52 protein-coding genes and 1 tRNA gene (1 of these 53 only partly in view) are annotated in these 57,081 nt (G+C 65.9%); 32 read left to right on the forward strand and 21 right to left on the reverse strand.

From position 1 onward, the window contains the following. The first annotated feature begins 735 nt into the window (after positions 1-735). Positions 736-2,394 carry a DUF6065 family protein gene (locus tag WC729_RS12895; RefSeq protein ID WP_372853334.1) on the forward strand — a complete coding sequence of 553 codons (1,659 nt, stop codon included), beginning with the start codon at positions 736-738 and terminating at the stop codon, positions 2,392-2,394. A 357-nt stretch (positions 2,395-2,751) separates the two neighbouring features. On the opposite strand, the gene WC729_RS12900 is transcribed toward WC729_RS12895, so the two are convergent. From WC729_RS12900 to WC729_RS12920, 5 genes are all read right to left on the reverse strand, one after another. After that, positions 2,752-2,827 (reverse strand) — tRNA-Thr (locus tag WC729_RS12900). 18 nt (positions 2,828-2,845) lie between these two features. Beyond that, positions 2,846-3,715 carry a hypothetical protein gene (locus tag WC729_RS12905; RefSeq protein WP_372853336.1) on the reverse strand — a complete coding sequence of 290 codons (870 nt, stop codon included), beginning with the start codon at positions 3,713-3,715 and terminating at the stop codon, positions 2,846-2,848. Beyond that, on the reverse strand, positions 3,696-4,046 hold the full coding sequence (locus WC729_RS12910; RefSeq protein WP_372853338.1) for a hypothetical protein: 351 nt from the start codon (positions 4,044-4,046) through the stop codon (positions 3,696-3,698). Before WC729_RS12910 ends, WC729_RS12905 begins: the two co-directional genes overlap by 20 nt. Continuing rightward, positions 4,043-4,393, reverse strand: coding sequence for an MmcQ/YjbR family DNA-binding protein (locus WC729_RS12915; protein WP_372853340.1), 351 nt, complete (start codon positions 4,391-4,393; stop codon positions 4,043-4,045). The genes WC729_RS12910 and WC729_RS12915 overlap by 4 nt, the downstream gene beginning before the upstream one ends. Further along, complete coding sequence (locus tag WC729_RS12920; RefSeq protein ID WP_372853342.1) at positions 4,390-5,703, reverse strand: replication-associated recombination protein A; 1,314 nt, start codon at positions 5,701-5,703, stop codon at positions 4,390-4,392. Before WC729_RS12920 ends, WC729_RS12915 begins: the two co-directional genes overlap by 4 nt. A 245-nt stretch (positions 5,704-5,948) precedes the next feature. Between WC729_RS12920 and WC729_RS12925 the strand changes: the two genes are divergently transcribed. Further along, positions 5,949-6,524 carry a PadR family transcriptional regulator gene (locus WC729_RS12925; protein WP_372853344.1) on the forward strand — a complete coding sequence of 192 codons (576 nt, stop codon included), beginning with the start codon at positions 5,949-5,951 and terminating at the stop codon, positions 6,522-6,524. Positions 6,525-6,614: 90 nt separating this feature from the next. Then, complete coding sequence (locus WC729_RS12930; RefSeq protein ID WP_372853346.1) at positions 6,615-6,935, forward strand: DUF2218 domain-containing protein; 321 nt, start codon at positions 6,615-6,617, stop codon at positions 6,933-6,935. Between the two features lie 197 nt (positions 6,936-7,132). Here WC729_RS12930 and WC729_RS12935 read toward each other — a convergent pair whose 3' ends face one another. Then, entirely contained in the window at positions 7,133-8,284 is a 1,152-nt protein-coding gene (locus tag WC729_RS12935; RefSeq protein ID WP_372853348.1) for a glycosyltransferase family 4 protein, read from the reverse strand. Between the two features lie 130 nt (positions 8,285-8,414). On the opposite strand from WC729_RS12935, the gene WC729_RS12940 reads away from it, so the two are divergent. From WC729_RS12940 to WC729_RS12980, 9 genes are all read left to right on the forward strand, one after another. Next, positions 8,415-9,122, forward strand: coding sequence for a glutathione S-transferase family protein (locus tag WC729_RS12940; protein ID WP_372853350.1), 708 nt, complete (start codon positions 8,415-8,417; stop codon positions 9,120-9,122). A gap of 178 nt (positions 9,123-9,300) precedes the next feature. Further along, positions 9,301-10,674 (forward strand): DNA repair protein RadA, encoded by a 1,374-nt coding sequence (radA, locus tag WC729_RS12945; protein WP_372853352.1) that lies wholly within the window; start codon positions 9,301-9,303, stop codon positions 10,672-10,674. A 103-nt stretch (positions 10,675-10,777) separates the two neighbouring features. Next, positions 10,778-11,344, forward strand: coding sequence for a CvpA family protein (locus WC729_RS12950; RefSeq protein WP_372853355.1), 567 nt, complete (start codon positions 10,778-10,780; stop codon positions 11,342-11,344). After that, positions 11,341-11,775, forward strand: a complete 435-nt coding sequence (locus WC729_RS12955) for an iron-sulfur cluster assembly scaffold protein (RefSeq protein WP_372853358.1) — start codon at positions 11,341-11,343, stop codon at positions 11,773-11,775. The genes WC729_RS12950 and WC729_RS12955 overlap by 4 nt, the downstream gene beginning before the upstream one ends. Beyond that, positions 11,772-13,526 carry a cation:proton antiporter gene (locus WC729_RS12960; protein ID WP_372853360.1) on the forward strand — a complete coding sequence of 585 codons (1,755 nt, stop codon included), beginning with the start codon at positions 11,772-11,774 and terminating at the stop codon, positions 13,524-13,526. Before WC729_RS12955 ends, WC729_RS12960 begins: the two co-directional genes overlap by 4 nt. Continuing rightward, complete coding sequence (locus WC729_RS12965; RefSeq protein WP_372853362.1) at positions 13,523-13,900, forward strand: diacylglycerol kinase; 378 nt, start codon at positions 13,523-13,525, stop codon at positions 13,898-13,900. The genes WC729_RS12960 and WC729_RS12965 overlap by 4 nt, the downstream gene beginning before the upstream one ends. A gap of 10 nt (positions 13,901-13,910) precedes the next feature. Continuing rightward, complete coding sequence (locus tag WC729_RS12970; protein WP_372853364.1) at positions 13,911-14,246, forward strand: DUF423 domain-containing protein; 336 nt, start codon at positions 13,911-13,913, stop codon at positions 14,244-14,246. A 427-nt stretch (positions 14,247-14,673) separates the two neighbouring features. Continuing rightward, positions 14,674-15,639: a hypothetical protein gene (locus WC729_RS12975; protein WP_372853366.1), complete on the forward strand. Its 966-nt coding sequence runs from the start codon at positions 14,674-14,676 to the stop codon at positions 15,637-15,639. A gap of 60 nt (positions 15,640-15,699) precedes the next feature. Continuing rightward, positions 15,700-16,347 (forward strand): TetR/AcrR family transcriptional regulator, encoded by a 648-nt coding sequence (locus WC729_RS12980; RefSeq protein ID WP_372853368.1) that lies wholly within the window; start codon positions 15,700-15,702, stop codon positions 16,345-16,347. Positions 16,348-16,357: 10 nt separating this feature from the next. Here the strand turns inward: WC729_RS12980 and WC729_RS12985 are convergent, their stop codons facing one another. Further along, complete coding sequence (locus WC729_RS12985; protein WP_372853370.1) at positions 16,358-16,744, reverse strand: hypothetical protein; 387 nt, start codon at positions 16,742-16,744, stop codon at positions 16,358-16,360. A 139-nt stretch (positions 16,745-16,883) separates the two neighbouring features. Here WC729_RS12985 and WC729_RS12990 point away from each other — a divergent pair, with 139 nt between their 5' ends. Then, a complete protein-coding gene (locus WC729_RS12990) occupies positions 16,884-17,471 on the forward strand; it encodes a hypothetical protein (RefSeq protein WP_372853372.1) in 588 nt (195 codons plus the stop codon). Between the two features lie 6 nt (positions 17,472-17,477). Here the strand turns inward: WC729_RS12990 and aroB are convergent, their stop codons facing one another. Further along, positions 17,478-18,581: a 3-dehydroquinate synthase gene (gene aroB / locus WC729_RS12995; RefSeq protein WP_372853374.1), complete on the reverse strand. Its 1,104-nt coding sequence runs from the start codon at positions 18,579-18,581 to the stop codon at positions 17,478-17,480. Continuing rightward, positions 18,578-19,117, reverse strand: a complete 540-nt coding sequence (locus tag WC729_RS13000) for a shikimate kinase (protein ID WP_372853376.1) — start codon at positions 19,115-19,117, stop codon at positions 18,578-18,580. Before WC729_RS13000 ends, aroB begins: the two co-directional genes overlap by 4 nt. A 99-nt stretch (positions 19,118-19,216) precedes the next feature. Between WC729_RS13000 and WC729_RS13005 the strand changes: the two genes are divergently transcribed. Genes WC729_RS13005 through WC729_RS13020 form a run of 4 tightly spaced genes read left to right on the forward strand, consistent with a single transcriptional unit; the run spans position 19,217 to position 23,005 of the window. Further along, complete coding sequence (locus WC729_RS13005; RefSeq protein ID WP_372853378.1) at positions 19,217-19,354, forward strand: hypothetical protein; 138 nt, start codon at positions 19,217-19,219, stop codon at positions 19,352-19,354. A 37-nt stretch (positions 19,355-19,391) separates the two neighbouring features. Further along, positions 19,392-21,131: a hypothetical protein gene (locus WC729_RS13010; protein WP_372853380.1), complete on the forward strand. Its 1,740-nt coding sequence runs from the start codon at positions 19,392-19,394 to the stop codon at positions 21,129-21,131. Continuing rightward, entirely contained in the window at positions 21,128-22,045 is a 918-nt protein-coding gene (locus WC729_RS13015) for a tyrosine recombinase (protein WP_372853382.1), read from the forward strand. Before WC729_RS13010 ends, WC729_RS13015 begins: the two co-directional genes overlap by 4 nt. Before the next feature lie 12 nt (positions 22,046-22,057). Then, positions 22,058-23,005, forward strand: coding sequence for an acetyl-CoA carboxylase carboxyltransferase subunit alpha (locus tag WC729_RS13020; protein ID WP_372853384.1), 948 nt, complete (start codon positions 22,058-22,060; stop codon positions 23,003-23,005). 51 nt (positions 23,006-23,056) lie between these two features. On the opposite strand, the gene WC729_RS13025 is transcribed toward WC729_RS13020, so the two are convergent. From WC729_RS13025 to WC729_RS13035, 3 genes are all read right to left on the reverse strand, one after another. Further along, positions 23,057-23,224 carry a Flp family type IVb pilin gene (locus WC729_RS13025; RefSeq protein ID WP_372853386.1) on the reverse strand — a complete coding sequence of 56 codons (168 nt, stop codon included), beginning with the start codon at positions 23,222-23,224 and terminating at the stop codon, positions 23,057-23,059. 213 nt (positions 23,225-23,437) lie between these two features. Then, positions 23,438-23,605 carry a Flp family type IVb pilin gene (locus WC729_RS13030; RefSeq protein WP_272626647.1) on the reverse strand — a complete coding sequence of 56 codons (168 nt, stop codon included), beginning with the start codon at positions 23,603-23,605 and terminating at the stop codon, positions 23,438-23,440. Between the two features lie 131 nt (positions 23,606-23,736). Further along, entirely contained in the window at positions 23,737-23,919 is a 183-nt protein-coding gene (locus WC729_RS13035; RefSeq protein ID WP_372853389.1) for a Flp family type IVb pilin, read from the reverse strand. A gap of 57 nt (positions 23,920-23,976) precedes the next feature. Between WC729_RS13035 and WC729_RS13040 the strand changes: the two genes are divergently transcribed. The 3 genes from WC729_RS13040 to WC729_RS13050 all read left to right on the forward strand — a co-directional run bounded on the left by WC729_RS13040 (position 23,977) and on the right by WC729_RS13050 (position 27,932). Next, positions 23,977-24,405, forward strand: coding sequence for a (deoxy)nucleoside triphosphate pyrophosphohydrolase (locus WC729_RS13040; RefSeq protein ID WP_372853391.1), 429 nt, complete (start codon positions 23,977-23,979; stop codon positions 24,403-24,405). A 49-nt stretch (positions 24,406-24,454) separates the two neighbouring features. After that, positions 24,455-25,594, forward strand: coding sequence for a sterol desaturase family protein (locus WC729_RS13045; RefSeq protein WP_372853393.1), 1,140 nt, complete (start codon positions 24,455-24,457; stop codon positions 25,592-25,594). Between the two features lie 91 nt (positions 25,595-25,685). Continuing rightward, positions 25,686-27,932: a CHASE2 domain-containing protein gene (locus tag WC729_RS13050; RefSeq protein ID WP_372853395.1), complete on the forward strand. Its 2,247-nt coding sequence runs from the start codon at positions 25,686-25,688 to the stop codon at positions 27,930-27,932. 10 nt (positions 27,933-27,942) lie between these two features. Here WC729_RS13050 and WC729_RS13055 read toward each other — a convergent pair whose 3' ends face one another. Beyond that, on the reverse strand, positions 27,943-30,102 hold the full coding sequence (locus WC729_RS13055) for a peptidase domain-containing ABC transporter (RefSeq protein WP_372853397.1): 2,160 nt from the start codon (positions 30,100-30,102) through the stop codon (positions 27,943-27,945). A 145-nt stretch (positions 30,103-30,247) separates the two neighbouring features. Here WC729_RS13055 and WC729_RS13060 point away from each other — a divergent pair, with 145 nt between their 5' ends. From WC729_RS13060 to WC729_RS13070, 3 genes are all read left to right on the forward strand, one after another. Next, the gene (locus WC729_RS13060; protein ID WP_372853399.1) at positions 30,248-31,402 is read left to right on the forward strand and encodes an HlyD family secretion protein; all 1,155 of its coding nucleotides are present in this window, start codon (positions 30,248-30,250) and stop codon (positions 31,400-31,402) included. A 273-nt stretch (positions 31,403-31,675) separates the two neighbouring features. Next, entirely contained in the window at positions 31,676-31,891 is a 216-nt protein-coding gene (locus WC729_RS13065) for a hypothetical protein (RefSeq protein WP_372853401.1), read from the forward strand. Positions 31,892-31,958: 67 nt separating this feature from the next. Next, a complete protein-coding gene (locus WC729_RS13070; RefSeq protein WP_372853403.1) occupies positions 31,959-32,711 on the forward strand; it encodes a hypothetical protein in 753 nt (250 codons plus the stop codon). 361 nt (positions 32,712-33,072) lie between these two features. Here WC729_RS13070 and WC729_RS13075 read toward each other — a convergent pair whose 3' ends face one another. After that, positions 33,073-34,005: a tetratricopeptide repeat protein gene (locus WC729_RS13075; protein ID WP_372853405.1), complete on the reverse strand. Its 933-nt coding sequence runs from the start codon at positions 34,003-34,005 to the stop codon at positions 33,073-33,075. A gap of 130 nt (positions 34,006-34,135) precedes the next feature. Between WC729_RS13075 and WC729_RS13080 the strand changes: the two genes are divergently transcribed. From WC729_RS13080 to WC729_RS13095, 4 genes are read left to right on the forward strand one after another with little or no spacing between them, the layout of a single operon-like run. After that, on the forward strand, positions 34,136-36,589 hold the full coding sequence (locus WC729_RS13080; protein WP_372853407.1) for a cyclic nucleotide-binding domain-containing protein: 2,454 nt from the start codon (positions 34,136-34,138) through the stop codon (positions 36,587-36,589). Further along, entirely contained in the window at positions 36,586-37,464 is an 879-nt protein-coding gene (locus WC729_RS13085; protein WP_372855452.1) for a hypothetical protein, read from the forward strand. The genes WC729_RS13080 and WC729_RS13085 overlap by 4 nt, the downstream gene beginning before the upstream one ends. A 7-nt stretch (positions 37,465-37,471) precedes the next feature. Then, on the forward strand, positions 37,472-39,271 hold the full coding sequence (locus WC729_RS13090; RefSeq protein ID WP_372853409.1) for a cytochrome c3 family protein: 1,800 nt from the start codon (positions 37,472-37,474) through the stop codon (positions 39,269-39,271). Positions 39,272-39,288: 17 nt separating this feature from the next. After that, positions 39,289-40,134, forward strand: coding sequence for a phosphodiesterase (locus WC729_RS13095; RefSeq protein ID WP_372853411.1), 846 nt, complete (start codon positions 39,289-39,291; stop codon positions 40,132-40,134). Between the two features lie 36 nt (positions 40,135-40,170). Here the strand turns inward: WC729_RS13095 and WC729_RS13100 are convergent, their stop codons facing one another. Continuing rightward, positions 40,171-41,232 carry a hypothetical protein gene (locus WC729_RS13100; protein ID WP_372853413.1) on the reverse strand — a complete coding sequence of 354 codons (1,062 nt, stop codon included), beginning with the start codon at positions 41,230-41,232 and terminating at the stop codon, positions 40,171-40,173. Between WC729_RS13100 and WC729_RS13105 the strand changes: the two genes are divergently transcribed. Then, positions 41,206-41,427 carry a hypothetical protein gene (locus WC729_RS13105; protein ID WP_372853415.1) on the forward strand — a complete coding sequence of 74 codons (222 nt, stop codon included), beginning with the start codon at positions 41,206-41,208 and terminating at the stop codon, positions 41,425-41,427. The genes WC729_RS13100 and WC729_RS13105 overlap by 27 nt on opposite strands. A gap of 184 nt (positions 41,428-41,611) precedes the next feature. On the opposite strand, the gene WC729_RS13110 is transcribed toward WC729_RS13105, so the two are convergent. Beyond that, the gene (locus tag WC729_RS13110) at positions 41,612-41,761 is read right to left on the reverse strand and encodes a hypothetical protein (RefSeq protein ID WP_372855515.1); all 150 of its coding nucleotides are present in this window, start codon (positions 41,759-41,761) and stop codon (positions 41,612-41,614) included. Here WC729_RS13110 and WC729_RS13115 point away from each other — a divergent pair. From WC729_RS13115 to WC729_RS13130, 4 genes are read left to right on the forward strand one after another with little or no spacing between them, the layout of a single operon-like run. Continuing rightward, entirely contained in the window at positions 41,699-42,184 is a 486-nt protein-coding gene (locus tag WC729_RS13115; RefSeq protein WP_372855453.1) for a hypothetical protein, read from the forward strand. The genes WC729_RS13110 and WC729_RS13115 overlap by 63 nt on opposite strands. Then, complete coding sequence (lanM, locus tag WC729_RS13120; RefSeq protein WP_372853417.1) at positions 42,172-45,009, forward strand: type 2 lanthipeptide synthetase LanM; 2,838 nt, start codon at positions 42,172-42,174, stop codon at positions 45,007-45,009. The genes WC729_RS13115 and lanM overlap by 13 nt, the downstream gene beginning before the upstream one ends. Next, positions 45,010-45,864, forward strand: coding sequence for a hypothetical protein (locus tag WC729_RS13125; protein ID WP_372853419.1), 855 nt, complete (start codon positions 45,010-45,012; stop codon positions 45,862-45,864). It begins immediately after the preceding gene. 7 nt (positions 45,865-45,871) lie between these two features. After that, positions 45,872-47,164: a hypothetical protein gene (locus WC729_RS13130; protein ID WP_372853421.1), complete on the forward strand. Its 1,293-nt coding sequence runs from the start codon at positions 45,872-45,874 to the stop codon at positions 47,162-47,164. Positions 47,165-47,174: 10 nt separating this feature from the next. Here WC729_RS13130 and WC729_RS13135 read toward each other — a convergent pair whose 3' ends face one another. From WC729_RS13135 to WC729_RS13155, 5 genes are all read right to left on the reverse strand, one after another. Next, positions 47,175-48,110: a glycosyltransferase gene (locus WC729_RS13135; RefSeq protein ID WP_372853423.1), complete on the reverse strand. Its 936-nt coding sequence runs from the start codon at positions 48,108-48,110 to the stop codon at positions 47,175-47,177. A 305-nt stretch (positions 48,111-48,415) separates the two neighbouring features. After that, a complete protein-coding gene (locus WC729_RS13140) occupies positions 48,416-52,369 on the reverse strand; it encodes a hypothetical protein (protein ID WP_372853425.1) in 3,954 nt (1,317 codons plus the stop codon). Further along, positions 52,369-54,159, reverse strand: a complete 1,791-nt coding sequence (locus WC729_RS13145) for a hypothetical protein (protein ID WP_372853427.1) — start codon at positions 54,157-54,159, stop codon at positions 52,369-52,371. The genes WC729_RS13140 and WC729_RS13145 overlap by 1 nt, the downstream gene beginning before the upstream one ends. 41 nt (positions 54,160-54,200) lie before the next feature. Further along, positions 54,201-56,162 (reverse strand): heme-binding protein, encoded by a 1,962-nt coding sequence (locus WC729_RS13150; protein ID WP_372853429.1) that lies wholly within the window; start codon positions 56,160-56,162, stop codon positions 54,201-54,203. Further along, positions 56,159-57,081, reverse strand: the 3' portion of a protein-coding gene (locus tag WC729_RS13155) for a multiheme c-type cytochrome (protein ID WP_372853432.1). 469 nt of this gene lie beyond the right edge of the window; the window shows 923 of its 1,392 coding nt (coding positions 470-1,392); its start codon lies off the right edge, out of view — the gene reads right to left on this strand; its stop codon occupies positions 56,159-56,161. Before WC729_RS13155 ends, WC729_RS13150 begins: the two co-directional genes overlap by 4 nt.

Here is a 57,081-nt window from a genome sequence, read left to right on the forward strand (position 1 = left end):
GTGGGGGTCGGCGTCGGCGTGGGGGTCGGCGTCGGCGTGGGGGTCGGCGTCGGTGTGGGGGTCGGCGTCGGTGTGGGGGTCGGCGTCGGCGTGGGAGTCGGCGAAGACCCGCCCGCTGCCGCTGCGGCTATCCCGCCGGCCGCTGCTGCGGCGAGGACGAATTTCACCGCGCCGCCTCCACCATGGCCCGGGCGACGCGGATGTTTCGGCTTGTGCGTGGTTGGGGGCGTCTGTCCGCCAGTTTCGGCAAGAACGGGACTAACAACCATTGAGGAAATAGCTGTAAGTACGAGGATTTTCCCCGCGATTTTCCTCTGGTTGCGCATCTTTGTTCCCCCAAAAGGCCGCAATGTAAACAACGATATGGAAACAACAAGTTATGTCATCTCGGATCAATAATCAAAGGACAAACATTTGGCAGGCTGTCCTCATATGAGCCGGCAAGGAATTTTCCTCTTTGCTATTCTATTTCAGTATCTTAACCATTCTTCCATGCGTGATCGGCGCTATCGTTCGTGATTGGCTGAATAATCTGTCACTTATACTTCATGATTCCATCATGCCCCGATCGTCGATCGGCGACGATATCCCCAGTCGGCTCAATTCCAAGGTGACTTCTCATGTCCGCGATGATCAGCCTATTGAAACTCAAGTCGCGCCCATAGACTTCGACAGGTCGACCAAGCTAGCTAACCGCGCAGGATCCCGAGCGAGAGCGACGCGAGGAAAGTGGCAATGGAATTATCGTGCTTTGTGTATCCCGGCTGGGAACCGCGCATCCGCCCGGCCGCCGCCAGGCGAGCGTGGATGGACGACGCGCCGGAATCTTTCCCTTATCGTTGCCTTCCCCTCGGCATCGCCAACAGTCACGGTTGGGAAATTCTCAGCCCCTGCGGGTTCGAGGCTGTCTGGAACGGTGGCAACGCGGTCGAGGACGTGACGGTCACCGCCGATGCGGACGCCGGGTCGGATGGACGCCCGGTCGCGCTTTTCGGGCAAGGCACGTTCACCCTTCACATCGCGGGGCTGTTGCGAACCACGCCGGGCTGGAATCTTTATGTCTCGGGGCCACCGAACAGTTTCAAGGACGGCGTAGCGCCACTGACCGGCATTATCGAAACCGATTGGTCGCCTTACAGTTTCACCATGAACTGGCGGCTGACGCGACCGCATCACCCGGTGCGGTTCGAGGAAAATGAGCCGATTGCGCACATCTTCCCGGTGCAGCGCGGTCTGGTCGAGAGCACCGCGCCGACATTCGTGTCGATCGACGATGCGCCCGAACTCAAGGCGATGTTTGAGCAATGGTCGCGCTCGCGTGACGCCTTCCAGGCGCAAGTGCGCGCCCACCCGCCCGAGAAGCCGTCCGAGCGGTGGCAGAAGCTCTATTATCGCGGCCAGAATCCAGACGGTACCTGTCCGGTCACGGATCATAAGACCAAGCTCCAGATTCGACCGTTCGCGCATGCCGAACTGACCGGCGGCGCGCCCGATGCGATGGCGAAACCGGCGCGGGGCGATGCCCGGCCCGGCGCAACGCCCGAGTCGGCCGCACCACGGCCCGATCACGAACGCGCGAAATATGAGTGGCTGCTCGATACGCTCGAACGGCAACGCGCGCTCTCCGCCAATGCGAGCGAAATCTTCGTCGGGGAGGAACTGACCAGCGAGGAATTTCTCGACGAATATTATGCGCCCGGCCGTCCCGTGGTCATCGCTGGAGAAATCGGGTCCTGGCCGGCGCTCGAACGCTGGAACCCGGCATATTTGCGCGACAAGCTCGGCAGCGTCACGATCGAGTATCAGGGCGGACGCACCGCCAGCGCCGATTTCGAGCGCTTCAAGGACGTCCACAAGCGGCAGATGCCGTTCGATCGTTTCATCGAGATGATCGAGACCGAACCGGGGAACGATGCCTATCTCACCGCCTACAATTCGGCGGGCAATGCCGCCGCCCTTGCGCCGCTACAGGCCGATATCGGCCGTCTGGACAAGTTCCTGGCCCAAGACGACGGGGATCCCGGCGGCATGATGTGGATCGGTCCGCAGGGCACCTTCACCGCGCTTCACCACGACCTGACCAACAATCTGCTCGTGCAAGTTATGGGGCGCAAGCGTATCATTCTCGCTGCTGCGACCGAACTTCCCAAGCTATACAATGACAAGCATGTGTTTAGCAAGGTCAGGGACGTCACCGATCCGGGTCTCGATCTCAATGCCTTTGGTAACCTGCAGAATGTGCGCTTCCACGAAGTCAATCTCCAACCGGGCGAAGCATTGTTCATCCCGATTGGATGGTGGCACCAGGTCGAATCCCTCGATTTTTCGGTCTCAATCACCTATACTAATTTCAAATGGAGGAATGATTTCTTTCGGGAATACCCAGCGGCGTAGGATTAACGTGCTTGAAGCCGACCGATAGAATTCTCGATCACTCGGTGTCCGGCACGTGGCCTAACCGGGCGCGCTCTCCAAATGCAATTCGCCGAAGATTCTTGAACCCACCGCAAAGCTTTTGTCACGCAAAAACAGCATGATAAATCGCTTGACTGGCGACCCTGCGAAAGCTCGATTCGAATGAAGAGGCACATCGAATCCGGAAGTGGTGCCGACCTGTCGGCTTCAAGAATGCCGACTCGTCACTTGAATCTGAGGGTTCAAAAAACCCCCAGAAAAACCCTAGTTTTCAAAATTGAGCGCTGCAGCGCCTTGATTGAGGCGTCAAAAAAGACTATAGAATAATGCGTTAGGTGGTGCCGGTTACAGGAATCGAACCCGTGACCTTCGGTTTACAAAACCGCTGCTCTACCAGCTGAGCTAAACCGGCATCCGGCCGCTCCATGCGTCAGACGACGCCGAAGGTCCAGCCCTCGCGGCGCGCGATATCGGCCGTCAGGTCCGGCGGATTCCACAAATCGGCGCGCCGGGCATTGGCGCGCAGCCAGGCTGCGGTGAGGATCGCGTCAGTGGCATGATCGGTATAGCGGGAGAGCGGCGCGTGTGGTTTCGATCCCATCACGGCAAGCGCCACGTCCAGCGTTGCGCCGTCGCGGAACTTGCTCAGGCCCTTGCGCTTGCCCGCCGCGCGGGCAGCGATCGAGGTATAGATCTCGACGATCATGGCACCCTTGTCGGGCACCGGATCGAACGGCCAGACGGGAATCGCTGCGCCGAGATGGTGCAGCAACCGCATGCCGGCGAAGCTCGCCTTCGCCACCTGTGCCGCCCCGATCGCATCATAGAGGGAAGAGGGCTTGTGCCCACCGCCCGCCTTGTAGTGCATCTCGCTGCGGCGGAGGTGGATGAAACCGGCCTTCGGCCCGTCGGCCGCGCCGAGATAGAAATGCCGCCCGCGCCGGCTTTCCAGGAAGGATGCCGCGCCGAGATCCATGTCGGGGCTGGAAGCATCGACATAGCCCCAGAAAGCACGCGAGGTGACCGGCGTATCCTCCCCGGGCAGATAGGCGCCGCGCTCGAGGATCGGCGGCGAGAAGCTGAAATCGAACCCCGTCAGCAGCGGCTCGTCGGCGCGGGCGCGAAGCCATTCGAGGATCTCGGTGCGCGACCAGGCCTTGCCCGGCGGATCGACGATCACGGGCGCGGCGTCGCCTGCGTCGCATAGCGCCAGCGCAATGCCGGGATGGGATTGGCCTTTGGCGCCCGACCAGTCGATCGCGGCGAAACGGGTGAAATGATCAGGGGCGGTCGCCACCATGCCTCGCTCGTTGCGCGCCGGAGGCGCGGTCCCACCAGGCGCGCTCGATCAGCACGCGCAGGCGCTCCGGATCGGCTGCCGCTGATCGCACCAGCACACAGGGCCAGCCCGCATATTGCGGTGTCTGCCAGAAACAGTCCGGATCGGTCTCGATCAGCACGCCGATCTCCTCGCGCGTCGCGCGCAGCACGAAATCGCCCGGCGTCCGCCCCTCCGACACGATCTGTTTCCCGCGCACCTGCGGCGAGGTCGATCCTCGCGCGCCGGCACCCATCGACACGCCCGGCAAGGTCAGGGCGAAGGCGACTGCCTCGTCCCAGCTGAAGCTCATGCCTTGGCTTTGCGCGGCTTCGGGCGCGGTCGTGCAGCGCTCCAGTCGCGAGACCGTTCGATCATCGCATGGACTCGCTCCGGATCGTCGCTGTCGTAGCGCACCAGCACCCCGGGCCAGCCTTCATAATGCGGGGTCTGCCAGAAGGTGTCCGGATCGGTCTCCATCAGCATTTCCTTGGTGTCGATGTCGATCGCGAGCACGAAGGAATCCGCCTCCCGGCTGGGATGGAGAAAGGCGCGACCGTTCGACACGATCTTGATCGCCGGCTTGCCATAGCTGGTCGATATCTCCGTATCGGGCAGCCCCAGTGCGAATGCCGTGACACCGTTCCAGTCGAGACTCATTCGCCGCGCTCCTTCAGCTCCTGCCAATAGGCCATTCGCTCCGATATCCGTTTTTCCACGCCGCGGTCGGTCGGGCTGTAGAAGGTCTGGGGGCTCATCTCCTCGGGCCAGTAATTGGATCCGGAGAACCCTTCCGACGTGTCATGGTCATAGGCATAGCCCTTGCCATAGCCGATATCCTTCATCAGCTTGGTCGGGGCGTTGAGGATGTTCTGCGGCGGCATCAGCGATCCGGTTTCCTTCGCGCTGCGCCAGGCGGCCTTCTGTGCCGCATAGGCCGCGTTCGATTTGGGCGCGACGGCGCAATAGAGACAGGCCTGCGCGATCGCGAGCTCGCCCTCGGGTGAGCCGAGGAACTCATACGCATCCTTGGCGGCGAGGCATTGCACCAGCGCATTGGGGTCGGCCAGCCCGATATCCTCGCTGGCGAACCGCGTGATGCGGCGGAGCACGTAGAGCGGCTCCTCGCCCGCCGTCAGCATGCGCGCGAGATAATAGAGCGACGCTTGCGGGTCGGACCCACGCATCGATTTATGCAGCGCGGAGATGAGGTTGTAATGTCCTTCGCGATCCTTGTCGTAGACGGCAACGCGCCGTTGCAGGAACGCCGACAGCCCCGCCGGATCGAGCGGCTCGGGCAGGTCGACCGAGAACAGCGTCTCGGCCTGGTTGAGCAGGAAGCGCCCGTCGCCATCGGCGCTGGCGATCATCGCGTCGCGTGCCTCGGACGTGAGGGGCAGGGGGCGGTCCATCGTCTCCTCGGCGCGGTCGAGCAGCTTGCCGAGCGCCGCCGCGTCGAGGCGATGAAGGATGAGCACCTGCGCGCGGCTCAGCACCGCGGCGTTCAGCTCGAACGAGGGGTTTTCGGTGGTCGCGCCGACCAGGGTGACGGTGCCGTCCTCGACATAGGGCAGGAAGCCGTCCTGCTGCGCGCGGTTGAAGCGGTGGATCTCGTCCACGAACAACAAGGTGCGCTTGCCGATCCGGGCATGCTCGCGGGCCTCGGCGAAGGCCTTTTTCAGGTCGGCGACGCCGGAGAACACCGCCGAGATCGCGACGAATCGCAGGTCCACCGCATCGGCCAGCAACCGGGCGATGGTGGTCTTGCCGGTGCCGGGAGGGCCCCACAGGATCATCGACGACAGACGCCCCGCCGCGACCATCCGCCCGATCGCACCCTCCGGACCCGTCAGATGCTCCTGCCCGACGACATCCTCCAGCCGCTGCGGCCGCAGCCGGTCAGCGAGCGGCGCATTCTCCGTCAGCGTGTCGCGGGCAGGGGGATCATAGGTGGCAAAAAGGTCGGCCATGCAGAGGAACATAGGGTGGCCGGCCGATTGTAGCCACCCCGGCAAAACCATTGTCGCTTCCCCGGCGAAGGCCGGGGTCCAGTTGGGAAAGCTGCAATGATGATGATGCGCAGTCGCTGTTCCCCCTCTGTCTCCCAGCCGTGCCCCGGCCTACGCCGGGGAAGAAAGGGAAAAATTTCCTCTTGTCAAAACCGACTCAAGATATATCTTAGACGCATCGTGATACACAAAAGGAAAGACGATACATGTTTCATCATATGCGTGGCCGCGACTGCGGCCCCCGGGGTGGGCGCTTCACGCGCGGCCCCTTCTCCTTCCAATGGGAAGTGCACGGGCACGGCGAGCGCGGCGGCCGCAGTCGCCGGATGTTCGACGGCAGCGAGCTTCGCCTCGTCCTGCTCAAGCTGATCGAGGAGCAGCCGCGTCACGGCTATGACCTGATCCGCGACATCGAGGAGCGCACCGGCGGCGCCTATGCGCCGAGCCCCGGCGTGATCTACCCGACCCTGACCATGCTCGACGACATGGGCCTGATCGAGGAGCAGAAATCGGAAGGGTCGAAGAAGCTCTACGCGATCACCAATGCCGGGCAGGCGCTGCTCACCGAGCGCGAGGAAGAGGTCGAGGCGCTCTTCGCCCGGCTCGAGGATCTCGGCTCGATGCGCGAGCGCACCAGCGGCGGCCCGGTCCGTCGCGCCATGGGCAACCTCAAGGCCGTGCTGCAGCAGAAGCTCGGCGCCGGCGAGGTCGATGGCGACACGCTGCACCACATCGCGGCGCTGATCGACGAGGCCGCACAGAAGATCGAGCGGCTGAAGTAAGCGCGTGACGCGCCTGCAATTGCTGCGCCGGCGGCTGGGCATCGACCCGGTCGCCGGTTCCGACGACCCGACAAGGAAAGGACCGCGCTCATGGACAGCGCAACCGCCCGCGTGCCCACCACAAGCGGCAGCAAATATCTCCAGCAGCTCTGCAAGCACTGGCAGCACAACCTGACCGTGGAATTCACGCCTGAGCATGGCACCGTGGTTTTCCCGAAGGACGCGCGTGGCGCCGACTATCCGGGGGATGGGCTGGTGACCTTCGATGCCCGTTCCGACGCGCTGGACGTCAGGATCGATGCGACCTCGCCCGAGCAGCTCGAAGGCCTGAAGGGCGCCGTCGCCCGCCATCTCGACCGCTTCGCCTTCCGCGAGGCACCGCTGCCCTTCGACTGGAAGCACGCCAGCTAGAGTCGTTCCGACCAAGCCTAACCGTCATGCCGGACTTGTTCCGGCATCCACGGTGCCGCACATCCATCGGCACTTTGGTTTGCGGCGCCGTGGACCCCGGAACAAGTCCGGGGTGACGCGTCGATTTGGTCGCACTCGACTATCAAATGGGCGCCCGGCAAATGGGCGCCTGGCCGCGTCGGCCGATGACGATCCGACTATTTCCCCCGTCGCTCGAGCACCGCCAGATACGTGTCGAGCACCGCCTGGTTGATCGTTTCCCACCGATAGCCGGCGGCCTTGGCGTGCCCGGCTTCCCCGGCCGAATGGCGGAAGCCGTCATCCTCGCAGAAGCGCTGCAACGCGTCCGCATAGCCCTGGATGTCGGTCGGATCGACGATCAGCCCGGTGACGCCGTCATCGATCAGCCCCACCGCGCCCGATGCCCGCGCCGCGACCACCGGCACCTTTGCTGCCATCGCCTCGAGCGTGACGTTGCCGAAGGTCTCCGTCACGCTGGGGTTGAAGAACACGTCCATCGACGCGACCGCGCGGCCCAGATCGTCGCCCGACTGGAACCCGGCGAACACCGCGTCCGGAATCTCCTGCGCGAACCAGTCACGCGCGGGGCCTTCGCCGACCACCAGAGTCTTGTGCCGCACGCCCCGCGCGTCGAGCGCGTGCATCGCCTCGGCGAAGACGTCGAGGCCCTTTTCCTTCACCAGCCGGCCGAGGAAACCGACCGCGATCTCGTCATCGGCGATGCCCAGGCCGCGGCGCCATTCCATGTCGCGGCGCCCGGGATTGAACCGGTCGTGGTTCACCCCGCGCGACCAGCGCGAGATATGCGCCGTCACGCCCCAGTCGCGCAGGATCTCGCCCATCATCTGGCTCGGCGCCAGCACTTCGTCGACGCGCGAATAGAATTTGCGCTGGGCGTTGATGATGATCGGCTCGAGGAAACCGATGCCGTAATAGCGGACATAGGTCTCGAAGCGCGTGTGATAGGACGCGACCGAGGCAATCTCGTTCTTCTCGGCATATCGCACCGCGGCATGCCCCAGCCAGTCGGGCGCGGAGACATGGATCAGGTTCGGCGCGAAGGCGTCGACGTCAGCCCGTGTCTTCGCCGGCATGCCCCGCGCGAGCTTGTATTCCGCGCGGCCGGCGGGAAGCTTGAGCGACGGCACGCTGACCAGGTCGCCCGTCGGGGCGAAGGCGGGGCGTCGGCTGGTCGGGGAATAGACGCGCACCGTCGCCCCCTGTTTCAGCAAATGGCCGACGAGAAGATTGAGCGCCTGGTTCGCGCCATCGCGCGTATAATTGTAGTTGCCGCTGAACAGCGCGACGCGGAGGTCTTTCGCTTGCATGGCGGGCGCATATACCTGCCGGAGCGAAACGCCAATCTCCGCGCGGAGCGCGCCCGGGTTAAATTCCGTTCATGCGGGGAGGTGAATCGGGGCCATGAGTGTCCTACGTTCAGACGCGAAGGAGACTTTAATGACCGATCTGTCCGATTTCCCGATCACCAGACGCTGGCCTGCGCAGCATCCCGACCGCATCCAGCTTTATTCGCTGCCGACGCCGAATGGCGTAAAGGTGTCGATCATGCTCGAGGAAACCGGGCTGGCCTATGAGCCGCACCTCGTCGATTTCGCCACCAACGACCAGAAATCGCCTGAATTCGTTTCGCTCAACCCGAACGGCAAGATACCGGCGATGATCGATCCCAACGGACCGGGCGGCAAGCCGCTTGGCCTGTTCGAAAGCGGCGCGATCCTGCTCTACCTCGCCGGCAAGACGGGCAAGTTCATCCCTTCCAATCCCACTGGCCGTTGGGAGGCGACCCAATGGGTGATGTTCCAGATGGGCGGCGTCGGGCCGATGTTCGGCCAACTCGGCTTCTTCAACAAATTCGCCGGCAAGGACTGGGAGGACAAGCGTCCGCTCGGCCGGTACGTTGACGAATCGAAGCGCCTGCTCGGCGTGATGGACGGCGCACTGGCCGGCAAGGACTGGTTCCTCGGCGGTGACTATACGATCGCGGACATCTCGATGCTTGGCTGGGTGCGCAATCTGATCGGTTTCTACGAGGCACGCGATCTGGTCGGCTTCGATGACTTCAAGAATGTCGGCGCCTGGCTCGAACGCGGCCTCGCGCGGCCTGCGGTGCAGCGCGGCCTGACCATTCCCGCAAAGCCGGCCTGATCGCCACTTGACCTCACCCATCACGTCACCCCGGACTTGTTCCGGGGGCCACCGTGCCGCACGTCATCGGCCTTGAGGCTGGTGGAACGGTGGATGCCGGAACTAATCCGGCATGACGAAGTGTGGGTGCTCGGAAAAGTTTGTTCCCCCCTCGTTCTTTTCTCGCTAAGGCCACTCCATGGCGAAACCCCAGAAACGCTATGTCTGTCAGGCCTGCGGATCGGTCGCGAACCGCTGGGCGGGGCAGTGCGCCGATTGCGCGGAATGGAACACGCTGGTCGAGGAAGTCGGCGGCACCGTCACCCCCTTCCAGGCCAAGCATAACCTCCAGTCCGGTGGCCGCGCGATGACGATGGTCGGACTCGACGCCGAAGTCGCCTTGCCCGAACGCCTGCCGAGCGGCATCGCTGAATTCGATCGGGCGTTGGGTGGCGGTTTCGTCGAGGGGTCGGCAACGCTGATCGGCGGCGATCCCGGTATCGGCAAATCGACGCTGCTGCTCCAGGCGGCGGCGAAGATGGCGCTGGCCGGTCTTTCGGTCGCCTATGTTTCGGGCGAAGAGGCGGCCGATCAGGTCCGCCTGCGCGCGCGACGGCTCGGTCTCGGCCATGCGCCCGTGCAGCTTGCCGCTGCTACCTCTACGCGCGATATCCTGACGACCATGCGTCAGGGGCCGGCACCCGCCCTGCTGGTGATCGATTCGATCCAGACCATGCATTCGGACCTGATCGAGGGCGCCCCAGGCACGGTCAGCCAGGTCCGCGCCTCGGCGCAGGAACTGATCCGCTTCGCCAAGGAACGCGGCACCGCCGTGGTGCTGGTCGGCCATGTCACCAAGGACGGCAGCATCGCCGGCCCGCGCGTGCTCGAACATATGGTCGATACGGTGCTCAGCTTCGAAGGCGAGCGCAGCCACCAATACCGCATCCTCCGCGCGATCAAGAACCGCTTCGGCGGCACTGACGAGATCGGCGTGTTCGCGATGGTGGCGGAAGGGCTGGCCGAGATTTCCAACCCGAGCGCGCTGTTCCTGACGCAGCGCGACGAGGGCGTGACCGGCACGACCGTGTTCCCCGCGCTCGAGGGTACACGCCCCGTGCTGGTCGAGATCCAGGCGCTGGTCGTCCGCCTCGCCAGCGGCGCCACGCCGCGCCGTGCGGTGGTCGGCTGGGATTCGGGTCGGCTGGCGATGGTCCTGGCGGTGCTGGAGGCACGATGCGGCCTCAGCTTCTCGTCCTGCGAAGTCTATCTCAACATCGCCGGCGGCTACCGCGTACAGGATCCCGCCGCGGATCTGGCGGTGGCGGCGGCGCTTGTTTCGGCCCTGTCCGAGCGGCCGGTGCCGCCGGACGCCGTCGCCTTTGGCGAGATCGCGCTGTCGGGCGAGATCAGGCCCGTCGCGCACGGCGCGCTCAGGCTCAAGGAATCGGGCAAGCTCGGGTTCGAGCGCGCTCTGGTGCCGGCGGCGATCACCAATGAGAAGACCCCGCTCAAGCTGTCGGGTTTCCGCACGCTCGGTCAGTTCGTTGACCATATGCTGGGGCGCGGCTAGCGCTGGACGCCGAAGACACCTACCTGCCATTCGTGCCGGGCAGAAACCGGGCTTGTCGAGAGCCCGCTGCCGGCAGTGAACCGGGGGAAAGCCAAGGCGTATCATGGGACTGACCGCACTCGACATCCTCGTACTGATCGCGGTCGGCGGGGCCGCCATCCTCGGCCTGATGCGTGGCTTCGTGACCGAGATTCTCTCGCTGTTCGCCTGGGTCGCGATCGTCTTCGCGCTCAAGCTGTTCCACAGTCCGCTGACTCAGGTCCTGTCGGGTTCGGTCGGCACGACCACTGGCGCCGCGGTGCTGTCCTTCGCGATCATCGCCGGCGTCACCTATTTCGCCGGACGCGCGGTCGCAAACGCGTTGGGATCGCGCACCCGCGATTCGGTCATGGGTCCGGTCGATCGCGCGCTTGGCTTCGGCTTCGGTGCGCTGAAGGGCCTGATCCTCGCCAGCCTCGGCTTCCTGCTCGTCGCGCTGATGACGGATACGGTGCGCGGCGGCCCGACTCATCGCCCCGAATGGCTGACCTCGGCTCGGACCTATCCGCTGCTCAACACGACCAGCGCGAGCATCGCCGATTTCGTCGATCGCCGGCGCAAGGGCAAACCCGTGTTCGGCGCCGCGGACAATGCCGTGGAAGCAGCGAATGTCAGCGAGGCGCGCCCGTGAACGCCCCGCTTTACAATGCCGAGATCCTGCGCCTCGCCGCGACCATCCCGCATCACGATCGGCTGACCGATCCCATGGGCAGCTCGGAAAAGCGCTCGCCCGTCTGCGGCAGTCGCGTGACGGTGGACGTCAATGTGGACGATCAGGGACGGGTGAGCGAAGTCGGCCTGCTGGTGCGAGCCTGCGCGCTCGGTCAGGCATCCTCGTCGCTGATGGGTGCCAGCGTGATCGGCAAATCGCCTGAGGAACTCGCTATCGCGCGCGACGCGCTGACGGCATGGCTGGCAGGCGAGGGGCCCTTGCCCGACTGGCCAGGTTTCAACCTGTTCACCCCCGCGCTGCCGCACAGCGCGCGCCATGCCTCGATCCGGCTGGCCTTCGAGGCAGCCGCCGAGGCCGCCGAAGCCGCCCGTACGAGGCTCCACGCATGAGCGAATCCCTGCTGTTCGACGCAGTGGTCCTGCTCGGCTCCGGTCTCGTCTTCGTACTGATCTTCCGCCGCTTCGGGCTCGGCGCAACCCTGGGCTATCTCGTCGCGGGCGCCGTGGTCGGGCCGCAGGCGCTTGGCCTGGTCGGCGGTGCCGAATCGAAGATCGGCGTGGCAGAACTCGGCATCACGCTCCTCCTGTTCATCGTCGGGCTCGAGCTCAATCCGCAGCGGTTGTGGCAGTTGAAGAAGGAGATTTTCGGTCTGGGCCTGATGCAGGTCGTGCTGTGCGGTATCGCGGTATCGCTGGTGGTGTGGCTGATCACGCAATCCTCGCTTGCCGCCGCGCTGGCGCTTGGCCTGCCGCTTGCCCTGTCCTCGACCGCGCAGGTGCTCCCGATGCTGCAATCGGCCGGCCGAATGCGCACCCCGTTCGGTGAGCGCGCTTTCTCGATCCTGCTGTTCCAGGATCTGTCGATCGTCCCGCTGATCACCATCGTCGCGGTGATGTCGCGCAACCCGGCCGACGCCGCGGGTCCGCCGGGCTGGCAGCTCTTCCTCTACACCATCGTCGCAGTCGCCGGCCTGGTGCTGCTCGGGCGCTATGCGCTGCGTCCCCTGTTCCGCATCATCGGCAATATGGGCGAGCGCGAGATGTTCGTCTTCGCCGGCCTGTTCACCGTCATCGCCGCAGCGGCGATCATGGAGGCGCTGCACCTGTCGACCGCGCTCGGCGCGTTCGTCGCCGGCGTGATGCTTGCCGACAGCCCCTACCGGCACGAGCTCGAGGCAGATGTCGAGCCGTTCCGTTCGATCCTGCTCGGCCTGTTCTTCCTTGCGGTCGGCATGATGCTCGATTTGCATGCCATCGCGGAGCGGCCCTTTTTCGTGGTCGGCATGGCGCTGGCGCTGATCACCACCAAGCTCGTGATCATCATGGGCATCGGCCTGCTCTTCAAGATGACGTGGCGCGGTGCGCTCGCGCTCGGCCTGCTGCTCAGCCAGGGCGGCGAATTCGGCTTCGTGCTGTTCGCCCAGGCGCAGAACGCGATGTTGATCGAACCCTCCGCGGCGAGCCTGTTCGGCGCGATCGTCACCTTGTCGATGGCGACCACGCCCTTCCTGATGAAGGCAACCGAGCGTATTCGCACCGAGCCCGAGACCGACGGCGGCACCCGCGAAGGCCCGATCTCGGATGGCGCGAACGCGTTGATTGTCGGTTATGGGCGCTTCGGCCAGACGGTCGGGCAGATGCTGATCGCGCAGGGCGTGCCGGTCACCCTGATCGACACCGATATCGAGATGATCGACGTAGCGGGCAGTTTCGGCGCGAAAGTCTATTACGGCGACGGCACCAGGCTCGACATGCTGCGTCAGGCGGGCGGCGCCGATGCGGAGCTGATCCTGTTCTGCACCGACGGGGACCAGATCACGCCCGAGATGGTCGAGGCCGTGCATGAGGCCTTCCCCCGGGCGGCGATCTTCGTGCGGGCCTATGACCGGCGCTCGCTGATCAAGCTGAAGGGCGCGCCGGTACGCGGCGTGGTGCGCGAAGTGCTCGAATCCGCGATCAAGATGGCGCGCATGGCGCTGTCGAGCCTCGGCGTCGACGACGAGGAGATCGCCCGGACCGAGGACATGTACCGCGCCCGCGACAAGGAACGGCTCAAGGCCCAGGTCGAGGCCGGCGATCTGCGTGCCGCGGTCGACAAGGTCATCACGCAACCCTTGCGCGGCGCGGAAGACGCAGGATGAAGAACCGCTCGCTCGCCGCGCGGATCGGTTTTGCGCTGGCTGGCTGGAAGGCCGCATGGGCGCGCGAGCGGAGTTTCAGGACTCAGGCGTGGTGCGCGCTGCTCGCCTTCATTGCCCTGTGCGTGTTGCAGCCCTCGCCGATCTGGTGGGCCTTCGTCGTCCTGGTCTGCGCGCTGGTGCTCGCGCTCGAGCTGATCAACAGCGCGCTCGAGGCGCTGATCGACCTGCTCCACCCCGAGATCCACCCCGAGATCAAGGTCATCAAGGACATGCTGGCCGGCGCCGTGCTGGCGATCAGCTGCGCGGCGCTGTTCGGGGCGGTCGTCCTCGGATCGGCCTATGTCTGGGCGCAATTGCTCTCGCTGGAGAGCTGAAGGAGCCGCCATGAACCCGATCGTCCTTTTCGCAGCGCTGTCCGGCGCGCTCGCCGTCGCCGCCGGTGCGTTCGGCGCCCATGGCGCAAGCGGCCCCGCGGTCGACTGGCTCAAGACCGGTGCGCAATATCAGCTGCTTCACGCGATCGGGGCGCTCGCGGTGCTGCGGCTCGACGCCAAGGGGCCGGCAGTCCTGTTCCTCGCCGGCGGCGCGATCTTTGCCGGCACGCTGTATCTCATGGCGCTCGGTCTGCCGCGCTGGCTCGGCGCGATCACCCCGATCGGCGGGGTGCTGCTGATCGCAGGCTGGCTGTGGCTTGCCTGGCTCGCCACGCGCAGGGGCTAGGCACCGCGCGTTCGATCCAGTCGTGCCGGGCGGAGATCGCGCGGGCGCAGCTATGTCGGCAACTCTCCGCGTGTTCCATATCAGTGCCCATTCTGGGTCACCGTCTTTTCAATAAGTAGCTGATATATAATAATATTATTTAAGGGGCTCGGTGGTTTGGCGGGAGATATGGGACAAGGTGGTGTCCCATATCTCTTGCCGCTCGTCCTTCTGCCGCCGCCGATTCAATCATGGGACAGGATCTGGCATGTCATCCCCTGCCGGGGGGTGCACCGGCTCGTTCTTTACTTAATTGTCGGAAAAAGGCTGCGAACGCGCCGGTGCCGCGTATTCGCTATCCTAATGGATAGTGAACTTGCTCCGCCTTTCTTCTCATGTCATCCTGTCGATCGATCGGCACATGTCGACGACCCGAGGAGAGGACAACATGAAGAAAGCCATTTTCCTGGCGGCGGCCGCCTGTGCCGCCTGTTTGACCGTCCCGGCTTCGGCAGGACCGAACCTGCCGACCAAGCCGATCGAGCAGAAATATTATGCCGATGGCGCCTGGACGGTTGCCCAGAGCTTCACCCCCGCCGGTTGTGACTCAAAGGGCAATGCCTGCGACATCTTCTACCCGGCCAATCTCGGCGCGAACGGCGTTCATCATCCGATCATCGTCTGGGCGAACGGATCGGGCACCACGCCGATCCCGGCTACCACCTATGCCTATCTGCTCCGCCATCTCGCCTCATGGGGCTTCGTCGTCATCGCGACGCGTGACGGCACGACCGGCACCGGCCAGACCGTGATCGACAGCGCCAACTATATCAAGGCGCGCAACACCGACAGCGGCAGCATCTTCTACGGCAAGCTCGATACCACGCGGATCGGCGCGATGGGCCATTCGCAGGGCGCCTCGGGCGCGGTCAACGCGATGCTGAAATCGGGCGGGGCGATCCGCACCGCGGTGACCTTCCATCTGCCGCGCCAGTCCTGGTGCAATCCCGCCAGCAATTGCTTGCTGACGAGCGACCTGGCGGCGGCGACGAGCGGATCGATCCTCTATGTCAGCGGTTCGACCGACATATTGATCTCGCCCGATACCCAGCTCATTCCGCCGGGTCAGCTCAACTCGCTGACCGCCTATTACAACGCGACGCCGGCGCCGCTGCTCAAGGCCAAGGGGCTCATCAAGGGCACCGCGCATAACGACGTGCAGGGCAACCCGACCTGCGCCGGGGCCGCCTTTCCGTGCAGCAACGGCGTCCATGGCTATCTCGGCTATTCGACCGCCTGGATGATGTGGCAGCTGATGGGCGCCGCCGACGGCCGCCAGGCCTTTGTCGCCTCGGGCGGCGAGATCTTCACCGAGACGACCAACTGGCAGGGGGTGGCGAGCAACATCCCCTGATCCCGCACTTTCGCTTCGACGGGGTTGCCGATACGCTGCGGCAACCCCCGAGAGGATCACGTGACGGCATCATCATCGACCAAAGCGCCGGACACGCCTTCGATCCGCCAGCAGCGGCTGCAGAATACCGGCAAGGCGATCCTGGCGAGCGCCGTCGATCATTTCTCGCGGCGCGGCTTCGAAGGCGCATCGCTGCGCGACATCGCGCTGGATGCCGGCGTCCGGCACGGCATGATCCGCCATATCTACCGGACCAAGGAAGAGCTGTGGCGCCAGGCGATCGCCTTCCTGTTCGATCGCATGGAACGCGAGCTGCCGGCCTCGCTGTCGGTGTCCGAGCCCAAAGGCGGCGTGGCCGGCTTCAAGGCCTTTATCCGCTGGTATGTCGGCTATTGCGCCCGGCATCCGGAACATGCCCGGCTGATGGTGCAGCTCTCGATCCTCGAAGGCCCCGAGCTCGAATGGACCGCCGAACGCTATATCGGCCAGGGCTATCGCTGGTACCAGCCGGTCGTCGAGCGGCTGCGCGAGAGCGGCAATCTGCCCGACGTCGATCCGCTGACGCTATCGCTCATGCTCACTGCCGCCTGCCAGATGCCCTATCTGCTCGCGCCGGAAATACGGGCCGTGGCAGGTCGCGACGTCCACGCGCCGGCCGAGATCGACGCGCATGCGGAGGCGGTGATCCGGGTGTTCCTGCGGGAATGATGCTTCCGGGCTAGCGGCGCGCTTCGGGGGCGCACTGGGAGGCGCGTTCCCGTTCTTCGTCTGAAATGGTGCCGTCGCCGTCGCTGTCGAGGCAGGGAAAGGCGGCCAGTCTGACGTCCAGCATCTCGCCATGCGTGAGATAGCCGTCGCCATTGATATCTTCGGCACGGAAATCCGCCGCGATGTCGCGCCTCAGACGCTCGATCTCCGCTGGCACGACCGGAAGCCGGGTCAGCGCCTTCTCGCCCATCGCCGTCCATTCGGCGCGGCTCAGCCGGCCATCGCGATCGCTGTCGGACGCGCGGATGACAGCGGTCATCGCCGCGTCGCAACTGGCTCGGATCGAGCAGGAGGGCGGCGGTTCTTGAGCGGCGAGCGCCAGGAGCAGGAGCATCATGATATTCCTTCGCTGGCGTCAGCGTATCGACAAGCTGTGCATTGGTTCCGTTCCGGAACAATTAACCACGGACTGTTACGCTGAGACAATGACCGGCTCCAGGTGCACCCTTTGCAAGCGCAATGTCGATCGGGCGGCGATGAGCCGCTGCCGCGACAACCGGTGCCCGTCGCGTTCGCGCAATGCCCGCGCCTCGTCCAGCGTGCTGGTGGGGGGCGGCATCGGCCTGCTGATCCTCGGTTCGATCGTTATGGGAACCTGGCTGCTCGCAGCACCGGGCAAGAGCGCTGGCGCTTCCGATAGCGAGGCCGCCACGCCCGAGAGCCGGGCTGAGGCGTCACGCCAGGCCATCAACGGTGCCGGGACCAATGTCGTGAAATGGCTCGACACGCTCGTTTCGGCGCCAAAGGCGCCACCCGCTGAACGGGCGGCGGATGTGCAGGACAGCTCGGTGCCCGATCCGCGTGCTGGATCGCGCGTGATGAACTTCTCCTGCTCGGGCGCGATGTCGGCGAGCCGGTCGCGCATCTGCACTGACTGGACGCTCGCCACCGTCGATTATAATCTGTCGCTCTTCTACCGCTCGGCGCTCGCCCGCGCGAAGAATCCGGAAGCGCTGCGTCGCGCCAATGCCGTGTGGCTGGCCCGGCTCGACAAGCTCGGCAACGACACGGACGAGCTGATTCAATTCTATTCCGACTGGCGCGCCGACCTCGCGCGCTTCTGACCGGGCTTATCCGCCCCGGGCGGTGTCCAGGAACGCGCCGACGTCTTTCAGATCCACCGATTTGTCGAGGAAGGTCCGGCCGATTCCGTGCGCGAGCAGGAAGGGCAGGGTGCCCGCATCCATCTTCTTGTCGTGGAGCATATGCCCGACCAGCGTGTCGCTCCCCGCATCGATGCCCGCGGCCGCGACGCTGTCGGGCAGGCCGACAGCGCGCAGATGCGCTGCCACCCGCGCCGCATCCTGGCCGGACGCCAGTCCCCTCGCGGCGGAATAGCCGAACGCCAGCGCCATGCCCGCGCCGACGGCCTCGCCGTGGAGCAGCCGATCGGAAAAGCCCGCTTCCGCTTCCAGCGCATGCCCGAAGGTGTGGCCGAGGTTGAGCAGCGCCCGCACGCCGGTCGTCTCGCGCTCGTCGGCGGCAACGATGCGCGCCTTGGCTGCGACGGAATGGGCGATGGCATATTCGCGCGCGCGCGGGTCGCCAGCGAGCAGCGCCGCCGCATTGGCCTCGCACCATTCGAAAAAGGCGACATCGTCGATCAGCCCATATTTCACGACTTCGGCATAGCCGGCGCGGACCTGGCGCAGCGGCAGCGTATCGAGCACCTGCGGATCGATCAGCACGATGGCAGGCTGGTGGAAGGCGCCGATCAGATTCTTGCCCGCGCGCGCATTGATCGCGGTCTTGCCGCCGACCGAGGAATCGACCTGCGCCAGCAAGGTGGTCGGGATCTGGACGAAGCCGCAGCCGCGCTTCACGATCGCCGTGGCGAAGCCGACCAGGTCGCCGATCACGCCGCCGCCCAGCGCGATCACATGGTCGCCGCGCTCGACGCCCAGGTCGAGCAACCGGTCGGTCAGCAGCTCCAGCGTCGCCCAGCTCTTCGATCCTTCGCCCGGCGCCAGCACGATTGCCTCGCTCGCGACGCCGACGGCGGTCAACGAGGCCTGCAGGGTCGCAAGATGCGGCAGCACATTCTCGTCGGTGACGATCGCCATGGTCCGTCCGCGCGACAGCGGCGCGAGATACGCTCCCGCCCGTGCCAGCAACCCGTCCTCGATCACCACCTCATAGCTGCGCGCGCCGAGGGAAACGGTGATGCTGGTCATAAGCGCAGGGCTTTCAGGATCGAGTTCACGGTCGATTCGTGCGGCGCGTGATGGCTGGGCACACGGAGATGAGCGAGCGCGTAGATCGGATTGCGCACCCTGGCCAGTTCGTCGAGCACCTGACGCGGATCGCGATTGCGCAGCAGCGGCCGGGTGTCGCGGCGCCCCACCCGGTCGGCGAGCACCGCGGGATTCGCGTCGAGCCAGATCGACAGCGCCTGTTTCAGGATCAGCGCGCGGGTTTCGTCGTTGATGAAGGCCCCGCCACCCGTCGCGATCACCTTGGGCGTGCCGTCGATCAGCCGGGCGATCACGCGCCGCTCGCCGTCACGGAAATGCGCTTCGCCGAATCGCTCGAAGATATCGGCGATCGACATGCCGGCGGCCGCCTCGATCTCCGAATCGGCATCGACGAAGGGCAGGCGCAGGCGCGCCGCGAGGCGGCGGCCGACGGTGGATTTGCCGGCGCCCATCAGCCCGACAAGGACAATCGGCAGGCCGGTCCAGTCCGGGATGGGGGGGCGTCTTTGCAACATGGAAACGGGGGCTATACAGCGAGCCCGCGTCTCGGGCAAAAGGCCGCGCGCAGTAGAATTTCTCACGTCCGTCATAACGCGTCTGTACAAGGTTCGCTCATGTCCCGTCCGCTGATAGCGCTCATCGTCATCCTGGTTGTCGTGGTCGGGGGCCTGTTTGTCCTGGCCGGACGTACGAACGAGAAGCCGCTGACCCGCGTCGAGAAGGTAGTACCGCTTGCGAATCTCTCGAACTAGCGTCGCGCTCGGCGCGATTGCCGCGGTACTTGTCGGCGTGGGGCTTCCCGCGCTGGTCCCCGCTCTAGGCCAGGACAAACCCGAATCGCTGTTGCCGCCCGGCTTCGGCGATCCCGTCGCGGCGCCTGCGCCGACGCCCGCACCCTCGGGGCCCGCGACGCCGCGCCCCGCACCGACGGCGACCACGCCGGAGGACGGCGTCCTGCCGACTCCCACCGCCTCGGCCACGCCGACTGCGCCCGAACCGATCGATCCGGCGGTGCTCGCGCGCTACGACATGCCCGATTATGCGCGCCGGTCGCTGGCGTCGGTCGGTCCGGTCGGCCCCGATGGCGGGGGCCTGGGCCCGCGCGCCTTCGGCAATGCCGACGGCCATTATCTCGAATCGCTGATGCGTCGTCTCGACGTGCCGATCGCGTCGCGCTGGCTGTCGATCGCGCTGCGGCGCGCCCTGGTCTCGCGCGTCGATACGCCGCGCGGCATCAACGGCGCCGATTTCGCTGCCGAGCGCGCCTGGCTGTTGCTGCGCATGGGCGAATCGGTCGCGGCGCGCGGTGTCGTGCAGAGCGTCGACGGCGACAATTACACGCCCAAGCTCTATGAGATCGCGATGCAGGCCGCGCTGGCGACCGGCGATCCCGGCGCCCTGTGCCCGGTCGTCGAGGGCGGTGCCCAGTTGCGCCGCGAGCGCGGCTGGGTCGTGGCGCAGGCGATCTGCGCCGGCTTGGCGGGCGAGCCGCGCAAGGCCCAGGCGCTGATCGCCTCGGCGCGCAATTCGGGCCTTGCCGGCGGGATCGACCTGCTGCTTGCCCAGAAGATCGCCGGCACCGGGGCGCGCGGCCAACAGGCAGTGACGATCGAATGGGACAATGTCGATCGCCTGACTGCCTGGCGCTACGGGCTCGCTACGGCAGCGGCCGTCGAGATACCGGAGCCGTTGTTCGCCACCGTCTCCCCCAACGTCCAGGCATGGCGCGCGCAATCCCCCGCGCTGACCGCCCGCATGCGCGCGGCGCCCGCCGAGCAGGCCGCGGTGCGGGGCGTGTTCTCCAATGCGGCGCTGGTCGATCTGTACGGTGCGATCGATGCCGAGGACGATCAGTCGCTTGCCGAGAGCGGCATCGCCCGCGACCTGCGCAGCGCCTATTCCGCCGCTGACATGCAGGGTCGGCTCGACGCGCTGAAGCAGCTCTGGGACGAGCCCAAGACCCCCGACGCGCGCTTCGCCCGCCTGATCCTGACTGCCCGCGCTGCGGCGCGGATCCCCGCCGGCACGCAGGGCGCCGACGCCGACCGCATCGTCGCCTCGATGCTGACCGCCGGAATCGATCGCGGCGCGATGCGCTGGCGCGCAAGCGTGCCCGTCGGCGGCGATGCCTGGGCGATGCTTGCGCTCGCTGATCCCGCATCGGTCTCGTCCACCTGGTCCGACGTCAATCGCTATGCCGGCGCGAACGATTCGAGCGGCCTGAAGAAGCGCCTGTTCTTCGCCGGCATGGCCGGGCTGGGCCGCCTGTCGGCCGACGATGTCGAGCGCGGCGCCCGCTCGCTCGATGTGGCGATCGGCCTCGACAATGCCTGGACCCGCGCGCTCGCCCGTGCCGCCCAGGGGCGCGAGCCCGGCACGGTGCTGGTGCTGGCCGCCATCGGCATGCAGACCCGGCTGTGGCAGGGCGTGCCGCCCGAGGCGCTCTACCATATCGTCACGGCGCTCCGGGCGGTGGGGTTGCAGGCGGAGGCACGGATGATCGCCGCCGAGGCCCTGGCGCGGCTTTGACCGGCACGCCCGGCCCGGGCAACGACCGAGCGCTGATCGAGCGCTTCCTCGAGATGATGGTCGCCGAGGCCGGGGCCGCGAAGAACACGATCGCCGCCTATCGCAGCGATCTGGCGCTCGCCTCGGATTTCCTGGCGGGCGGCCTGGCGGCGGCCTCGACCGATGACCTCGCGCGTCTTGGCGGCCAATGGCTCGAGCTTTCCCGGTCGAGCGTCGCCCGCAAATCGGCCGCGCTCCGCCGTTTCTTCGCTTTCCTCGCCGATGAAGGCCATCGTGCCGACGATCCCGGCGCGGCCTTGCCCCGCCCCGGGGCGCAACGGCCCTTGCCCAAGGTGCTGGGCCATGACGATGTCGACCGGCTCTTCGCGGCGATCGCGGCCCGGATCGCCCGTGTGCCGTCCGATCCCAACGATCTGCGCCTCTCCGCCCTGGTCGAATTGCTCTACGGATCGGGCCTGCGCGCGACCGAGCTGGTCTCGCTCCCCCGCAACGCCATCGCCCCCGACCGGCCTTATCTGATCCTGCGCGGCAAGGGCGGGCGCGAGCGGCTGGTGCCGATCTCGGATCGTGCCCGTGCGGCGGTGGCGGCGTGGCGCGACCATGTCGCGACCGATCGCCCGTGGCTCTTCCCCTCGGGCAAGAGTTTCCTGTCGCGTGTCCGGCTCTATCAATTGCTCAAGGGGCTGGCGGCCGAGGCCGGCATTCCGCCCGACCGCGTCAGCCCCCACGTCCTCCGCCATGCCTTTGCGACTCACCTGCTGGCGGGCGGCGCTGACCTGCGCGCGCTGCAGTCGATGCTGGGCCATGCCGACATCGCCACGACCGAAATCTACACTCATGTCGATGCCAGCCGATTGGTCGAGCTGGTCAACACCCGCCATCCTCTCGTTGACGTGAAGAGGCGCGGGGCCTAACCGACGCGACCGATGGCAAGCTTCCTCGATTTCGAGAAACCGATCGCCGAGCTCCAGGGCCGGATCGACCAACTCCGTGAGACCGCAGCCGATGGCGCGGTCGATATCGATTCGGAGGTCGCCCGGCTCCAGGCCAAGTCCGACAAGCTCCTGCGCGACACCTATTCCCGGCTGACCCCGTGGCAGAAGACGTTGGTCGCCCGCCACGGCGAGCGCCCGCACTTCAAGGACTATGTCGCCGGGCTGTTCGATGATTTCATGCCGCTCGCCGGCGATCGCGCGTTCGGCGACGATCAGGCGATCCTCGGCGGCTTCGCGAACTTCCGCGGCCGCAAGGTGATGGTGATCGGCCATGAAAAGGGTGACGACACCGCCAGCCGCCTCCGCCACAATTTCGGCATGGGCAAGCCGGAGGGCTATCGCAAAGCGATCCGCCTGATGCAGCTCGCCGACCGGTTCGGTCTGCCGGTGCTCACCCTGGTCGACACGTCGGGCGCCTTTCCCGGCGTCCAGGCCGAGGAACGCGGCCAGGCCGAGGCGATCGCCCGCTCGACCGAGCAATGCCTCGCGCTCGGCGTGCCGTTGATCTCGGCGGTGGTAGGCGAGGGTGGCTCGGGCGGCGCGATCGCGCTTGCCGCGGGCAACAAGGTGCTGATGTTCGAGCACGCCGTCTATTCAGTGATTTCGCCCGAGGGCTGTGCGTCGATCCTGTGGCGCACCGCCGACAAGGCAGCCGAGGCGGCAGAGGCGATGAAGGTCACCGCGCAGGATCTGAAGGAACTTGGCGTGATCGACACGATCGTGTCGGAGCCGCTGGGCGGCGCACACCGCGATCCGGCGCTGGCCATCGCCAATCTCGGCGACGCACTCGATAGTGCGCTGGCGGAACTGGGCAACCAGGGCGCCGACCAGTTGCGCCGCGGGCGCCGCGACAAATTCCTGGCGATCGGCAGGCTCTAGGTCAGGAAGCGCCGGCGGGCTCCCGGGGGGAGGGCCGCCGGCGCGCCCCGATTACGATGCCTTCATGTTCGACGAGACATTGTCGAACGTGGTCTTCAGCTGATTGCCCAGACCCTGCATCGCCGCAATGGCGGCGACCGCGATCAAGGCGGCGATCAGACCATATTCGATGGCGGTTGCACCCTTTTTGTCGCGCAACAGCTTGTGTAGAGCGTTCATCGCTTCATCCCCGGCAGGCGCCGGAACGCGAACGCCGCCCCCCGTTCCGCCTGCGTAACGGTTTTGCGCGCCGACCGGTTAATGCGATCATTGGACACAAGGGTAAAGGCGCGGAAACCAGACCGTTTCGGTTGCGTTTCTTTTTTTGTCCGGGCACGAAAAAGGCGGCGGAACCTAGGTTCCGCCGCCCCGATTTCGTTCGCTGGTGAGAGCTTACGAAGCCTTCATGTTCGAAGAAACGTTCGTGAAGGTCGTCTTGAGCTGGTTGCCCAGGCCCTGCATCGCGGCGATGGCGGCGACGGCGATCAGAGCGGCGATCAGGCCGTACTCGATTGCGGTGGCGCCCTTGCTGTTCTTGATGAACTTGCGGATGGTCTGCATGATTCCGGTCTCCATTGGTTCTAAAGCTTCAGTACCCGGCTGAACCGGTTGGAACCGGACCAGCAGACTCAGGTCTAAGTGCGGTAGGTTGAGAAAAGTTTAAGCTGGGCCGAGGAATTTTACGGAACCAATCAGCCGCCCGTGCGTGCGACCTCGATTTTGGTGTTGACGTTGCCCCACATGCCCGTCGTTACGTTCGCCAGCTCGACGAACGACGCGATCATGGTAATCACGACAAGCGCGGCGATCAGACCATATTCGATCGCAGTTCCGCCCTTGCGGTCCTTCGCCAGCTTTCTGATCATGGTGAGCATCAATGCTTCGTCCCGGCCCGAATATCTTGCCGAAAGCTAATCTGGGAGAGTTAATGAATGGCGAAGATCAGCGAAGAGCCTGCGATTTCAATTCTTTTTCCGGTGGTCGCAGTGGCGCTGATCGACGGCGAAGGGCGCGTGCTGGTGCAGCGCCGGCCCGCGGGCAAGATGATGGCCGGCCTGTGGGAGTTCCCCGGAGGCAAGGTCGAGCCGGGTGAGACCCCCGAGGCGGCGCTGATCCGCGAGATCGCCGAGGAGCTGGGCATCGCGATCAGCCCGGCAGAACTCAAGCCCGCCGCCTTCGCCAGCGAACCGCTCGCCGGCCGCCATTTGTTGCTGTTGCTCTATATCTGCCGCGCCTGGGACGGCATGCCCCACGCGCTCCATGCCGAAGAGCTTCTCTGGTGCCCTCCCGACTCGCTGTATGACCTCGCCATGCCGCCGGCCGATCTGCCGTTGATCGGGCTGCTCAAGGCGTTGATTTGACGTTAGCTATCCAGCCACTAGGCTTCGCCAGGGCATTCGGGGGACTGGCATGAAACGGGGATTTTTCGGCAACCTGCTGCACGATCTCGAAGCGCCGATCGAGGCGCGGGGGCTCGGCACTGGCTGGTTCGCCGGCTTTTTCGGCCTTGTCTGCGCGATTGCGGGGCTGTGCTTCGTTGCCGCGTTGCGCTGGCCGGCATGGTTCGCCATGCCCCAGCTTCAAGCGGTGCGCGATCTGAGCGGGTTTCGGGTCGTGGTCCACGCGACGCTGCTTGCCGCTTATGCGCTCGCGCTGCTCAGCCTGTTGCTCCGCCCGCGCAAGGCGCTCGGCGCGACGGCGCTGGTCGTGGCGCTCGCCGCCACCCTGCTCGGCGGCGCGGCGGTGCAACCGAGCGAGAGCCATGCATGGGGCATCTTCTTCGGTATCGATTTCTTCGCGCTGAACATGATCGCGACGGGCCTGATGTTCGCCCCGATCGAGCGCATCTTTCCGCATCGTGCCTCGCAGCGCCTGTTCCGTACCGAATGGCGCGAGGACCTGTTCTATTATCTCGTCAGCTCGATGCTGGTGCAGCTCATCACCTTCCTCGCGCTCGCGCCCTCCACCTTCATCATGGCGTCGAGCAGCGGCTTTGGCAGCTTCCGCGCGATGGTCGCGAGCCAGCCCTGGCTGCTCCAGTTCGTCGAGGCGATGTTCCTGACCGACCTGACGCAATATTGGTTCCACCGCGCCTTCCACCGCTGGCCGTTCCTGTGGGGCTTCCACGCCGTGCACCACTCGGCGAAATCGATGGATTGGCTCGCCGGATCGCGCATGCATTTCGTCGAGGTCGTGCTGCTGCGCGGCGTCACGTCGCTGCCGCTGCTGACGCTCGGCTTCGCGCCCTCGGTGATGCAGGCCTATGTCGCGATGGTCTATATCTATGCGTCCCTCGTGCACGCGAATCTGCGCGGCAATTTCGATCTGCTCGGCAAATTCCTCGTCATCCCGCGCTTCCATCACTGGCACCACGGCATCGAAGAAGTCGCGATCGACAAGAATTTCGCGATTCATTTCCCCTGGCTCGACCGGCTCTTCGGCACGCATTACCTGCCGCCCGGCGAATGGCCGAGCGGCTATGGCGTCGCCGAAGAAGTGCCCAGGGGGTACCGCGCCCAGTTCGCCTACCCCTTCCGCCGCCGCGGCTGAGCCCGGCGGGCGAGGGCTGTGTCCTCTGCCCGTTTCCGTGTTACGTCCCGTATCGGGGAGGCCCTGAACGGGCCGTGATCGGGGACGGCAGATGGCGGGGCGGCCTTCGCTGAAATATCTGCGCACCAAGGGCGGGCTGATCCTGCTCGGGCTCGCCGTGTTGGCGGTCATGCTCGTCCTGCAGATGGTTGGCGTGCCGGCGATCGATCGCGCGGGATCCCTGTTGTTCGACAGCTATCAGCGCGCCAAGCCGCGCGCCTATCAGGATGCCGGCGTCCGCATCGTCGACATCGACGACGAGACGCTTCGCCGGCTCGGCCAATGGCCCTGGCCGCGCACCGATGTCGCCGATCTGACCCGGCGCCTCACCGAGGCGGGCGCCGCCACGGTCGCCTTCGATATCGTCTTTTCCGAGCCCGACCGCACCTCACCCACGCGGCTGGCCGAGCGGATGAAGCGTCAGGGCGGCAACGAGGCCGCTATCGCCGCGCTCGACACGCTGCCCGACAATGATGCCGTGCTCGCCGACACCTTCCGGAATTCCAACGTCGCGCTCGCCTTCTTCCTGACCGACGACAAACAGGGTGGCCAGGTCGAACCCAAGATGGGCTTCGCTGTTGCAGGCTCGCCGCCCAGTACGGGCAAGGCGACCTATACCGGCGCGATCCAGCCGCTGCCCGCACTCCGGGATGCGGCGGCTGGCCTCGGTTTCGTCAGCCTGCCGCCCGACAGCGACGGCATCGTGCGCAAGGCACCGTTGATCTCGACCCAGAACGGCCAGTTGCTGCCCTCGCTCTCGCTCGAGGCCCTGCGCACCGCCTATCGGACTCAATCGGTGATCGTGAAGTCCAGCGATGCCAGCGGCGAATTCAGCGGCGACGGATCCAATGTGGTGTCGCTCAAGGTCGGCGATTCGGAAGTGCCGACGACCAAATCGGGGCAGCTCGTCATGTATTTCACGGCGCCCCATCCCGAACGCATCGTGCCGGCGTGGAAAATCCTCACCGGCCAGATGTCGCCCGCCGAGATGCAGCGCAATTTCGAGGGGCAGGTGGTCTTTATCGGCACCAGTGCGCAGGGGCTGTACGATCTGAAATCGACCCCGATCGCACAGACCGAGCTTGGTGTGGTGGTCCATGCCCAGGCGCTCGAGCAGATCATCACCAAAAGCTTCCTGCGCCAGCCCGACTGGGCGCAGGGGGCGGAGCGGGCGGCTTTGCTGGTCCTCGGCCTGATCATGGCCTTTTCGCTGCCCTGGCTCGGCGCGACGCGCGGCGCGATCCTCGGTCTGGTGATGGTCGGCGGCATGGCGGGCGGAAGCTGGCTGGCGTTCAGCCGCGAGCAGATCTTGCTCGATCCGACCTGGCCGGTGCTCGGCCTCACCCTCGTTTATGTCATCGAGACGGCGCTGACATATTATCGTGAGGAACGGCAGCGCGCCTATATCCATCAGGCGTTCGACCGCTATCTCTCGCCCGAGATGGTCAAGCGCATCGTCGACGATCCCGGCAGCCTGAAGCTTGGCGGCGAGGAGCGCGAGATGACCGTGCTGTTCTGCGATATCCGCGGCTTTTCAAGGCTTTCGGAGAAGCTGACCCCGCAGGAGATCATCCAGTTCCTGATCGCCTTCCTGACCCCGATGTGCGACATCCTGCTCGCCCGCAAGGCGACGATCGACAAGTTCATCGGCGATGCGGTGCTGGCTTTCTGGAATGCCCCGCTCGACGACCCCGATCAATATGCCAATGCCGCGCGCGGTGCGCTCGGCATGACCAGACGGCTGCGCGAGATCAATGTCGAGATGCGCGACCAGAGCGGCGGCGTCTGGCCGGGCGAGGTCAGCATCGGCATCGGCCTGAACGCGGGGCCGTGCTGCGTCGGCAATATGGGGTCGGCGCAGCGGCTCAATTATTCGCTGATCGGCGATACGGTGAACCTGGCCTCGCGGATCGAGGGCATGACCAAATATTACGGCCTGCAGATCGCGATCGGCGAAGACCTGCGCCGTCATCTGCCCCAGTTCGCCATCGTCGCGCTCGACCATGTCCGCGTCGTCGGCCGCGACGCGCCCGAGGAGATTTTCGCCCTGCTCGGCGACGAGAGCCTCGAGCAGGAACCGGCTTTCCGTGATTTCGCGCTGCGCCATCAGGCAATGCTCGACGCCTATCGCGCGCAGGACTGGGCAAAGGCCGACGCTCTGGCCGAGGCGGGGCAAGCGGCGGCGACCGGCTACGGCCTGCGCAAATTCTACCTGCTGATGCGCGAGCGCGTGGCGCATTTCGCCGCCAACCCGCCGGGCGAGGCATGGGACGGCGTGTTCTCGGCGACCGAGAAATAGCGCGGATCGCTCAGGCAGCGTCCACGGGTTCCGATGAGCCCGCTCCCGATTCGCTTGCATCGGTTACGTCGCGGATCGACCCCTCCCGTACGTCGAGGAAGCGGTTCGCCCCGTTCATGGCGCCCTGACGGTGAGCGACCACGATTCGGGTGATGGCCATGTCCGCCACCGTCGCCATGACGGAACGCTCATTTTCGGCGTCGAGATTCGCCGTGCCCTCATCCAGGATCAGGATGGCTGGTTTGCGGTACAATGCCCGGGCAAGCAGCAGGCGCTGGCGTTGCCCGCCTGAAAGGGTCGACCCGAGATCCCCCGCCAGCGTCCGGTACCCCATGGGCAGCGCGGCGATCTCGTCATGGATTCGCGCGGCCTGGCACGCCTCCTCGATGTCGGTATCGGCGGCGTCGGGGTCGAAAAACGAAATATTGTCGGCGATCGTACCGCCGAACAACTGATCGTCCTGCAGGACGACGCCGACGCGGTGGCGCAGTGTCCGGATGCCGAATCGCCTCAGTTCGGTGCCGTCGATCGATATCTCGCCCCGTTGGGGATCCTCGAATCCCAGGATCAGCTTCAGCAAGGTGGTCTTGCCGCCGCCCGAAGGCCCCCGGATGCAGACGAACTCCCCGGGCTCGATCGCGAGGTCGGCGTCTTTCAGCACCCAGGGCTCATGATCGGCATAGCGGAACGAGACATGGCTGAAGCCGATCCGGCCGCTGATCGACCGGTCGAGGTCTACCGGAATGTCCAGGCCGCGCTCCTCCTCGCTTTGCGCGACGTCCGCCAGACGGTCCAGATGCAGGCGCGCGGTGCGGTACGAGAAGAACTGGGTGATGAGCGTCGTCGCGGCATTGGAGAATTGGGACGCATAAGCCTGGAACGCGAACAGCATGCCCACGGTCAGGGTGCCGCCGATCACCAGCCTGGCCCCGAAATACCAGGTCGCGATCTGCTGCAGGCCGCTGAGGATCGCTACCCCCGAACTGCCGGCGATGCCGAAGCGCAGGAGCTTGACCTGGATATTCACCAGCCGCGCCTGGTCGTTCTGCCAATAGACGACACGCTCATGCTCATGGCCGAACAGCTTGAAAGCCCGGGCGCCGCGGATCGTTTCCAGGAAAGTGGTCTGCACCTTCGCGTCACGGTGCAGGCTCTCCTGGGTGAGGCGCCTGAAATAGGGGAAGGTCGCGGTCCGCGTGATCAGCAGCGCCGCCGCGCCGACGACCTGAACCGCCAGCAGCAGCGGGGAGTAGATCGCCATCATCGCGATCGCGAGACAGAAGATGATCAGGTTGAGGATGGCGTTGGGCACCGTATTCAGGATCGTGTCCTGGATCGGCTGCAACGACGAAAACCTGGACAGGACGTCGCCGATATGGCGCTTTTCGAACCAGGATATCGGCAGCCGCAAGGTATGGCGCAACAGGTTGGTGCGCAGCTGGAACGACATCTGCGTCGTCATGTAAGTGCCGACCAGCGACTGGAGCGCTTTGACGGCGGTGGTGATCAGCAACAGGATCAGCATTCCCATCACCAGCACCGTCAGCAGGTCGATATCTCCCTTGGTGATCGCTTCATCCACGATGAACTGAGTCAGCATCGGCGACAGCAGCGCGAAAATCTGCATGACGGCCGCCAGGGCGAACATCTGCACCATCGACGTCTTCAGGCCCCTGATCCGCTCGAACAGGTCGTAGAAGCGCATCCCGGTCGCGGCGCTGCGCGCGACGAACGACGGAGCGGGGGTGAACTCGACCGCCACGCCGGTGAAGCTCCGGCTCAATTCCGGCCGTTCGACCCATCGCCGCCCGCGTGCCGGATCGTGGATCAGCACCCGATCGCGCTTGCGGCGTTCGACAACGACGAAATGGTTGAGCTCCCAGTGCAGCACCGCGGGCATCTTCAAGTCGCCCAGATCGTCGATCTCGAGGCGCACCGGTCGCGCGATGATATCGAGGGCATCGGCGATGCGCAGCATGGCGCGCAGGTTCATTCCTCGCGCCGAGACCGAGAAACGGCGCCGGAGATCGGCGAGCGTCATCTCCTTCCCGAAGGCGGTGCTGATCATCGCCAGGCACGCAAGGCCGCAATCGGCCGCTTCGTCCTGTAAAATGGTTTGAATCGACGAGGCAGGACTTGTCGCGATGCCGTCGGTAGGGGAAAGGATCATTTCAGGTTACAACTACCTCGCGCCGGCAGCGGTGCTTGCGAGAACCCAGGATTGCAATGTGGGGTTGTTTAGGCAAGAAGCGATTGATCATAAACGCCGTCAATTGCACGGCGAAGTTGTCATATTTCAGCCACTCAGTTTTGCGGTGCTCACCGTCCTCGCGTCGGTGGTGGCGCTTGCGGCGATCCTGTTCCTCCTGACGGCGAAATTCTCGCGCAAGCAGGAAGTCTCGGGCTGGCTGGCGCCCGGGCTGGGGATGGTCGAATCCTACGCGCCGCCGGGCGCGGTCGTGCAGGCCATTCATGTCCGCCTGGGCCAGCGGGTCGTCAGGGGCCAGATTCTGGCGACGCTCTCGACCGACACCTATGCCGAATCGGGCGCCATGGCGGATCTGGAGCGCAGCCAGATCGCCAGGCAGGCAAGCGAACTGGACGCCCAGGTCGCGTCGTCGGACGAGCAGCGCCGCCTGACCAGCGGCAAGAGCCTGGAGCAGGCCAGGGCACTCGAAGCCGGAATCGTGACGCTGCAGGAGCAGCGGCGCCTGATGGAAGATCAACTCGCGGTGGCCCGGAAGGAAGACAATGATACGATGCCCCTCGTCGAAAAGGGGCTGATTTCGAAGTTCGATCATAATCGGCGTCGCATGGCGGTGCTGACTCTGCTCGGGAATGTCCAGGGGATCGACCGGCAGATCAGCGAGCAGCGATCGCGCATCGAGGAACTGCGTGCCGACGCTGCGGCCGGGGACAGAAGGACCGACGCCGACATATCCCGACTGCGCGCCGGCCGCTCCGTCCTCGCGGTCAATCTCGCGAACCTGGACTATCGGTCGAACGGCACCACGCGTGCCGCCGCCGCCGGCACGGTGGTCGGCGTCAATGCCCGTCCGGGCCAGACGGTCCAGCCCGGACTGCCTCTGGTCTCGATCGCGCCGCCGGGGGACCTCGAAGCCGAACTGCTCGTGCCGAGCAGCGCATCGGGCCTGATGCGCTCGGGCCTGAACGTCAGGGTGTCGGTCGATGCCTTTCCTTTCCAGCAATATGGCGTGCTGCGCGGCCAGATCACGGAGGTCGGCCGAACGACCGTGACGCCGAACGAATATCAGGCGCCCATCGCCTTTACCGGGCCCGCCTACCGGGTCCGGGTGAAGCTCAGGGACCAGAATCTGCTCGCTTATGGCAAGCGCCGGGTTCTCGAGCCCGGCATGACGTTGAAGGCCGACATCGTCACCGAAAAGAGGACGCTGCTGCAATGGCTGTTCGACCCGATCTACGCCGCTCGCAAGGCGTTGCAGGACTGAAGCACGTGCAAGAGCTGAGTTGCCCCGGCACAGCTTGTGCGTAGTGCATATATGACGTTTTCAAGTCATAATCGGAAAGATATATCCACATTCGTTGCATTTTGTTGGACGACGGAAGGTTTCGGTAGTGGAACGTTCCTATGCAACGAATATGGATGTTTTGTCGATAAGATCGCGCTTTACATCGATTTTTTGGCAGACTAGCCTTAACTTGCTTCGGGAAATCGGTGCTGAATAATCTCTGCAATTTCTTATCAAAATCAGGAGACGGTTATGAGGCCATTGAGCCATGACGAAATCGGACTGGTGTCCGGAGGCGATGATTTCAGCCAGTGGGTCCACGATCAGCAAGTCGCGACGTTCCTCTGGTCGATGGAAGTCACCGGCAGCCGCGGGTCGAGCTCTGAACAGCCAGTGCCGCCGCCATGGTGGGGCGATCCGGAATCCGAGCGTTGGCAGGAATATGTCCGCAACCACTATAGCGGTTGAACGATAGCTAGCGCCGATATCCCCGAGGCACCCGAGCAAGAAGACCCCGACAATTGACGATCCTGCCATGACCGTCTGGCATCTGAGATGTCCCGACGCCCCGTCGGCGTCCGGCGCGGGCAGCCCGTTCGTCAGCGAGCAACTGCTCGCCAGTTTCGCCGATCAGGTGGCCGGTGGCGGCATCGACCGCATCTTCGGCCTGGAGCTCAGGCTGGCCTATCATTACGAACATGTGGCGTCACCCGCGCCGCAGCGGCGACCACAGTCGCTTCGCAAATTCTTCCTGCGGCCGGCGGTCGAGCCGATCCTCTTTTCCTGGAAGGAGGATCTCGATCCGGAATCCGCGGGGCACGCGATGGTCGATCAATATGTGTCCAGCGTCTCGGGCCTGCTGGCCCGGGTACGCGATCAGGACGCGCGCAGCGGCAAGGACGAGCAGGGGAACTTCGCCCAGTTTCCCGACTGCGACGATGCCGCCCAATATCTGAAGCGCATCGCCGCGGCAGTCCCGACGCTGGCCGGCCCCGTCCGGAAGGCGGGATATGTCTTTGCCGAATCCATTCTGAGCCACCCCTATCTGGACGGCAACGCCCGGCTCGGGCGGGGGCTGGCGCTGCTGACCCTGTCCAAATATCTCGGCAGCTTCACCCCGCTGCCCCTCGGACCGGTGCTGATGGCGCACAACGATCGCTATATCGAGGCGCTGCAGTCACTGGCCGCCTCCGGCAATTGGGAAGAATTTTTCGGGCAGTTCGACTGGTTCCTTGCGGAAACGGCAAGGCTGTCGCTCGGTATCCTCGGTGGAAAGGCCGTCGGCTAGGCGCCCGGGACGTCCAGTTCCTTCGCCGCCGGATTGGCTGGGCGCCTGATTCAACCTGCCGCCGACCCGACATAGCATGTTCGCCCCGGCCCTCCAGGGAGCAACAGGCGTGGCAATACAGTTTTTCCAGTCGCAATTGAGCTTCAATAGTTTCAAGCAGTACTTAAGCGACTCTCACATTATGCAAGGTTTCGTTCAGTCGGTCGGGCGATTCTGTTCGCCACACTCTTCGTGCGCTTCCAACACGGCTTCTCTAAATCGGCGATACGCGCAAATAACGCTCCCCGAGAGAGATACGTTGATCGAGTCTCACATTCCGATTTTTACTGGTCGATTTTCCGGGATTCCGACCATGAATACTTCAGCGCACCCCGAGTGCCGCAGCTTCGGCCCGCAACCGCGCCGTGTCGCCCGGGTTGGCCGCCACCGCCGCCTTCAGTGCCGCGCTCGCCCTGGCCGATTCGCCCAGGGTCATCCGGCTGCGCATCAGCATGATCCAGCCATCGACATTGCCCGGATTGGCCTGGAGCTTCGCCTCCAGCCCCGCGACCATGTTCTGCACCATCGCATCCTGCTCGTGCGGGGGCAGGGCGGCGGCGGTACGCATCTGCTCGGCGTTCGGCCCGGGGATCGGCGCCGTGGCGGTCGAGCCGCCCGGCACCAGCGGATGCGGCGCCGGCTGCTTCACCGCGGCCAGCCGTTCGGCCACCTCGATCGTGTTGATCTTGCCCACCTGCTCGATCGTCCGGCGCAGGTCCTGCTCCCAGGGTGCGCCCGGCGGCGTATCCTGCAGCAGCGCGAACCAGTCGCCGATCGCGCCGCGGTGATCGCCGGCCAGATCACGCGCCACGGCCAGGAAATAGCGCGCCCGCGGATCCTTCGGGTCGATCGCCGCCGCCTTGCGGAAATCTGCCAGCGCGGCGGCCGGCATCGGGCTGTCGGCGCTGGCCATCACGCGCGCTTCCCCGAGCGCCGACCAGATGTCGGCACGCCCGCCGGCGAACGCTGTCCCACGCTCGTACGCGCGCGCCGCCTCGGCAAAGCGGCCGGCATCGAACTGCGCCTGGCCGAGCGCGAGCCATGCGTCGGGATTACCGGGTTCGGCCCGGGTGCGTTCCTCGATCGTCGCCAGATTGGCTGGCTGGCCGGGCAGGGGCGAAGCTGCGGGAGACGCAGTGTTTTTCTCGGAATCGGCGCCCCGGAATGCTGCCCATGACACGGCCGCGACGAGAATCAGCCCCGCGAATACCAACAGGATCAGTCCGGTCCTCGACTTTTGCTTGGCCGGTTCCATCTTTGTCCTTTGGCTTTACCTCGTTGAGGCTGGCGCCCCACGTCCACGATGCTAGTGTGTACGCGCCGGCGGCAAATGCAATCCTGAACGGGGGCGCATCGTCCGCGGCGCGGGGTATAGGGGACAGGGCGTGACGGACCGGGTCCGCATCGCGATCATCGGCTCGGGCCCCGCGGGGCTGAGCGCAGCCGCGCGTGCCGCGCAGCTCAAGCTCAGCCATGTCCTGCTGGAAAAGACCGACCATCTGTCGGACACGATCTTCAAATACCAGAAGGGCAAGCACGTCATGGCGACGCCCAGCCAGCTGGTGCTCCGCTCCGACATGCAATTCGACGCGGGCAAGCGCGAGGTCATCCTCGGCACCTGGGACAAGCTCGCCGCGAGCCACGGCATCAACGTCCGCTACCGCAGCGACGTGAAGGCGATCGAGGGAGAGCGCGGCGATTTCCGCATCGCGCTGACCGACGGCTCGACCGTCACCGCTGAGACGATCGTGCTGGCGATCGGCACGCAGGGCAATCCGAACCTGATGCGCTGCACCGGATCGACCCTGGCGCACGTCCAGTATCAGCTCGATGACCCCGGCGAATATGTCGACGAGCATATCACCGTGATCGGCTCGGGCGACGCCGGCATCGAGAATGCGCTCGGCCTCGCTGCCGACATGGCGCAGGGCAATGTCGTCACCATCCTCAACCGCTCCGCCGATTTCGCCCGGTCAAAGGGCGCCAACGTCAAACTACTCAACGAGGCGGCGGATGCCGGGCGCATCTCGATCCGGCTGGAAACCACGCCCGCGGAGGTCCGCCCCGGCGAGCTGGTGCTCGAAACCCGCGACGGTCAGGAGACGATCCGCTGCGACCGGATCATCGCCCGCATGGGCTCGGCGGCCCCGCGCGCCTTTGTCGAAAGCTGCGGCATCGAGTTCAGCAGCGCCGACCGCGAGGCCTTCCCCAAGCTCTCGCCCGTGTTCGAATCGACCAAGCCCGGCATCTTCGTCATCGGCGCGCTCGCCGGCTATCCGCTGATCAAGCATTGCATGAACCAGGGCTATGACGTCGTCGAGTTCATCAACGGCAACACCAGCCTGAAGCCCGCCGACGAGCCGATCCTTGCGGCCAAATTCGCCCGCTTCAAGGCGAAGCGCTCGGTCGACGAATGGCTCGAGATGCTCCGCGCCAACGTTATGATCCTGAACGAGCTCTCGCCGCTGCAGATGCGCGAATTCATGCTCGATTCCGAGGTGCGTTCCTACAAGACGGGCGAGGTGATCTTCGAACGCGCCGATCCCGGATCCTCGCTGTTCGCGATCGCGCAGGGAACGGCTCTGGTCCAGGTCGACAAGGACAATCCCTCGATCACCGTGGCGGTGGAACAGGGCTCGATCTTCGGCGAAGTCGGCCTGATCTCCGGCCGCCGCCGCGGCGCGACGGTCCGTGCCGGCACGGACATGATTGCCGTCGAGGTCTCGCGCACTGCCGCGCTGAAACTGATGGCCTCCGTCCCCGCCGCCAAGCGCGCGGTCACCCGCATCTCGGTCGAGCGCCAATTGCTCCAGCTCTTCGGCTCGGGCCTCACGTCCGCGGATATCGCCGAACTGCTGGACGCATCCGAGATCCAGACGGTCCGCGCCGGCCAGCCGATCATCACGGAAGGCGAGGCGGGCGAGGACATCTTCGTCATTCGCGTCGGCAGCATGATCGTCGAGAAGAATGTCGGCGGCAAACCCGTCTTCCTCTCCTATCTCCCCGCTGGCTCCTATGTCGGCGAAATGGCGTTGATCGGCGGCGGCAAGCGCACTGCCACGGTCAAGGCAGCGATCAAGTCCGAGGTCATCAAGCTCCCCGGTGCCGCTTTCCGCCGCCTGATGGAGGCGAAACCGCGCCTCCTGGAAAAGGCGCGCGCGGACATGGCGCAGCGCCAGAACATCAATGCGTTCGTCGAGAGCCGGAAGGACAGCTTCTCCGGCGTGGTCGACATGTATTCGCAGACCGCGACCTTCCTGGTCGAGAACGGCATCGGCGAAGCGACCGACGTCTTGCTGATCGACGAGACTCTCTGCGTCGGCTGCGACAATTGCGAAAAGGCCTGTGCCGACAGCCATGAAGGCCTGTCGCGGCTCGATCGCGAGGCCGGGCGCACCTATGCCCATCTCCACGTCCCGACCAGCTGCCGGCATTGCGAGCACCCGCATTGCATGGCCGATTGCCCGCCCAATGCGATCCACCGCGGGCCCGACGGCGAGGTGGTGATCGACGATACCTGCATCGGCTGCGGCAATTGCCAGCGCAATTGCCCGTACGGCGTGATCCGCATGGACAGCGTCCCGCCGAAGAAACCGGGCCTGCTCAGCTGGATGTTCCTCGGTGTCGGCCCCGGCCCGGGCGAACCGACGAAGAAATGGCGCTACAAAAACGCCAAACCCGGTGTCGAAAAGCCCAAGAAAGCCATCAAGTGCGATATGTGTTCGGGCATCGACGGTGGCCCGGCCTGTGTCCGTGCCTGCCCGACCGGCGCCGCGATCCGCGTCGCGCCCGAGGAATTCCTCGACGTCGCGCGGCTCGAAGAGGGGACTCAGTCATAGCCAGCCGCGCCTCCCGTGGATCGGCGCGGCCCGGCAAGGTCGCGCTGCACGAGGGATTCCTGCGCCACAAGCGTTTCCGCTGGCTCAAGATCGCGCTTGTCGTCAGCCTGATCGCGATCCTCGGCTATGCGCTGATCGACGTCACGCCGCGCCCCAATGGCGGCTCGCCTTATGGCTATACGCTCGGCACGATCGGCGCGCTGCTGATCCTGTGGCTTAGCCTGCTCGGCATCCGCAAGCGCGCCATGACGAGCGGCCGATGGTCGCTCAAGGCCTGGACCAGCGCGCATGTCTATCTCGGGCTCAGCCTGATCGTGATCGCGACCCTGCACACCGGCTTCCAGTTCGGCTGGAACGTCCACACGCTCGCTTATGCCCTGATGATGCTGGTGATCCTCTCCGGTATCTACGGCATCACCGTCTATGCCGCGATCCCGGGCTATCTCAGCACCAATCGCGAGGAGATGACTCAGACGCAGATGCTCGATTCGCTCCGCGCGATCGACCGTCAGCTCCATGATGCCGCCCAGCCGCTCACCCAGCGTCAGGCCGAGCTCGTCCGGAATTCACTCGAGCAGGACCCGTTCGGCGGCGGCCTGATCGCGCGCCTCTCGGGCCGCTATTCGCGCTGCGCGACAGCACGCACCTTCGACACCATCCGGGAACGCACCGGGCCGCGTCCCGATGTGGGCGACGACCCGCTCGAACGGGTCGACGCGCTGCTCGAACGCAAACTGGCGATGCTGGCGCAGCTCAGGCGGCATCTGCGGTTCAAGGCGATGTTGGAGATCTGGCTCTACGTGCATGTGCCCTTCACCTTCGCGCTGATCGCCGCGCTCACCGCGCATATCGTCAGCGTGTTCTTCTACTGGTGACGGCGGCGTGACCTTCCTCCTCCGCCAGATCAGCTTCACCGCGGACCACCGCGAGATCGTGCGCACGACCCGGATCGACAGCGATGCGGTGACGATCGGCCGCGGCGCCGAGAACGACATTGCGCTGCCCGATCTCGCCGTCGACCCGCGCCACGCCCGGATCGAGCGCCGCGACGACCGGCGCATCGTCGCCGTCGCGCTCGGCACCCTGGGCTTCGAGGTCGACGGCCGTACCGTCAAGCGCGGCGAGATCAACGCCGCCAAGGGCGCCGAGCTCGGCTTCGGCGGCCATCGCATCACCGTGACGCGCGATGCCGAGGGGCAGATCGTCCTCACCGTCGCGCGGGTCGGCGCGATCTCCGACACCGCGGAAGAACGCGAGGAGGCGGCCGCCTATTCGCTCAAGGGGGTGCTTCCGGGCAAGCGCATGACCGCCTGGCTGCTCGTCGCGGCGGTGCTGCTCGGCTTCCTCGCCTGGCCGGTCTGGAGCTACCTCCACCGCGACCGCGCCGACACGCGCAGCATCTATGTGCTCAAGGCCGACCATAGCTGGTCGAGCGGCCCGCTCAGCCAGGCGCACCATGCGCTGGAGGGCAAGTGCGAGGCCTGCCACGTCAAGGCGTTCGTCTCGGTCCGCGACGACAGCTGCAAGGCCTGTCACAAGGATGTGCACGATCATGCGCCGCCCGCACGCCTCGCCGGCGCGCGCGAGGCGCCCGATTTCACCGGCCGAATGCTGGCCAAGGTCGCGCAGACCTTCGGCAAGCCCGGTGCCGGCGCCTGTGTCGATTGCCATACCGAACATGAAGGCGCCGGGCCGATGCCGCCGACGCCCCAGGCGTTCTGCGCTGACTGTCATGGCTCGCTGAAGACCCGGCTGGCCGATACCAGGATCGGCAATGCCGGCGATTTCGGCACCAGCCATCCGCAATTCCAGCCGCTGGTCGCGACCGCGCCCGGCGACAGGCCGATGCTCGCCCGCGTATCGCTCGATCGCCTGCCGACTGAACACAATGGCCTGAAATTCCCGCACAAGCTCCATCTCGACACGCGCGGCGGCGTCGCGCGCATGGCGCAGACGATGAAGGCGCGGAACGGCTTTGGCGACGCGCTGGTCTGTGCCGATTGCCACAAGCCAAGCGCGGACGGCGTCCGTTTCCTGCCCGTCCAAATGGAGCAGAGCTGCCAGATGTGCCACAGCCTCGGCTTCGACCGGATCGGCGGCACGGTGCGTACGCTACGCCACGGCGACGTCCCGCAGATGATCGCCGATCTGCGCGCGACCTACCGCTCGAACCCGCCGAGCGCGCCGGGGCCCGCAGATCGCCGCCGCCCCGGAATCTATGCCCCGGGCCAGGTCTATCACGCCTATTTCGGCCCGGGTGCTCGACCCGGCAATGCCGATGCCGCGATCAGGGCGGCCTTCACGAAGAACGGCGCCTGTTTCGATTGCCATGTCATCACACCGCCAGGGGTGGGTGGGGCAGGCGACTGGACGGTGCTGCCGGTGCACCAGCCGATGCGCTACATGATGCATGGCTGGTTCGATCATGCCGCGCACCGGACGGAAAAGTGCGAGAGCTGCCACACCGCCCAGCAATCCAGTTCGGCCGACGATCTGATTCTGCCCGGCATCAGGACATGCCGCACCTGCCATGCCGGGGAGGGCACTGTCGCCAAGGTTCCGTCGAGCTGCGCCATGTGCCACAGCTATCATGCCGATGCGGGCGCTCCTTGGATGCCGTCGAAAACCAGGGCCCGCATCCGTTCGCTGCCGATCGCCGTACCTGCCGCAAGGTCGCCATAATAGAAGAGGGGGGGATCATGCTGATCGCGCAGATCACCGACATCCATCTCGGTTTCGAACCGGACAATCCGGGCGAAGCCAACCGACAGCGCCTCGATCTGGTGCTTGCCGAGCTGACCGGGGGCCGCAACCGCCCGGACCTGATGCTGGCGACCGGCGATCTCACCGACCGGGGCGATGCCGACAGCTATGCCCGCGTCGCCGAAGCACTCCGGGCCTGCCCGTTCCCGGTCTATCCCTGCCTCGGCAACCACGACGATCGCGACCTGTTCGCCCGATACTTCCCGCAGGTGCCGACGCCCTCGGGCTTCGCGCAATATTGCATTGCGCTCGAGGGGCTGCGCATCATCGTCCTCGATACGCTCGAGACCGGGCGGCACGGCGGCGGCTTTTGCGAGGTGCGTTCGGCCTGGCTCAAGGCACGCCTCGCGGAGCAGCGCGACACGCCGACGGTGATCGTCATGCACCATCCGCCGCTCGATGTGGGCATCGCCTGGATGGACCCAGGCCCCGATCAACCCTGGATCGCGCGCTTCACCGACGCGATCGCCGGCCACCGCCAGATTCGCGCGATCTGGTGCGGTCACCTCCACCGCCCGATCACCGCCTCATGGAAAGGCATCACGGTAACGATCTGCCCCGCCACTGCGGCAGAGCTGTCGCTCGATCTCAATCCGATCGATCCCGACCAGCCCGACCAGCGCCCGATGGTGAACGCCGACCCGCCCGGCTACGCCCTCCACCGCTGGAACCAGGGCCTGGTCAGCCATTTCGACGCGGTCCAGGAGCATGTCGTGCTCGCGACGTTCGACGAGAGCCTGCAGCCGTTGGTTCGGCAGATGGTCGACGAACGCTCGGCTTGATCGTAAGCGTCCGGCGTTGCGCGGTTCGCCCGTGCTCTACCCCGCAACGCGGGGCCAGGTGCGCACCGTATCCGCGATATAGTCGCGCATCGCGCGATGCACCTCGCCGCCAGTAAGCCGCCCATCGCGGAAGTCGCGCGTGAGCGCCGCCGTGAACAGCGTCGCTCCTTCGCCGTCCTTGCGCTTGCCTCGTTCGAGATCGGTCGCGCTGTGCGCGCCGAACCCCCATCGCTCGACCGACAGGGCAAGCGCCGAAACCGGCTGCACGAAATGGGGGTCGTCGGGCCACAATCCCGCGCTCCAGTTCAGCAGGCGCCCATATCCCATACTGACCAGCGGATCGTGGAAATGACCGCGCACCTGATACTGGCCGAAATCGACCAGTTGCGCCTCGAACGATGTCCGGTCGTCCGGTAAGCGCACGGTCTGGATGTTCATGCCGTCCCCCGCGAGCCGGCGGGAACCCCGCATCCAGCCGCGCACCGTCGCCGCATCGTCGGGCGAAAGGCTCGGCACGGGCGTTCCGGCGAAGGACGCGACCAGCTCCTCCTCGTCGTGGAACAGGAAGCGCGTGCCGCGGTTCGCCGAAGTGATTCCATAGTGGCGCAGAAGCAGCTCGATCTCGACCTTCACCGCTTCGTCGCGCGAGCCGCTGACGGGCAGATCGACATTGCCCTGTGCCCGACGATGGGCGCGCCGCACCATGATCCCTGCAGGCTCGGCGGCCCCCGACCGCGATTTCGCGCCGAAGCCCGTGTCGATGAACCCGTAGACCGGCACGGTGGAGAAATGGGGCGCCGCATGCCGGAAGACGGCGTCGATCACCCATTGGAACAGGATCTCGCGCAACCCGTCGCGCATCAACAACAGGCCGTTGCTGTGCACTTCAAGCGCGGGCGCACAACCCGGTTCCCGGCCGGTACCCTTCAGGTCGAGCAGTCCGCATCCCGTATCCGACAGAAAGGCGCGGCCATAGCGCGTGGGTCGCCACACCCGGCGGGGTTCGTCGCGGGTGGCGATCGGCGTGTTCGCGATCTCCTGTGCCGCTTGCGTCACGGAGATGAGCGCGGCGTGCTCGAGCAGCCAGGCTTCGCGCACGGCGTCGCACTGATCGGGCGGGCAACCGCCTGCTGCCAGGACGTGGTCCCGCAATGTTGGGAAGTCGTTCTGCAACAGGGCGTGGTCGGCAAAGACCAGACGCGCGCCGGCAAGGGGAAGCGCTGTGTCGGGTCGAAGACCGTCATCATCCAGCTCGCCGATACGGCGCGGAATCATCGTGTCGCGAAACAGTGAGCAAGGCGGTGGTATCGGCTCGCCCGGCATCTCGACTCTGCTTCCTTGCATGATAGGATGATATCCAACGTACCAAACGGAGAGCGGAACGATGGCTGAAGACGAGGGGGGTGCCAAGTCGCCCAACGATCCAGCCGGGGCCGCACGCGCGGGCGGTCAGGCATTGACGGGGCAGGGCCAGACGTCAGGCGCCGAACCGGTCAGCCAGTCGCTCCCACCCATCGAGCAGTTCCAGCGCGTGTTGCTCCAGGATCCCGCATTGCAGGAAACGCTGGCGCGGGCGCAATCGCACGACGCGTTCCTCGATGCGGCGGTCCAGCTGGGCAACGACCACGGCTACGTCTTCACGAAGGAACAGCTACAGGCGCACATCGCGACGCTGGAGCAGCAGCAGTCCGGCGCGGGCGGCGTTACCGCGCCGCAGGCCGACCCGATCCAATATGTGTCATTGTCGTCCGAACCCCCGCCGACACCCGCTCCCCCGCCGCCGCCGCCATCGCCTCCTCCTCCGCCGCCCCCGCCGCCGTCGCCGGAACCCCCGGCGCCGCCTCCACCCCCGCCGCCGCCGCCGTCGCCGCCATCACCGCCGTCGCCTCCACCCCCGCCGCCGTCGCCGGAACCGCCTTCACCGCCGTCGCCTCCCGGGCCTGGCCCTACGCCTACCCCCGGGCCGTCGCCGTGCAGCTCGCCCAGTACGGCTTCGGGCTATTCGATGCAGTGCGGGTTCAACACGCAGACCTGCCTTTGCACGCTCTGAGCGAAAGCCCGGAGAGTGCCGATATTCCTTTTCACCACGCGCTGCGGCCGTTGCGGGAGGCGGCGCTCGCCGGGGTAGATTTCACGGCATTCCATCCCGCGGCGCCGGATGCGCTGGCCGATCATCTCGTGCGCAGGCTGTCGGCCGCCTCGGCGCCGACCTTGCAGCGCGCGTTCGAGCACTTCTCTGCCCCCGGCGCACGTCTGGTATCGCTGTTCGTCTCGGCCGAAACGTTGCGACCCGCCGATTTCCGCTACCGCGCCTTCGTGGCGTGGCTGCTCGGCGACGGCTGGAGCAAAATCCATTCGGACTATCCCGTTCTCGCGGAGGTGATGGCGGGGCTGATCCGGGACTGGACGTATTTCTGTTCGGAGCTGGCAATGCGGGTGCGGAAGGATTTCCCCGCGACGGCCGTCGAAGAGCTGCAAATGGCCGGCTCGGATCCGCATAATGGCGGCCGGGAAGTCGTGCGGCTCTTCATGACCGGCGGCCAGTCGATGATCTACAAGCCGCGGAGCGTGGCGATGGAACACGCCTTCTCCGCTTTGCTCGACTGGTGCAACCGCACTCCGGGACAGTCAGATCGTCTGGATTGGTACGTGCCGTGGGTCCGCAGCGAGGCCGGCTATGGCTGGATGGAATATGTCGAGACGCTCCCCTGCACGGATGCGCGCGACGTTCGGCACTTCTACCGCCGTGCCGGCGGGCTCGCCGCGCTGCTGTACCTGCTGGGGGCAACCGACTGCCATTGCGAGAATGTCGTCGCGCATGGCCAATACCCGGTCCTCGTCGACGCGGAGACGTTGTTGCAGCCGCGGTATACGCCGCCATTGGCCGCGACCGGCCTTTACGAGATCGCCGATCCGCGGGGCTGGGATACGGTGGCGCGGTCCGGCTATCTGCCGCGCTGGGAACTGACCGATACGGGCCGGCTGGTCGACATAAGCGGTCTGAGCGGTGGCGCGGACACCGCCGCTCGTGGCCCTGTGTGGTTGGACGCAAACACCGACGCGATGCGGTTGATCTGGGGAGAGCTGCCGCCGCGGCCGATGCCGAACCTGGCCCGGCTGGATGGCGCTGCGACCAGCGCGGCCGATTGGCAGGCCGAGGTCGAGGCGGGGTTCGAGGAAACGTGGCGGGCCCTGGAAGACGCAAGGGACGACCTGCCCTTGCAGGCCTTCGCGGTGCTGACGACGCGCTTCATCTATCGGCCGACTCAGCTCTATGCCGAACTGCTCTGGCAAGCTTCCCAGCCCGAGAGCCTGCGATCACCCGCAGCGCACGAAAAGGCGTTCGATCTGCTCGACAAGGCGCTGGAGGTGCTGTGCGATCCCGTGGCGGAGCGCAAGCTCGCCGAGGAGGAACGCGCGGCGCTGCGGCGGCGCGATATTCCGCTGTTCACCGCGGCGTGTCGGGCCTCGACGCTGACGCCCTCGTCCCTGCCTTTTCGCGACTCCCCGTGGAACGACGTCGGTGCACGGCTCCGGCATTGGAACGATGAGTGTTTCGGTCGTCAAAAGGCAATCGTCAGGGGCTCGCTCCGCGCACTGGCCGCCATACCCGTTCCGTTCGTCGAACCGCCGCTTCCCTTTCCCGAGAACGATGGTTCAGCGGGCGATGCCGTTCTGCTGCGCGCTGCCCGAACGATCGCAGACCGGCTGTTGCAGGCCAGCTTCCTGGTCGATGGCGGGCGAAGCTGGATCGCCCTGCAGGACAGGTCGCCGGCACCGTGCTTCCAGGTCGAACCGGTGGGGTTCGACCTGTACGGCGGCACGTCCGGCATCGCCATATTCCTGGCGGCAGCCGGTATGGTGCTGCGCGACGACCGCTATGTCGCCGCCGCCCGGGAAACGGTCGAGCCGCTGCGCCGTGCACTGACGTCCGACGACGCGACCTTGCGAGAGGCGCTCGGTCGAAGCGTGCCCGCCGGCGGCCTGAGCGGCATCGGATCGGTCGTGTATGCGCTCACGCGGGTCGGCAGCATCCTCGGTGACGCGCACCTGGTCAGCGCAGCAGGCGAGGCGGCGCGGCTGATCACACCGGAGCGGATCGAGGAAGACCGCTACTACGACATCGCCAGCGGCAGTGCCGGTACGCTGTGCGCGCTGCTCGCGCTCTGGAAGATAAGCCCTGACCCGACGCTGCTGGACCGCGCGGTGGCGTGCGGCGAGCATCTGCTGCGGCACCGGACCGGCGCAGATGGCCGGCGCGCGTGGCGGACCTTCGCGTCGGTGCCGCTTACCGGCATGGGCCATGGGGCCGCCGGGATTGCCATGGCGCTGCTTCGCCTGTCGGAGGTCACCGGCGACGCGCGGATGGCGGAGGCGGCGGCGGAAGCGCGCGCCTATGAGCAGGACCTGTTCAGCGTCGATCAGGGCAATTGGCCCGATCTTCGCGACGCCGTCCGGGTCGACGATGCGCCCGGATTCTCGACGGCCTGGTGTCACGGTGCGCCGGGCATCGGCTTGTCGCGCTTGCAGGGTGACCAGGCCGGGAGCGCTCGGGAGATCGACGCGGCAATCGACGCGACGCGGCGGTTCGGCATCCAGGGACCCGATTATATATGCTGCGGCACGATGGGCCGGATCGACTGGCTGCTGGAAGCGGGCGTGCGTCAGGCGCGCGCCGCGATCGTCGACGAGGCCGTGGCGGCGAGTGTCTTCCTGAGCCGGCGCGCGGAAGCGAATGGCGGGTTCCGACTGCTGGCGAACGCATCGGCGGACGACGTCAAGCCGGGCTTCTTTCGCGGCTCGGCGGGTATCGGCTACAGCCTGTTGCGGTGCGCCCGTCCGGGTACGCTGCCCTGTGTGCTGGCCCTCGACTAGGTGCCGGATTCGCTCCTGCCTCTGATCGATCTTCTGCCCATTGGCCGCAACGCGCCTGGACTTCAGCGCATGGCGGCGACCCTTCCTTTCTCGTCCTACATCGCTCTAGAGCTAACGAGCGGCGAGACGGATACGATGAGCCTGTGCGCCCATGTGCCGCCGCGCAAAGGGGAGTGGCGTCGGTTCCACCCTCGAATCCTTGCCGCCTGCCTCGACGAGGATGCGGCTTGTGCAGGGTTCGTGCAAAGCGTGTATCTCGAGTTCGACGCTCCCTATGGGGATGCACCGGGGGTGTTTGTCGGGCTACGAAACGACCTGCCGGCTCGCGAGGCTGCCGTGCGAGCGGTCGCGGGGATCGTCGTACCGGGAACGCAGGTCCCTCACGACCTGGCGCCGCATGTTTCGCATGTGGCGGCAATGCCGGCGCGGTCACCGTCTCTGCTTCGTCTCAACCTGCTCGCCGCGGGAATCCTGTGTGTCGCACCGCTGGAGCAACTCGCGGCGAGCGTGGCCGATGTCACCAGCCATTGTGTGGGGAGCGTCGATGTGACGCACGGTGTGCTCTCCGATCGGGTCGGCATGGAATGTTACGTGAAGGATTGGGAGCGTTTCTTCGGGATATGCCGCCAGCGCGGCTGGTGCAGCGACGCGGATGTGGCGCGCTGGCTCTCCTGGCCCGGCGAGGCGGCTGGCCCGGTCGTCGACGATCTGCCCGACTGGGCGCGGTGGACGGGGCAGCTGTTGAACGCGCGAAGCGGGGTGGTGCGGACGCTTAATCACGCCAAGCTGGTCGCGCGGCCCGATCACCCCGTGGAAATGAAAATCTACCCCGCCGTGCATCATGTCTGGCACTGAAGTCGGCATGAGGCGTGTGGAATGGCGCGGCGATCTGTTCGTCGCCGACCTTGACGAGGTCTCCGCGCGGCTGGTGGCATGGCCGCTGATCCCGCGACCGTTCAGGCACACACTGACCTTCTTTTTGCATCCGGTCGATGGCGACTGGGACGTCGCTACCGCGATCCGGATGCGCGCCTACCGGAATTTGCCCGAGGTGTCGGCCGACGCCGTGGCGGCAGCGCTCTCGTCCGGCGTGGAGGGCAAGCTTCAGGCAAAATCGCCCTTGGGCAGAGTAGAACAGCTGGGCCCGGTTCTGCTCCGCACGATGCCCGATGGCGGAGCGCCGCTTCTGACGTCGCGCGGCCGGGTGTACCGGGTCCATTCGGTGCGGGTTTCGGCGCGCGAGCATCGAAGCTTCTCGGCCGGAGCGGCGCCGCCGTTCGGGACCGCCGCCGAGTTACGGCGGATCACGGTCGATCGCACGCGCATGCTGTTCCGTATCGACGCGGCGGCAGGGACGGTTACGTCTCTCGGCGAACTCGGCCCGCGTCTGGAAATCAAGGCGCCGACCCGGGCCACGGTCGATACCGTGCGGCAGGCGCTCGATCCGGGAGGCGCCATTCGCGTGCGGCCGAACGCTTCGCTGGCGCTGCTTTTCCAGGACGAGCTGCGGCAGAGGATCGACCCGGCATCCGCCGGCTTTCCGGAGATGGAGATCAAGTTCGACGTTCCTGGCGGGCTTGTGGATGACGACGCCGATACGGTGGCTGAAGCGATCGCCGACACCTTCGAGGTGTTGCTGCCGGCGCCCGCACGTATCGAGCGCGTGCGCCGCTACCATGTCTGCCATGACGGTGACGCCGGCGCGGAGTGCACGGTGGTCGAGACCGCCTCCGGTCGCCTGTCGGCCAAGCGCAAGCGGGGCGAACGCCGGCTCGGATTGGCTTTGCTGCGTGACACGATCGCGTCACGCACCACCGATGCGGACGGCGCGCTGTGCTCGGTCGACCATTTCACGGGCGAGCTTGGCTGGACATGCATGGCCATGTTCGAAAAGGCGCAGACCAAGATCCCTTTCGGCCTTCCCGAAGGGCGTGCCTATCTGGTCAGCCTGGACCGCTGCACCGCGCGGGAGGGACGGCTTGATCAGGTCGAGATCGAGTTTATCGGCACGGTGCCGGGCTCCCCCTTTCCGACGGCCCAGACCGTCGCGGATGACCTGGCGCTGCTTGGCGAGTGGCTGGTTGCCGGCCCGCTCGGGTGCAGGCTCGCGCCAGGCTCGGGATCCAAGCACGCCTTCTTCCGCGCCACTGCCTGATGGCCGGGCGTCAGCGTTCGGCCAGCGCAACGTCGATCACGGTGTGAAAAGCGCGACGCTCCTCCGCCATCGTGTGCCTGCTCGCGACCGCGTCTCCACCCGCGCGTAGCCTGTCGCGAAGCGGCGCGTCGGACAGCGCGCGCATCACTGCGGCCTCATGCGCATCGAGGTCGTCGCGCGGCGCGATCAGGCAGGTCGTCTCGGGCCGGCAATGGCCGCGATTGCCGCCGGCATCATTGGTGATCACCACCGATCCTGCCGCCATACCCTCCAGGGCAGGGAGGTAGAATCCCTCCACGATATTGGGCAAGGCGACCAGCACATCCGTGGCCCCGATCAATGTCTCATACGCCGGCTGCGGCAATCGCGGGACCCCGGCGAGGACAGGCGCAAGCCCGCTACGCCGGAGACGCGCCGCGAGCGCCTCGGCGAGCGCCGGCTGCTTGCCGGACAGGATCGTCACGCCGATCGATTTGCTGTCCGATCGCCGCGCGAAGAACCCGTCGGCGGCGCCGATCGGGACCAGATGCATTGGCCCGCACGCGGCCGGTGCGAGCGCGTTGCGCAGGGCAGGGGTCGTGCAGATGCGCCGCGCCGGCCGAGCCAGATAGGCGCGGAGCACCGGGTCGGTGAGGTACCCCGGATGCTGCGTGAAGTGGAGAATTTCCGGGCTCGGCGCGCGTTCCGGCAGCAGCGACCAGTCCTTGCCGTTCAGGGCGACAAACCGGGTGTCGGCAAGATCGGCGCGAGGATCGCTGACGATTGCCGCGTCGGGAACCCCGTCCCAGATGTCGCTTTCGCGGTGGCGGGACCCGGGCGAAAACCACAGCGCAGCGTCGATCAACGGGTGCGCCGCTGCGTGCGTATAATAGTCGCGCACTTTGACGTTGCCGCCGGTGGGTGCACCGAAGTGTCGGATCAGCAACAGGCGGTGTCGTGAAGCCATTGTCTCTTTCGTCTGGTCCGCTCGATTCAACGCTGGCGCGAACAATGCAGGATGCAGCCCGGCGGCGCCCTCCTCGTGCCGCCCCGCTCATTCTCATTGTTGTTTGAATGTTGGAAGCGTTTCCCCGCTGATCAGCGGTAAAATCACGTCGTTTTTCCGCTGTTCCGACGCGTTTTTCCGCTGTTATGCCGTAACAGGGAAAACCCATCTCAAGTCATTGCCGTAAAATGAAAAAATTCCGCCGAAAATCCAACATAACAGCGGAAGAAAAAAGCGAAGCGAAAAATCGCGCTTTTGTTGGACGTTTATCGCTTCGGCGCGAGCATTGGCGGGCGCCAGTCCTTCATGTCCGCCGTATCGCTCACCTTCCACGGCACGCCCTTACTGGTCAGGAACAGCTTCTCCATCTCCGGCCGGGTGAAGGGCCGTGAGCCGAGCCGCCCGAACACCGCGATCTGCCCGCCCGTCTCGTCCACCGCCCGGTCGCGGTCGAGCCCCTTGGACAGGGCAAGCGCAGGGGAGGGCGTCTTCGCCCAGGCGATCAGCTCCGGCATCGGCGCCGGCGAGAAGCCGTAGAAGTTGCGCTGGCTGTCGGGCGAGGTCAGTTGCAGCACCTTCAGCCCGTTCCGTCCGTCGGCGACATAAGCGAACAGCGAGGCATTGGTGCTGCCCAGGATCACGTCCTGCGCATCGTTGAGCTGCCCGTCGAAATTGACCTTCCGATAGAGCGTCGGCCGCATCGGGTTCGTCACATTGGCGATTACCAGCCCCTCGGCCCCCGCGGCGACATAGGCATAGGTCCGCGCGACATAGAGCCGCCGCGCATCGGCCAGCGGGATCGTGCCGGATGGCACCGCGACCGGATCGAGCAGCCTGGTCACGTCGAACAGCTTCACGCCCTCGGCATCGGTCACCCAGAGATAGCGGAACTGGATCGCACTCGCCCGCGCATCGCGGAGCGGCCGGACGGCGGCGAGGCGGGGATGGAGCGGATCGGCCAGGTCGACCACCACCAGCCCGGCATCCGCGGCGATGTACGCGACCGATCCCGCCAGCACGATATGCCGCGCGCCCTTGAGCACCCCGCTTTCGTTCCAGGTCACCGCGCGCTTCAGGAAATTGTTGCGGAACTCGCCGTCCGCCATGGTTTCGATATTGACGAGGATCAGCCCATCGACCGCGTCGGTGACCGCGGCATAGCTGTAGATCGGCAGGAACGCCTGTTCCTGGTTCATCTCGCGCATGGCGGGCGTGTTGCGCTGCGGGTTGATCGGCTGGCCGGTCGGCAGCGCCATGCAGGTCGCGTTTGTCGACGCGACACGCGTATTCTGCCCGAGCTTCGAGAAGGGCGCCGAGACGATCCGTTCGGAGAAGCCCTTGTTGGCGATCGAGGCGACGTCATAGACGCGGAAACCGCCGCGCCCCTCCGCCACATACATATACTCGCCCCGCAACTGCAGGCACCCGACTCGGTCGGACGTGCCCTGCACGACATTGCGGAACTCCTCCTTCGGTCGCGTCTCGCCGGAGAAGCTTTTGTCGAAGGTCTTGCCGCGCACCCAGTTCTTCAGCTCGCGCTTGTTGCCCTCGACATGCATCCGCCAGTAATCGGGATAGGCGTAACGCTGGAGATAGGAGCCGATCACGGCCTGCGGCTCTTCCCATTCCGTGACGCGCACTGCCTCGAACCCACGATCGAGCCCGGTCCAGGCGTTCAGCCCGACGAAATTGACGCTATTGGTGCCGAGCAGCAGCAGCTGCGCCATGATCGCATTGTTGTCGTCCTTCGCCGACAAATGGCAGTCGGTGCAGGTCTTGGTCTCGGTGGTACGCACCGTATGCGGGAAATGCGGGGCAAAGGCCTGGCTGGAAAAGCCGATCGCGCTGATCGGCGGCTGCTGGATATAGATCCGCTCGCGATTGACGTTGGTCGAGGACAGCACCAGCGCCGAGGTGCTGCGCACCGGCGTCACCACATTGCCCTTGGTTGTCATACCGCGCCCGAGCTGGAACATGTCGTCGCGCGCCACCTGCGGGTTGTAGGTCGCGAAGTTGCGCGTCTCCTCGCCCTTGAAATGATGCGTGCTGCTCTTCCAGTTCGCTTCGATCGGCAAATGGCACCCGCCGCAGCTCGTCGTCCAGCTGAGGTGGCAGGTGTAACAGGTGACCTTGTCCTCGCCGTGCGCGCGGTCGACGGCGAGAATGCCCGGCCCGAAAGAGAATTTCCCGTCCTCCCCGCCATAGCGGCTCATCAGCTTGGCGCGCGCGGCCTTGGCGTTGAAATGACTGTTGGCCGGATCGACGCTGTCCTTGACCAGCCGGACCTCCCAGCTGAGCTTGGGATCGACGATCGATCGCTGGATCAGGACTCTCGGACCAAGCGGCTTGCCGATCCATTCAAAGCGGCGCTGTCCGTCGGGATTCCGCAATATAGACAGGTCATTACCCTGTGGTCTTGCCGCCGGGCCCGAAGTTCTGAGCGTCGGGTATTCGTCGGCGGTGCCGTGGCAGTCCTTGCAGCCGATCTCGACCGCATTGGCCACCTCGCCATAGATCAGCCCGTTGCCATGGCTGTCCTGCGAGAAATGGCAGTCGGCGCATTGCAAGCCCTTCTCGGCATGGATGTCCATCAGATGGACCGCCTTGCCCGGGTTGGTGCCCGGCGGCACGAAGGCGCCTTCGCCTTTCTTGCGCCATTTCTCGGGGTCGTCGGGCCAGACGATCTTGCCCTCGGCATCGAGCAGATTGCCCTCGCGATCGCGCTTGAACACCCCGCGGAAGTTCCAGCCATGGCCGTGATAATCGGCGAACTGGGTGTCCTTCAGTCCCGGGTTGAGGTCGTACACGTTGCGCAGGAAATCGGGGTCGCTCCATTTGCCCAGCGCGGCGGCGGCCTCGGGGTTGCGATCGTTGCTCGCGCGCACCTCGGCGGCGGTCGGGTATTTCTGCTCCTTCGGCCACATCGAGGGCGCGTCGGATTCATAATCCCACATCGTGTAGCCGAGGTAGGAGTTCAGGAAGATGTTCGGCTGGTGCATGTGGCAACTCATGCACTGCGCGGTCGGGATGGCGCGGGTGAAGGCGTGGCGGATCGGATGACCGCTCTCCCGCATGCCCGGCTTGATCAGGCCGCCATGCGCGTCGGGCCTGGCCATCTTCGCGGCGATCGTGGGATCGACCGCCGCACTCTGCCCGTCGCGGCCGAACTCGGCATAGATCAGGCTGTGCCGCGGCTCACGGTCATTGGCGTAGATCACGTGGCAGCCGGTGCAGCCCGATCCGCGATAGTCGCCGGGCTGCTCGTTGGTCCCCATGAACCACATCAGCGGATCGTTGAGCCGGGTCTTGTGAATGTTGAGGATCGGGATGGCGACGCGCAGTCCCGTGCCCGGCCCGCGGTTCGACTGCTTCAGGTCCGGCCGCCCCGGCTCCTCGAGCCGCTGGATCGATCCCGTGGGGTTGGGCAGCCCCACCTCGGCGAACTGGGTGCTGACATTCCGCCCGCCGCGCTCGAACACCCGGAAGACGTCGCCGGGCGGCGTCACCTGCCAGGTCGGCAGCGGATACATCGCCGCCAGCGCCCCGCGCTTCGCCTCCGCCTCTGTGACGGTGCCCGGCGGCGATCCCGGCGAAACGATCTTCGCCGGCTCGCCCTTGTCGGTATAGGCCTCGCCGAACACGTAATTCTTGAACGGCACGATGCCGTTATTATAGGCCGCGCCCCCGAACAGCATCGCCCCCGACGCCATGATCGACCGCTCGGCGGCCTCGATCACCTCGAGGTGGCAGGCCCCGCAGCTGTTGCGCACCACCCGGTAATCGCCCGGGTTCACGAAGCGGATATAGTCCGGCGCCTCCTTGTTGAGCAGCGTGTAGCTCCCCTTGGGATTGGCCGAGTCCGGATAGTTCCAGCTATGCGGATAGCGCGGCAGCACATGCGCCTTCTCCCGCGCCGCCACATAATCGGGATCGTCGAAGCCGAGATCGGGATTGCCCCGGACCGCCGCATCGCCGCCATGGCAATCGGTGCAGCCGAGCTGGACCGCCGGGCTCGCATGCATCGAGGGCTCGTCAGTGCGGGTGTGGCACGAGTAGCAGCCGTCCGACTTGGTCGCGACCTGCTCCGGCGTCTGGCTCATCGGCGCCGTCAGCATCGGCGCATAGGTCCGCGCGACCGGCTTCTCCTCGTCGCTCGCGCGCAGCATCGCCGCCGGCACCAGCGCCATCGCGATCGGCAGGAGGAAGAGGAGCCTGCGCATCAGTAGCTCAGGATCACATTGGCGAGGATCGAGTAATAAGCCCGATCCTGCGCCTTGTTGGCGAACAGGTCGCGAAACCCCTTGCCCGGCGCGAGCACCGCCGCCGACAGCCGCACCACGATGTTCTGCGTCGCCTTGGGCCGCCAGATCGCCGCGGCGGACAGGTCCCAGCCGATATCCTTCGGAATGCTCCCCTCGTTGCGCAGCGTCTGCAGCACGGCAGTATCGGCAAACCAGAGATGGTTCACATTTGTCGACAGCCGCGTCGTCGGCGTGATGTCGAAATCCCCGCCCACACCGACCAGCGCCGTACCTGGATTGTTGAAGTTGGACTGCCCCTGCTCCTTCGAGGAGCGCAGCGAGTTAAGGATGCCGTTGCGCCCATTGATCGAGACGGCGCGGCCACCGCCGGCGAAGGGGATGGTCTGGCGGATCCAGTAGCTGGTGTCGGCCCCGGCAAAGATCGGGTTCTCGAAGATCGCATCGAACCCGTTCTCGACATTGTCGTACGGGCGCTTGTCGCCGCTCGCGTAGAGCCCGGACAGGCGGAAGCGCATCCAGTCCCTGTCGTAACTCAGCTCGGCCGCGCCGAAATAGGCCCTGATCTGCGCCGGCCGGCTGGTGAAGAAGCTGTTCCGGTCCTGCCCCAGCGCACCGTAGAGCGACGCCGTCAGGTTCAGCCGCCCGATCCGACCATCGGCATTGTAGCCGAGATAGACCACGTCATAATCCCGCCCGCGCAGGTCGCCGAGCAGGGCCGGGCGCACCGGGAAGCCGTTATCGTCCACTTCGATCCGGCCCGCCTCGCGGTTGCGGTTGTAGACCGCGGTGACCTGGCTGGTGAGCCCCGGGATCAGGAAGTCCTGCCGGTATAGGTTGCCGATGAACACGAAATCGTCGCGCGGCCGCTCGATCACGCTGTTCAGGCCGGAATTGGTGTCCTTCTCCAGCCGCCAGAACGCCGCGAGGTTGAACTGGAAGCGGTTGTTGTCCCGATTGCCGAAAAAGCGCACGCCGAGTTGCTGGTCGTTGAACAGGAACCCGCGGAAGTCGCTCTGAAACGGCTGGATTCCGACACGGATCGATTCGAAGTCATAGCGGTCGGACGTATTGCGCAGGTGATAGTCGACGAACAGCTCCTGCACGCCGACGAAGTTGTCCGTCCGGTGGCTCGGCTTGCTCGGCTCGACGAACAGCACGCGGCGTTCGGGCACGTTCACATGGTTGATGTTGAAAGCAAGGGCGACGCGATATTCGATTTCGGGCGGCTTGAACGCGGTCGATCCCTTGAACAGCGACGCCCCGACGATGAAGGTCTGCGAGAAGACATAGCTCGCATCCTTGCCGAAGATGTCCAGGCTCTGCGGTCGCTCGGTCGTCTGCACGCCGACCGGGATGGGGAAGGTGCGCGGCTCCAGCACGGTGTCGCTGACCGCGCTGGCTGCGAAGAACCAGTCCTCGCCGTGAATCGGTAGCCACGGCACCTTGTGCGGATCGATCGGCCGGTCGCCCTTCAGCGTGTTCTGGTTGTAGGGATCGAACCAGCGCTCCTTGACCAGCCCGAGCGACTGGATCAGCCGCCAGCGGTCGGGCACCGGGATCTGGTCAGTCGGAAACGCCTCCGGCGGCGGCGGCCGGACTGCGCCGATATTGTTCTGGATGACCGGGTCGGGGAGGGGTTTCTCATAGCCGGGCCGGTGCCGGCCCTCGATCGTTTCGACCGGTGACGCTTCCTCCTTGCGGGGCGGCTCAGCCTGTGGCGGCGGAGCAGGTGCCGATTGGTCGGCCATGCTCGCCAGCAGAAGGAAGGGGGACAGGACCGGATGCACGCCTACAACCCCGCACAGACATTCTGCGTCGCGGTATCGAGGAACGGCGCGAAGGGGCAGTTGATGTAGCGCAGCCGAACATTCGAAGGAGCGACCACCACCTGGTCCGCGCGCATCGCAACCGGCGCATTGCCGATACCCCCAACGCGCAACCCGCCATTGTGTAGCCCCAGGAAGCTGATCATGTCGTCCTGGTCGATGCCGTCGCCCGACACGCCGATCGCGCCGACCAGCACGGAGCCGCGATAGATCGGTACCGATCCAGGAAAGACCTGCAGCCCGTTCTGCAGCCGATTCTGCCCTAGCGCCGCGTCGGGAATGAAGGTGCAGCGCTGCGGCGTATCCGTCCCGCTTGCGCCCGTGACGAAGTTCAGATGCTGGCCGAGATTGGTCAACACCAATGCCGATTGCAGCCCGGTCGAGAAGGGATTGAACTGCGCGACCGGTCGCGAGAACGGCCCATTGGGCCTGCCAACCTCGCCATCGGGAAAATAGGGCCGGGCAAGATTGCCGACCGACCGATCGGCAAAGGCGACAGTCCCGGTCAATGCGCTCGGATTGCCCAGGAAAGTCCGCGTCGCCGCGACGAAGTCGCGTACATCGGCGCTGGGGTCACCGAGCAATTGAGTCCCGGCAAACGGGCTCGAGAGGAATGCGGCGGTCCGCGCCTTTTGCAGCGAGACATCGGTCCCGAAGATCGGTGCGTCGGGCGAGCGCACCAGCCCGAGCACCGCCCCGCGCGTGTCGACCATCGAGATGCTGACCTGCGCCCGGCTGTCGAGCGGTTGCCGGATCTGCGCCCGGGCCCGGCTCATCACCGCGAACGCTTCTTCCAGCACCGCCCGGACCTCCGCTGCGGTGAGCGGCTGGGCGATATCGGCGCCATCCGTGCCGGCGAGGATCGGGAAACGGTCAACACCCGATCCGTCGGTCAGGACAAAGGCATCGCGATTGGAGAATTCTGATGCAGTAGAAGGTCTTATACCAGAAATCTCGCTCCCATATGCAACTCCGGCAAGGATCGCCGGAATCGGCACACCGAAATACCCCCGCACCGCGACCAATATCCCCAGGCCAGGATTGGTCGCTGCGTAGCTGGGGGTGCCCGTCGCGATCAGCCCGGCATAGTTCGCGTCCGTGAAACGCAGCTGGGTGCCGTCGACATAGATACGGTCGGCACGGACCCCGGTCGGCGCTTCGAACCCGACCGTCCCTGCCAGCGCGATCGCTTCCTCCGGATCATTGTCGGTATCGAGGATGTTCGGATCGAAGCCATAGACCCCGTCCGCCATCACCCCGATACCGCCGACGACCACGCCATTCTTGTAGAGCGGAAACCCCCCCGGGTCGGCGGACAGGCCGAGCGGCGAACGCTTCGGCCCGATTGACGCCATGGCGCCACCCGCCCCGTAGCGCGCGGCGAGATCGGAACAGGGCAGCTGGCTGAACTGCACTCCGAACAGCGGCCCGCTCTCCAGCCCTACCGTGGAGGGCGCGGGCGGGAAGTGCGTCTGGACGATCTGGCTCGCGGTGCGTGTGGAAAAGGCGTTGCCGCCGCTCGACAGATAGGCGCCCGTGATAGCCTTGGCGATTGCGCCGGCCTCGGCGGGCACGGTCAGGTTCTGTGCGTCGATATTGGCACCGTTGGGCGCCGCGCTGGTCGTCGCGTTCGCCGCCGCGCCAGTCATGCGGAACACGGCAAGGACATTGCCCACCCGGTCGACCACGGCGATCACGGCAGGCAGATGCCGCGCACTGGCCTCGGCCGCGGCGCGGGCGATCACGGTCTGTATATCGGCGACGCTCAGCGCCTCGGCCGCCGGGACGGGGTAGAGCGTCGAGGTCGGGGCGGGGGCAGGTGCCGGGGTCGGCGCTGGCGATCCGCCACCCGAACCGCCGCCACTGCCGCCACACCCCGACAGGATCAGCGCGGCGCTCGCCAGCAGGCCGGTGAGCCTCCTCATCGCAGCGCCCGGATGCTGCGCACCGCCTGGCCGAGCGATGCGCGGAAGTCGGCGGTACGATAGCCGTTCGGCTCCTTCACCGCGGCATAGGCGCGGTTGATATCGGCGCGGATCCCGGCTGCGGCGCCGATCGTGATGCGCTTCTCCTTGACCAGCGCGTTGAGCAAGGTGTCGATCGCCATCACGCCTTGCACCGATCCCGCATAGTCGGTGAAGCGCGGCGCAATGCCCGGCCCGGCAATGGCATCGACCATCGCAAAGGCGGTATCGCCCCCGCCGGCCGAGGACAGTGCGGAGGCCAAAGCGGTGGCAGTGGCGGCAAGCCGCCCACCCGCCGCCACGGCCGCACCGCGATCCTTGGCCAGCGCCGCATGGAAAGCCCGGCTGTCGCCGTCGAAGCGCGCCGCCAAACCCGGCGCCGCCACCTTCGCGGCGGCGGCAAGCAGGATCATGTTCTCGTCGTTGAATGGCGGCATGCCCGCCGGGATCGGACGCCCGGGATTGCTCTCCCAGGTCCTGGTCCGGTCCTCCCCGTCATAGATGCGGCGATGGCAGCTATGACAGTCGAAGAAATAGAATTCGGGGAAAGCGCCCTCGGTCCCCTTCGGCGTCGCATAGAGAGTCAGCATGCGGTTGACCGCCATCGCCTGGCCGACCGCCCACATGCGCACGCTGTCCGTCCGGCCCTTGCGCTGGATATAGTCCGCGTCCTCGTCGTGATGCTGCTGCAGGGTCGAGAACAGGTCGAGCTCGAACGAAATGCGCGGATGCCCCGCCGCCATCATCCGGTGCGAGACGAACTGGTCCGGCTTGCCGCTGCCGAAATGGCAATCGAGGCACACCGCCGCCCGTATCGCCGGTCGGTCGAGCGCCGTCATGCCGCGCGAGATATTGGCGGCATGGCTTGCCCCCACGGTGT

The sequence above is a fragment of the Sphingomonas sp. genome (assembly GCF_041661825.1).
Taxonomy (GTDB): Bacteria; Pseudomonadota; Alphaproteobacteria; order Sphingomonadales; family Sphingomonadaceae; genus Sphingomonas.

What these genes read in the sequence shown, in the direction of transcription:
- WC729_RS13065 (WP_372853401.1), top strand. Translation starts at nt 31,676, where the DNA reads ATGAGGCCATTGAGCCATGACGAAATCGGACTGGTGTCCGGAGGCGAT.
- WC729_RS13140 (WP_372853425.1), bottom strand. Translation starts at nt 52,369, where the DNA reads ATGCGCAGGCTCCTCTTCCTCCTGCCGATCGCGATGGCGCTGGTGCCG.
- WC729_RS12935 (WP_372853348.1), bottom strand. Translation starts at nt 8,284, where the DNA reads ATGCAAGCGAAAGACCTCCGCGTCGCGCTGTTCAGCGGCAACTACAAT.
- WC729_RS13020 (WP_372853384.1), top strand. Translation starts at nt 22,058, where the DNA reads ATGGCAAGCTTCCTCGATTTCGAGAAACCGATCGCCGAGCTCCAGGGC.
- WC729_RS13030 (WP_272626647.1), bottom strand. Translation starts at nt 23,605, where the DNA reads ATGCAGACCATCCGCAAGTTCATCAAGAACAGCAAGGGCGCCACCGCA.
- WC729_RS12950 (WP_372853355.1), top strand. Translation starts at nt 10,778, where the DNA reads ATGGGACTGACCGCACTCGACATCCTCGTACTGATCGCGGTCGGCGGG.
- WC729_RS13135 (WP_372853423.1), bottom strand. Translation starts at nt 48,110, where the DNA reads ATGGCTTCACGACACCGCCTGTTGCTGATCCGACACTTCGGTGCACCC.
- WC729_RS12970 (WP_372853364.1), top strand. Translation starts at nt 13,911, where the DNA reads ATGAACCCGATCGTCCTTTTCGCAGCGCTGTCCGGCGCGCTCGCCGTC.
- WC729_RS13055 (WP_372853397.1), bottom strand. Translation starts at nt 30,102, where the DNA reads ATGATCCTTTCCCCTACCGACGGCATCGCGACAAGTCCTGCCTCGTCG.
- WC729_RS12920 (WP_372853342.1), bottom strand. Translation starts at nt 5,703, where the DNA reads ATGGCCGACCTTTTTGCCACCTATGATCCCCCTGCCCGCGACACGCTG.
- WC729_RS12985 (WP_372853370.1), bottom strand. Translation starts at nt 16,744, where the DNA reads ATGATGCTCCTGCTCCTGGCGCTCGCCGCTCAAGAACCGCCGCCCTCC.
- WC729_RS13150 (WP_372853429.1), bottom strand. Translation starts at nt 56,162, where the DNA reads ATGAGGAGGCTCACCGGCCTGCTGGCGAGCGCCGCGCTGATCCTGTCG.
- WC729_RS12915 (WP_372853340.1), bottom strand. Translation starts at nt 4,393, where the DNA reads ATGAGTCTCGACTGGAACGGTGTCACGGCATTCGCACTGGGGCTGCCC.
- WC729_RS12930 (WP_372853346.1), top strand. Translation starts at nt 6,615, where the DNA reads ATGGACAGCGCAACCGCCCGCGTGCCCACCACAAGCGGCAGCAAATAT.
- WC729_RS12905 (WP_372853336.1), bottom strand. Translation starts at nt 3,715, where the DNA reads ATGGTGGCGACCGCCCCTGATCATTTCACCCGTTTCGCCGCGATCGAC.
- WC729_RS12895 (WP_372853334.1), top strand. Translation starts at nt 736, where the DNA reads ATGGAATTATCGTGCTTTGTGTATCCCGGCTGGGAACCGCGCATCCGC.
- WC729_RS13045 (WP_372853393.1), top strand. Translation starts at nt 24,455, where the DNA reads ATGAAACGGGGATTTTTCGGCAACCTGCTGCACGATCTCGAAGCGCCG.
- WC729_RS13025 (WP_372853386.1), bottom strand. Translation starts at nt 23,224, where the DNA reads ATGAACGCTCTACACAAGCTGTTGCGCGACAAAAAGGGTGCAACCGCC.
- WC729_RS13075 (WP_372853405.1), bottom strand. Translation starts at nt 34,005, where the DNA reads ATGGAACCGGCCAAGCAAAAGTCGAGGACCGGACTGATCCTGTTGGTA.
- aroB (WP_372853374.1), bottom strand. Translation starts at nt 18,581, where the DNA reads ATGACCAGCATCACCGTTTCCCTCGGCGCGCGCAGCTATGAGGTGGTG.
- WC729_RS13130 (WP_372853421.1), top strand. Translation starts at nt 45,872, where the DNA reads ATGAGGCGTGTGGAATGGCGCGGCGATCTGTTCGTCGCCGACCTTGAC.
- WC729_RS12960 (WP_372853360.1), top strand. Translation starts at nt 11,772, where the DNA reads ATGAGCGAATCCCTGCTGTTCGACGCAGTGGTCCTGCTCGGCTCCGGT.
- WC729_RS12910 (WP_372853338.1), bottom strand. Translation starts at nt 4,046, where the DNA reads ATGAGCTTCAGCTGGGACGAGGCAGTCGCCTTCGCCCTGACCTTGCCG.
- WC729_RS12975 (WP_372853366.1), top strand. Translation starts at nt 14,674, where the DNA reads ATGAAGAAAGCCATTTTCCTGGCGGCGGCCGCCTGTGCCGCCTGTTTG.
- WC729_RS13035 (WP_372853389.1), bottom strand. Translation starts at nt 23,919, where the DNA reads ATGCTCACCATGATCAGAAAGCTGGCGAAGGACCGCAAGGGCGGAACT.
- WC729_RS12940 (WP_372853350.1), top strand. Translation starts at nt 8,415, where the DNA reads ATGACCGATCTGTCCGATTTCCCGATCACCAGACGCTGGCCTGCGCAG.
- WC729_RS12925 (WP_372853344.1), top strand. Translation starts at nt 5,949, where the DNA reads ATGTTTCATCATATGCGTGGCCGCGACTGCGGCCCCCGGGGTGGGCGC.
- WC729_RS13000 (WP_372853376.1), bottom strand. Translation starts at nt 19,117, where the DNA reads ATGTTGCAAAGACGCCCCCCCATCCCGGACTGGACCGGCCTGCCGATT.
- WC729_RS13050 (WP_372853395.1), top strand. Translation starts at nt 25,686, where the DNA reads ATGGCGGGGCGGCCTTCGCTGAAATATCTGCGCACCAAGGGCGGGCTG.
- WC729_RS13040 (WP_372853391.1), top strand. Translation starts at nt 23,977, where the DNA reads ATGGCGAAGATCAGCGAAGAGCCTGCGATTTCAATTCTTTTTCCGGTG.
- WC729_RS13145 (WP_372853427.1), bottom strand. Translation starts at nt 54,159, where the DNA reads ATGGCCGACCAATCGGCACCTGCTCCGCCGCCACAGGCTGAGCCGCCC.
- WC729_RS13005 (WP_372853378.1), top strand. Translation starts at nt 19,217, where the DNA reads ATGTCCCGTCCGCTGATAGCGCTCATCGTCATCCTGGTTGTCGTGGTC.
- radA (WP_372853352.1), top strand. Translation starts at nt 9,301, where the DNA reads ATGGCGAAACCCCAGAAACGCTATGTCTGTCAGGCCTGCGGATCGGTC.
- WC729_RS12965 (WP_372853362.1), top strand. Translation starts at nt 13,523, where the DNA reads ATGAAGAACCGCTCGCTCGCCGCGCGGATCGGTTTTGCGCTGGCTGGC.
- WC729_RS13070 (WP_372853403.1), top strand. Translation starts at nt 31,959, where the DNA reads ATGACCGTCTGGCATCTGAGATGTCCCGACGCCCCGTCGGCGTCCGGC.
- WC729_RS13095 (WP_372853411.1), top strand. Translation starts at nt 39,289, where the DNA reads ATGCTGATCGCGCAGATCACCGACATCCATCTCGGTTTCGAACCGGAC.
- WC729_RS12990 (WP_372853372.1), top strand. Translation starts at nt 16,884, where the DNA reads ATGAGCCGCTGCCGCGACAACCGGTGCCCGTCGCGTTCGCGCAATGCC.